Source organism: Desulfovibrio sp., assembly GCA_016208105.1.
Classification (GTDB): Bacteria; Desulfobacterota; Desulfovibrionia; order Desulfovibrionales; family Desulfovibrionaceae; genus Fundidesulfovibrio.
Map to the genome: position 1 here is coordinate 1 of JACQYS010000031.1, position 57,671 is coordinate 57,671.

The 57,671-nt window shown below is 58.2% G+C and carries 46 protein-coding genes (1 of these 46 running past the window's edge); 20 read left to right on the forward strand and 26 right to left on the reverse strand.

Going from position 1 to position 57,671, the window contains the following annotated elements; all coding sequences use genetic code 11:
* Positions 1-347 precede the first annotated feature (347 nt).
* Complete coding sequence (locus HY795_18565) at positions 348-737, reverse strand: hypothetical protein (GenBank protein ID MBI4807222.1); 390 nt, start codon at positions 735-737, stop codon at positions 348-350.
* Positions 738-1,241: 504 nt separating this feature from the next.
* Here HY795_18565 and HY795_18570 point away from each other — a divergent pair.
* Genes HY795_18570 through pstA form a run of 3 tightly spaced genes read left to right on the forward strand, consistent with a single transcriptional unit; the run spans position 1,242 to position 3,883 of the window.
* Positions 1,242-2,054, forward strand: a complete 813-nt coding sequence (locus HY795_18570) for a PstS family phosphate ABC transporter substrate-binding protein (protein ID MBI4807223.1) — start codon at positions 1,242-1,244, stop codon at positions 2,052-2,054.
* Positions 2,055-2,106: 52 nt separating this feature from the next.
* A complete protein-coding gene (gene pstC / locus HY795_18575) occupies positions 2,107-3,000 on the forward strand; it encodes a phosphate ABC transporter permease subunit PstC (GenBank protein MBI4807224.1) in 894 nt (297 codons plus the stop codon).
* A gap of 13 nt (positions 3,001-3,013) precedes the next feature.
* Positions 3,014-3,883, forward strand: coding sequence for a phosphate ABC transporter permease PstA (pstA, locus tag HY795_18580; GenBank protein ID MBI4807225.1), 870 nt, complete (start codon positions 3,014-3,016; stop codon positions 3,881-3,883).
* Positions 3,884-4,288: 405 nt separating this feature from the next.
* Here the strand turns inward: pstA and HY795_18585 are convergent, their stop codons facing one another.
* Positions 4,289-6,805 (reverse strand): PAS domain-containing protein, encoded by a 2,517-nt coding sequence (locus tag HY795_18585; protein MBI4807226.1) that lies wholly within the window; start codon positions 6,803-6,805, stop codon positions 4,289-4,291.
* A gap of 272 nt (positions 6,806-7,077) precedes the next feature.
* Here HY795_18585 and HY795_18590 point away from each other — a divergent pair, with 272 nt between their 5' ends.
* The gene (locus tag HY795_18590; GenBank protein ID MBI4807227.1) at positions 7,078-8,286 is read left to right on the forward strand and encodes a PhoH family protein; all 1,209 of its coding nucleotides are present in this window, start codon (positions 7,078-7,080) and stop codon (positions 8,284-8,286) included.
* Between the two features lie 47 nt (positions 8,287-8,333).
* On the opposite strand, the gene HY795_18595 is transcribed toward HY795_18590, so the two are convergent.
* Entirely contained in the window at positions 8,334-9,794 is a 1,461-nt protein-coding gene (locus HY795_18595; protein MBI4807228.1) for a GGDEF domain-containing protein, read from the reverse strand.
* Between the two features lie 193 nt (positions 9,795-9,987).
* On the opposite strand from HY795_18595, the gene HY795_18600 reads away from it, so the two are divergent.
* From HY795_18600 to HY795_18630, 7 genes are all read left to right on the forward strand, one after another.
* Positions 9,988-10,536: a GAK system XXXCH domain-containing protein gene (locus HY795_18600; protein ID MBI4807229.1), complete on the forward strand. Its 549-nt coding sequence runs from the start codon at positions 9,988-9,990 to the stop codon at positions 10,534-10,536.
* A 7-nt stretch (positions 10,537-10,543) separates the two neighbouring features.
* Positions 10,544-11,719, forward strand: a complete 1,176-nt coding sequence (locus HY795_18605; protein ID MBI4807230.1) for a hypothetical protein — start codon at positions 10,544-10,546, stop codon at positions 11,717-11,719.
* A gap of 77 nt (positions 11,720-11,796) precedes the next feature.
* Complete coding sequence (locus HY795_18610) at positions 11,797-12,111, forward strand: amphi-Trp domain-containing protein (GenBank protein MBI4807231.1); 315 nt, start codon at positions 11,797-11,799, stop codon at positions 12,109-12,111.
* Between the two features lie 3 nt (positions 12,112-12,114).
* Positions 12,115-13,761 carry a phosphotransferase gene (locus HY795_18615; GenBank protein ID MBI4807232.1) on the forward strand — a complete coding sequence of 549 codons (1,647 nt, stop codon included), beginning with the start codon at positions 12,115-12,117 and terminating at the stop codon, positions 13,759-13,761.
* 16 nt (positions 13,762-13,777) lie between these two features.
* The gene (locus HY795_18620; GenBank protein MBI4807233.1) at positions 13,778-14,653 is read left to right on the forward strand and encodes a GAK system ATP-grasp enzyme; all 876 of its coding nucleotides are present in this window, start codon (positions 13,778-13,780) and stop codon (positions 14,651-14,653) included.
* A complete protein-coding gene (locus tag HY795_18625) occupies positions 14,650-15,723 on the forward strand; it encodes an HprK-related kinase B (GenBank protein MBI4807234.1) in 1,074 nt (357 codons plus the stop codon). Before HY795_18620 ends, HY795_18625 begins: the two co-directional genes overlap by 4 nt.
* A 3-nt stretch (positions 15,724-15,726) precedes the next feature.
* Positions 15,727-16,920 (forward strand): GAK system CofD-like protein, encoded by a 1,194-nt coding sequence (locus HY795_18630; protein ID MBI4807235.1) that lies wholly within the window; start codon positions 15,727-15,729, stop codon positions 16,918-16,920.
* Here the strand turns inward: HY795_18630 and HY795_18635 are convergent.
* Positions 16,917-19,271 (reverse strand): EAL and GGDEF domain-containing protein, encoded by a 2,355-nt coding sequence (locus HY795_18635; protein MBI4807236.1) that lies wholly within the window; start codon positions 19,269-19,271, stop codon positions 16,917-16,919. The genes HY795_18630 and HY795_18635 overlap by 4 nt on opposite strands.
* Before the next feature lie 164 nt (positions 19,272-19,435).
* Between HY795_18635 and HY795_18640 the strand changes: the two genes are divergently transcribed.
* Positions 19,436-20,212 carry a hypothetical protein gene (locus tag HY795_18640; GenBank protein MBI4807237.1) on the forward strand — a complete coding sequence of 259 codons (777 nt, stop codon included), beginning with the start codon at positions 19,436-19,438 and terminating at the stop codon, positions 20,210-20,212.
* A 21-nt stretch (positions 20,213-20,233) separates the two neighbouring features.
* Here the strand turns inward: HY795_18640 and asnB (HY795_18645) are convergent, their stop codons facing one another.
* From asnB (HY795_18645) to HY795_18715, 15 genes are all read right to left on the reverse strand, one after another.
* Positions 20,234-22,117 carry an asparagine synthase (glutamine-hydrolyzing) gene (gene asnB / locus HY795_18645; protein MBI4807238.1) on the reverse strand — a complete coding sequence of 628 codons (1,884 nt, stop codon included), beginning with the start codon at positions 22,115-22,117 and terminating at the stop codon, positions 20,234-20,236.
* A gap of 9 nt (positions 22,118-22,126) precedes the next feature.
* Positions 22,127-23,278 (reverse strand): glycosyltransferase family 4 protein, encoded by a 1,152-nt coding sequence (locus tag HY795_18650; GenBank protein MBI4807239.1) that lies wholly within the window; start codon positions 23,276-23,278, stop codon positions 22,127-22,129.
* 5 nt (positions 23,279-23,283) lie between these two features.
* The gene (locus HY795_18655) at positions 23,284-24,084 is read right to left on the reverse strand and encodes a class I SAM-dependent methyltransferase (protein ID MBI4807240.1); all 801 of its coding nucleotides are present in this window, start codon (positions 24,082-24,084) and stop codon (positions 23,284-23,286) included.
* Positions 24,081-25,940 carry an asparagine synthase (glutamine-hydrolyzing) gene (gene asnB / locus HY795_18660; GenBank protein MBI4807241.1) on the reverse strand — a complete coding sequence of 620 codons (1,860 nt, stop codon included), beginning with the start codon at positions 25,938-25,940 and terminating at the stop codon, positions 24,081-24,083. Before asnB (HY795_18660) ends, HY795_18655 begins: the two co-directional genes overlap by 4 nt.
* A 6-nt stretch (positions 25,941-25,946) precedes the next feature.
* On the reverse strand, positions 25,947-26,909 hold the full coding sequence (locus HY795_18665; protein ID MBI4807242.1) for a glycosyltransferase: 963 nt from the start codon (positions 26,907-26,909) through the stop codon (positions 25,947-25,949).
* Positions 26,910-26,945: 36 nt separating this feature from the next.
* Entirely contained in the window at positions 26,946-28,550 is a 1,605-nt protein-coding gene (locus HY795_18670; protein ID MBI4807243.1) for a hypothetical protein, read from the reverse strand.
* 94 nt (positions 28,551-28,644) lie between these two features.
* Positions 28,645-29,772, reverse strand: a complete 1,128-nt coding sequence (locus HY795_18675; GenBank protein ID MBI4807244.1) for a hypothetical protein — start codon at positions 29,770-29,772, stop codon at positions 28,645-28,647.
* A 1-nt stretch (position 29,773) separates the two neighbouring features.
* Entirely contained in the window at positions 29,774-30,712 is a 939-nt protein-coding gene (locus HY795_18680; protein MBI4807245.1) for an efflux RND transporter periplasmic adaptor subunit, read from the reverse strand.
* Positions 30,713-30,715: 3 nt separating this feature from the next.
* Complete coding sequence (locus HY795_18685) at positions 30,716-32,182, reverse strand: TolC family protein (GenBank protein MBI4807246.1); 1,467 nt, start codon at positions 32,180-32,182, stop codon at positions 30,716-30,718.
* A 15-nt stretch (positions 32,183-32,197) separates the two neighbouring features.
* Positions 32,198-32,896 (reverse strand): ABC transporter ATP-binding protein, encoded by a 699-nt coding sequence (locus tag HY795_18690; GenBank protein ID MBI4807247.1) that lies wholly within the window; start codon positions 32,894-32,896, stop codon positions 32,198-32,200.
* Complete coding sequence (locus HY795_18695; protein ID MBI4807248.1) at positions 32,877-34,127, reverse strand: ABC transporter permease; 1,251 nt, start codon at positions 34,125-34,127, stop codon at positions 32,877-32,879. Before HY795_18695 ends, HY795_18690 begins: the two co-directional genes overlap by 20 nt.
* A gap of 60 nt (positions 34,128-34,187) precedes the next feature.
* Entirely contained in the window at positions 34,188-35,477 is a 1,290-nt protein-coding gene (locus tag HY795_18700; protein MBI4807249.1) for a pyridoxal phosphate-dependent aminotransferase family protein, read from the reverse strand.
* Positions 35,478-35,589: 112 nt separating this feature from the next.
* Positions 35,590-36,069 carry a hypothetical protein gene (locus HY795_18705; protein ID MBI4807250.1) on the reverse strand — a complete coding sequence of 160 codons (480 nt, stop codon included), beginning with the start codon at positions 36,067-36,069 and terminating at the stop codon, positions 35,590-35,592.
* Positions 36,066-36,509, reverse strand: a complete 444-nt coding sequence (locus HY795_18710; protein MBI4807251.1) for a hypothetical protein — start codon at positions 36,507-36,509, stop codon at positions 36,066-36,068. The genes HY795_18705 and HY795_18710 overlap by 4 nt, the downstream gene beginning before the upstream one ends.
* Positions 36,499-38,112, reverse strand: coding sequence for a glycosyltransferase (locus tag HY795_18715; protein ID MBI4807252.1), 1,614 nt, complete (start codon positions 38,110-38,112; stop codon positions 36,499-36,501). Before HY795_18715 ends, HY795_18710 begins: the two co-directional genes overlap by 11 nt.
* 143 nt (positions 38,113-38,255) lie before the next feature.
* Between HY795_18715 and HY795_18720 the strand changes: the two genes are divergently transcribed.
* Together HY795_18720 and HY795_18725 are read left to right on the forward strand one after the other, a co-directional pair.
* Entirely contained in the window at positions 38,256-39,062 is an 807-nt protein-coding gene (locus tag HY795_18720) for a glycosyltransferase family 2 protein (GenBank protein MBI4807253.1), read from the forward strand.
* Between the two features lie 311 nt (positions 39,063-39,373).
* Entirely contained in the window at positions 39,374-41,719 is a 2,346-nt protein-coding gene (locus HY795_18725) for a Cache 3/Cache 2 fusion domain-containing protein (GenBank protein ID MBI4807254.1), read from the forward strand.
* Between the two features lie 138 nt (positions 41,720-41,857).
* Here the strand turns inward: HY795_18725 and HY795_18730 are convergent, their stop codons facing one another.
* Positions 41,858-43,468, reverse strand: a complete 1,611-nt coding sequence (locus HY795_18730) for a hypothetical protein (protein MBI4807255.1) — start codon at positions 43,466-43,468, stop codon at positions 41,858-41,860.
* A 67-nt stretch (positions 43,469-43,535) separates the two neighbouring features.
* Positions 43,536-44,741 (reverse strand): alcohol dehydrogenase catalytic domain-containing protein, encoded by a 1,206-nt coding sequence (locus HY795_18735; GenBank protein ID MBI4807256.1) that lies wholly within the window; start codon positions 44,739-44,741, stop codon positions 43,536-43,538.
* Between the two features lie 145 nt (positions 44,742-44,886).
* On the opposite strand from HY795_18735, the gene HY795_18740 reads away from it, so the two are divergent.
* From HY795_18740 to HY795_18760, 5 genes are all read left to right on the forward strand, one after another.
* Positions 44,887-46,101 carry a radical SAM protein gene (locus tag HY795_18740; protein ID MBI4807257.1) on the forward strand — a complete coding sequence of 405 codons (1,215 nt, stop codon included), beginning with the start codon at positions 44,887-44,889 and terminating at the stop codon, positions 46,099-46,101.
* 146 nt (positions 46,102-46,247) lie between these two features.
* Entirely contained in the window at positions 46,248-47,333 is a 1,086-nt protein-coding gene (locus HY795_18745) for a glycosyltransferase (protein MBI4807258.1), read from the forward strand.
* A 158-nt stretch (positions 47,334-47,491) separates the two neighbouring features.
* A complete protein-coding gene (locus HY795_18750) occupies positions 47,492-47,896 on the forward strand; it encodes a hypothetical protein (protein ID MBI4807259.1) in 405 nt (134 codons plus the stop codon).
* 71 nt (positions 47,897-47,967) lie between these two features.
* Positions 47,968-49,092, forward strand: coding sequence for a glycosyltransferase (locus HY795_18755; GenBank protein MBI4807260.1), 1,125 nt, complete (start codon positions 47,968-47,970; stop codon positions 49,090-49,092).
* Entirely contained in the window at positions 49,089-49,589 is a 501-nt protein-coding gene (locus HY795_18760; protein MBI4807261.1) for a DUF2867 domain-containing protein, read from the forward strand. Before HY795_18755 ends, HY795_18760 begins: the two co-directional genes overlap by 4 nt.
* Here HY795_18760 and HY795_18765 read toward each other — a convergent pair.
* The 5 genes from HY795_18765 to HY795_18785 form a co-directional block, all read right to left on the reverse strand.
* Positions 49,586-51,046 carry an oligosaccharide flippase family protein gene (locus HY795_18765; protein ID MBI4807262.1) on the reverse strand — a complete coding sequence of 487 codons (1,461 nt, stop codon included), beginning with the start codon at positions 51,044-51,046 and terminating at the stop codon, positions 49,586-49,588. The genes HY795_18760 and HY795_18765 overlap by 4 nt on opposite strands.
* Positions 51,047-51,113: 67 nt before the next feature.
* Positions 51,114-52,565, reverse strand: coding sequence for a radical SAM protein (locus HY795_18770; protein MBI4807263.1), 1,452 nt, complete (start codon positions 52,563-52,565; stop codon positions 51,114-51,116).
* A gap of 54 nt (positions 52,566-52,619) precedes the next feature.
* On the reverse strand, positions 52,620-53,696 hold the full coding sequence (locus tag HY795_18775) for a hypothetical protein (protein MBI4807264.1): 1,077 nt from the start codon (positions 53,694-53,696) through the stop codon (positions 52,620-52,622).
* A gap of 76 nt (positions 53,697-53,772) precedes the next feature.
* A complete protein-coding gene (asnB, locus tag HY795_18780; protein MBI4807265.1) occupies positions 53,773-55,671 on the reverse strand; it encodes an asparagine synthase (glutamine-hydrolyzing) in 1,899 nt (632 codons plus the stop codon).
* Positions 55,672-55,674: 3 nt separating this feature from the next.
* On the reverse strand, positions 55,675-56,916 hold the full coding sequence (locus tag HY795_18785; protein ID MBI4807266.1) for a glycosyltransferase family 4 protein: 1,242 nt from the start codon (positions 56,914-56,916) through the stop codon (positions 55,675-55,677).
* A gap of 193 nt (positions 56,917-57,109) precedes the next feature.
* On the opposite strand from HY795_18785, the gene HY795_18790 reads away from it, so the two are divergent.
* Positions 57,110-57,671 carry the 5' portion of a chemotaxis protein CheV gene (locus tag HY795_18790; GenBank protein ID MBI4807267.1) on the forward strand. The gene runs 410 nt beyond the window's last position, so only the first 562 of its 972 coding nucleotides appear in the window; it begins with the start codon at positions 57,110-57,112; its stop codon lies off the right edge, out of view.

The following is a 57,671-nucleotide window of genomic DNA, read 5'->3' on the forward strand; positions in this document are numbered from 1 at the left end:
AGCATCTTCAAAAATACCTCGATGAATTCTGCTACCGATTCAACCGCCGTTTCTGGCCTGGGCAGGGCTTCGACCGCCTCTTGAGGGCCTGCTCCAGTGCCACCCCTGTCACCTATGCGGAGTTAAGGGGATAGCCACGTCTCCGTATGCGATAAGCGGATGTGGCATCAAGGGGTAAATAGAAAAAATAGGCCCCCAGGCGTTTTCCCTGGTGAACAGTGCCCGCATAAAATGTGTGATGCGGAACGTCTCTAACAACTGTCCTGTATGTTCAGGCGATTGTAAGATTTTTTCTGGGAGGAGAAATCAGCTGTGTTGACAATGAAGATTAGGGAGCGAGCAGCGCGTCAAGCAACGGCCAACTTCGTTCGTGCGGCCCTTGCCGACTCGGCAAGGAGCATGTCCGTTGCCCTGGCATAGGCCTGCAGGCCTTTTCTCCAAACTGGATCCGGATGGGTGGGAGCGGGTTCTGGGGTATGTACGGCCTCTCTCCAGGACGCATCAAACACCTGCTCCCTGAGATTATCTCGATCGAGTTCACTATTGAACGCCTGCCCGGCGGTATCGGCTTGCTTGCGCTCGGTCTGGCCTTCCGGGTCGACCAGCACCTGCTTTGAAGTGTAATCGACGCCGAATCCACCCAGGCGCAGACCGAAGGCGCGAGTGATCACCCGTGCTGAAACGGATGCCAACAAGTGGTTTTGGGAAGCCTGCCTGATTTGGCTGGATGCTTCCATGGACGAGCTCCCGGGGCGAATAGCCCGATTAGGCAGCCTTGCCTGACCGCGAGGTTTCGCGGGGTTCCCGTCCTTGGAAACCGAAAGGGACGCTTAATAAATAATCCCCGAGTTGGTTTTTGGCAAGAAAAAGGAGATTTCCTTAGACGCGGTAAAGGGCGGTCACGTTACAAAACCATGTTGCACGGCATTTTCCTGGCCGAGAACAGCGGAAAGGCCTCTGTCGAAAACAGTTCGTCCAGGGAACCCTTTCCGGGCAGGGCACATCCCCCAGAACCCACGGTGGTCCGTTTGATTGGCCGAAAGCATGGAGAGCAGGATGGCGTAACATTGGCGGCGGCCAGAATGAACAGATATTATGGCGGCATAGGGCAGGGTAGGACTTTTGTAACAGATTCTCTTGAGCCTTGTAACACAACTGTAATATGTTCCTCCTAGGGTCCGCATGCTGCCGGACCCGAGTCTCCGGCAACATCCCTTAATAACATTTGGAGGCTAAAGATCATGAAGAAAATCGCCAGTTTCTTTTTTGCATTACTGCTTACGGCCAGCCTGGCCCAGGCAGACACCAACATCCGAGTGGACGGTTCCACCACCGTGCTGCCCGCCATGCAGAAGATAGTAGAGGCCTACATGAAGGCCAACCCCGGGGTGAACATCACCGTTTCAGGTGGCGGATCAGGCAACGGCATCAAGGCCATCATCGACGGCACTACTGATGTTGCCATGTCTTCGCGCGAGATGAAGCCAAAGGAAATGGATGCAGCCAAGGAAAAGGGCCGCGTGGTGAAGCCTGTGGAGATCGCCCTGGACGCCCTGGCGCCCATCGTGAATCCGGCCAACCCCGTGAAGGGGCTTACCGCCGAACAGCTTCAGGGCATTTTCGCCGGCAAGGTCAAGAACTGGAAGGAAGTCGGCGGAGACGACAGGGAAATCGTGGTCATATCCCGCGATACCTCCTCCGGCACCTACGAAGCCTGGCAGGAACTGATCATGAAGGACCAGAAGGTGACCCCGGCCGCCCTTCTTCAGGCTTCTTCCGGCGCGGTGCTGCAGGTGGTGGGAAAGAACAAGTACGCAATCGCCTACGACGGTTACGCCTACGTGAACAACACCGTGAAGGCGCTTCCGGTCAACGGTGTTGCTGGCAGCGAGAAGACCGTGGCTGACAAGAGCTACCCGGTCTCGCGTGGCCTGTTCATCATTGTCCCCGAGAAGGCCACCCCCGAGGTGCAGAAGTTCGTGGACTACATCCTGGATCCGGCCAAGGGCCAGAAGATGATCGGCGAAGTCGGCTATTTCCCGGTAAAGAAATAGCATCCAACAATCCGCCGGGTCCCCCACGGGGGGCCCGGATTTGGAGCCTGCAGTGGCCATCAGCCGAAAGCTCAAAGACGATCTGATCCGTTATTTCTTTATGATCACCGCCATGGTGTCCATTGTGTCCCTGGCGCTCATCATGATCTACCTCTTCCTGGAAGGGCTTCCTCTTTTCAAGCATGTGGGTGTGATGGAGTTTCTCTTCGGGAACCTGTGGTATCCGACTGCCGAGCCTGCGGAATTTGGGATTTTCCCCCTCATCATGGCTTCTATCGCGGTGACGGCGCTTTCGTCGTCCATAGCCATCCCCCTGGGTGTCATGACCGCGGTTTACCTTGCGGAAATAGCCGGGGCCAAGACACGCGGCATACTCAAACCACTGGTGGAACTTCTGGCAGCGTTGCCGTCGGTGGTTATCGGCTTCTTCGGCATGGTGGTGGTGGCCCCATTTCTCCAGGACACATTCGACTTGGCCACCGGCCTTAACCTGTTCAACGCCAGTCTGATGCTGGCCTTCATGTCCGTGCCCACCATCTGTTCGGTTTCCGAAGACGCCATCTACGCTGTTCCGCGCGAACTCAAGGAGGCATCCCTGGCCTTGGGAGCCACCCACTGGGAGACCATAAGAAGGGTTATTCTGCCCGCATCGCTTTCAGGCGTGTCCACCGCCGTCATTCTCGGCATGTCCAGGGCCATTGGGGAAACAATGGTGGTGCTCATGGTGGCGGGTGGAGCGGCAATTCTCCCCAAGTCGATTTTCTCAGCGATCCGGCCCATGCCGTCCTCCATCGCAGCCGAAATGGCCGAAGCGCCTTTTCGCTCGGACCACTACCACGCGCTTTTTGCCATAGGCATCGTGCTGTTTCTGTTCACCCTGGTTTTCAACATCATCGCCCAGCACATTTCCGAAAAACACAAACAGGTTGGAGCCGCCACTCTGTAGAGGCCAGAGCGATATGCGTAGAAACGACAAGCTTATCAAACGGCGCAGGGGCGTCCAGAGCCTGATGTGGGGAGTGTTCAAGGGCGCGGCCCTGGTGAATGCGGCTGCACTGGGCATTATCTGCGTTTTTCTCTTCTACAACGGCCTGCCTGCCATATCCTGGGAGTTCCTCTCCCAGCCGCCTCGCAACTCCATGACAGCTGGTGGCATTCTGCCCTGCATAATCGGCACGATAATCCTGTCCATGGGGTCCATGCTGGTGGCCTTCCCCCTGGGTGTGTGCGCGGCCATATATTTGAACGAGTACGCCAAGCCAGGCAAAATGGTCCGTATGATCCGTCTGGGAATCGCCAATCTGGCAGGAGTACCTTCAGTGGTGTTCGGCCTTTTTGGGCTGGCCTTTTTCGTCACCTTTTTCGGGCTCGGGGTGAGCATTCTTTCCGGCGTGCTGACCCTCACCATCCTGGTTCTTCCCGTGATCATCGGTACCAGCGAGGAAGCCCTCAAGTCCGTGCCCAACACGTACCGGGAAGCATCGCTGGGACTGGGCGCAACCAAATGGCAGACCATCCGCTTCGTGGTGCTCCCGGCGGCCATCCCAGGCATGCTCACCGGGGCCATCCTCGGTCTGTCGCGCGCTGCCGGAGAGACCGCGGCCATCATGTTCACCGCCGCTGTGTTCTTCGCACCCAAGCTGCCCACTTCGGTGTTCTCGGACGTGATGGCGCTGCCCTACCACATTTACGTGCTCGCCACCGCGGGAACCGACATAGACAAGACCCGCCCCCTGCAATACGGCACCGCCCTGGTGCTCATAGCCCTTGTTCTGGGTATGAATCTGCTCGCCATTGTGCTTCGGGCCAGGCTGCAGAGAAAGGGCTGAAGGTCTTTGGGGAACTGACACGCTACACTGAGAAGCCGACAGCATTCATCATCACAACAGTATGCCAACTGGGCAGGTGGCAATTCCCGCCAACTGTGTTTTTAACAACAAGAGAAGTGAGCAACTAAGTGCCGCCCCGGATGCATTTTCGCACCGGGGCGTTCCTGCATGCGGAGAAAGGTCCACGCCACGATGCACTGCAGCGAAGCGATTGGTCAGGAGCATACTGTCTGAGGGGATTCCTGTGCAGAAACCGGGGGCGATGCGACAGTCAACAAGCGGGGGCAGAGTTGGGGGACGTAACTGTTCTGCCTTGACCAGTTGGAAGACGCTTGGAGCGTATTTCCATAATCCCGTTCGTTCGGTTCAGGTCGTAAGAAAACTGAGCTCGTTTGTCCCCTCTCGTCACATAGGCAACCTGAGCGCATCCAACTTGGCGCCAATATCATGCACGCTGTTGGTGCACACGGGCGCCGTATCCTCACAGCCAATCATGCTGTCGGTCAGGTCTTTAAGTTCCGCAGCCTGTTCAGCCAGGTAGGAGACAGCCTCTGAAGTGTGGACCATGCCATTGGAGGTTTCTTGGGCAATCTCGTTCACCTCGGACACGGCCGAATTCACCAGATGATGCGCGGCTGATTGCTCTTCCGCTGATGCGGCGATGCGGCGGACCTGATCCGCGGTGGATGATGTGAACTCCACAATGCTGGCCAAGGCGTTCCCGGAACGTTTGACTAGGTCATTGGCCTGTGCAATCGCGCTGAACGATCGTTGCGTGCCCTCTATATTGAGCTGAGTGACACGCTGGATTTCCTCAATACTCTGCGAGACCTCCCGGGTTGCGGCCATGGTTTTCTCGGCAAGCTTCCGGACTTCTCCTGCCACCACCGCGAATCCCCGTCCCGCGTCTCCAGCGCGGGCAGCCTCGATGGCTGCGTTCAAGGCCAGAAGGTTGGTTTGATCCGCGATGTCATCGATAACGTCGATGATGCGGCCGATGGAGGTGGCTTTTCTCCCAAGTTCATCCATTCCTTGCTGTTGTTGACGGGACAGATCGAACACAGCGTCGATGGATACCGTGCACTCGGACACAACGTCTGAGCCTTCTCTGGCCTGGGTCATGGCGCAATCTGAACTGCTGGCTGCGGCGCTTGCGACTTTGGCCACGTCGATGAGGGTGTCGTTCATTTCGGCCATGGCCTTGGAGGTTTCGTTCAAACGGGTTGTTTGGAGTGCGGCACCAACCTTGATGCTGTCCACCTGCCCGGAAAGTTCCTCAGCCCCCTGGGCAACATGCAGGGCGATTAAGTTGGCCTGTTCGGCCACCTGGGTGATCTTTTCATTCTGGCGGCGGATGAGCGTCTCCTGATGTTTGATCTCGGTCAGGTCCGTGAAAAGCGTGAAGACGCCCAGGGGAACTCCGTCCAGGTCGTAGAGAGGGGCGCAGTCCTGGCGGACGAAGAACACCCGGCCACGAGCGCCGCATCCCTTGGATTCCACCTCCTGGACAGGGTGTTTTTCCCGGAAGCATTTTTCAGGAGCCTGAGCCAGACGCGGGTTGCCAGCAAAAAAGCGGTCCACGCCCGTACCGACATGCCGGGAGGCGGGGCCGTCTTGTTCCAAAAGCTCCAGGAGGGGCGAGTTCACAAAAAGGATATTGCCTTCCGGATCGGTGACCAGGCAGGGGACGGTCATGGCTTGAAGGATGCCCTGGGAGAAGCCAAGCTTGTTTTTGAGCTCTCCCACCATTCGTCTAAGACCTCCGCTCAGTATGGCCATTTCGGACTTGAAGCGGCCCGTCAGTTCGGCCTGGAAGTCTCCTTCGGCGATGCGGTCCAGGAAGACTTGCAGCGACTTAAAGGGCAGAATTATCTCACGGCGCAAAAAGGCCACGGAACAGACGAGGATGATGACGGCAGTGGCCAGACCAAGGAGCAGGCTGGCATGAGTGAGTCTGCTGACTGCAGCGAAAGCCTCGGCTTCGTCAATGACGGTCACCAGGGCCCAGGTGGATTCTCCAACGCTGATAGGGGCATAGGCGGCAAGGACGGACTTGCCTGAGATATCCTTGGAGAGCTCGCTTCCCGTGCGGCCAGAAAGGGCTTCGGACACGAAGAGGGTATCCATTTTCCCCTGTGCGGGGTTTGCGAAGGATGCGCCCACGGAGTGCGACTGAGGGTAAGAGGCGCTGTCGGATCGCATGAGCCGGTCAGCTCCCACAAGATAACTTTCCCCGGAATCGTCTTTTCCGGATCTGGGCTTCATGATGGGGGCCAAATCCTTGGGGGAGAGGCGCAAAAGCGCGACTCCGTCGATTCCACCCACATGGTTGCGTACCGGGCTGGCCACGAAAGCGGTGGGCTCACCCTGGAGAGGAATATGCGGGGCGAAGTCTTCGAACACAGTCTGGCCCTTCAAAGCCTTTTGCCATGCGCGGGCCAGAGCGGAATCCTTGAGGGGGCCGTTGGCCAAGTCTTCTCCCAGTTCCAGGCCTTTTTGCACGGTGAAGAGGACTCGGCCGTAGTCGTCCACAAGGATGGCGTCCTCGTATCCGAGCACAGAGACGAAGGGTTGGAAGGCCGGGGCCACAAACTGAACCATTTCCACGAACTCGGGGTCGCTCGTGTCTGCTCGCAGGCCCGGTTTGGCCTTCCCCATGAAGATGTCTCGGAGCATGGCTATGCTGCTGTAGACTTCCTTGACCGAGGCATAAATGCGAACCTCCGCATGCCACTTGTCCACAAGCTGGAGAAGGGACTGCTTTCGCGAGTCGCGTACGGATTCAAGCTGGCTGAACGCTTGCATGGACAGACTGTCGGACGCCTGGCGGACGCTGTAGACGCCCATGAAGGCGAGCGGCAGAATGCCGATGGCAAGGCAGAAGAGGATGAGCTTGGCGCGAAGGCTGGGTTGGATATTCACGACGGTACTCCTTGTGAGACGGGCGCGAAGATACCCAGACATGGTTGGGGAATGATATACAGCGGGTGACAATTCGGTGTCGGCCGTGGTAGATTGGAGGCGAACGCAACCAGGAATAATGTGGAGGTGCAGCCAGGAGCAAACAAGTCGAGACAGGCGCGGAGGCGCGGCGTAACGGGCGTCTCTTCCCGGTCATGGATTCGTCACACGAAAGGGATAGTTTTCGTATTACCGCGGCGGCGCGGCGAGAACGTCCCTGAAAGGAAGGCCAAATGACCCTGGAAGGTTCGAGCAAGAGAAAGAATTACGTCATCGACACCAACGTCCTCATCGAAAACCCGAACTCGGTACTGGCGCTTAGAAACGGCAACGAAAACAACATATTCATCCCCTACCACGTGCTCATGGAGTTGGAGACGCTCAAGAACACGCCAAAGCTCCGCCACATAGTCTCCAAGGTCATCTCGAGTCTCATCGAGAACCGCGAACACATCACCTTCATCCGCAACGGCAACTCCGACTCGCCTTTCACCAACATCGTCGACAACTACATCCTGCGCGAAATCGAGACCGCCCACGACATCCAGGATCCCATACTGGTCACCAACGACAGGCTTTTGCAGCTCCAGGCTTCTCTTCGCAACATCAAGAGCGAGGAACTGCGCGACTCCAAGCCGTTCGAGTCCGAATCGCAGCTCTACACCGGGTTCGTGGAGGCGGCGGAGGACGCCCCGCCCAACAGTTTCCTGTGGCGCGACGGCAAGCCGGTCATCCTGAACCACGAGGGTGAGAGGGCGATCAATTATGTCAACGACATTTGGAATTTGAAACCAAGAACCGTCTATCAGAACCTGGCTCTCGAGCTGATCACAGCCGAGCATGTTGACCTGGTGTCCATCCAGAGCGAGGCAGGGTTCGGCAAGACCTACCTGGCCCTGGCGGCGGCCCTGTACATGGTGCTGGAGCGAAAGCTCTACGAGAAGATTTTCGTGGTGAAGCCAACCATCGAGATCGGGGCGAAGATGGGGTTCTTGCCGGGGGACGTGGCCGAAAAGATGGAACCCTACATGAAGTACATCTTCGACCTGCTCCTGAAACTCCACCGTCAGCGCCCGGCCAACAAGCTTTTTTTAAACCCCAACGACGAGACCCTGCGCTTCAACGCCAAGAAGTTCGAGATTTTGCCACTGGCCTTCGTGCGCGGCATGAACATCGAAAACGCCTTCGTGATCATAGACGAGGCCCAGAACCTCTCTCGCACCGAAGTTCGGGCCCTTCTCACCCGCATGGGCGAAGGAGTGAAATGCGTGTGTCTGGGGGATACCTCCCAGGTGGATAATCCCTACCTGAACGAGGCCAACAACGGACTCAACTGGATCGTGCGCAAATTCAGGGGATTCAACAACTACGGGTACATTGTGCTGAAGGGCGACCGGTCCCGGGGACCGATTACAGACATGGTGCTCAAGAGCAAATTGTAGGAAGGGACGCCTCGGCACAGCCGGGGCGAAGGCGAACGTGGATGCGGCTAGCCAGCCAGCATTTCGCCGCCTTGTGCGGCGTCGCGCTGGTCCTCGCGGCTGGTGGCGATGCTCACCCGGTTGCGCCCGGCGTTCTTTGCCGCATACAAGGCCTGGTCCGCCTGGGACAGCAGGCCGGCAGGTGTGGCTGCCTGGCCCGGAACGAACGTGGCCAAGCCGATGGACACGGTCACCCCGATCGCCTGGCCGCCGTAGCGAAGCTCGGTTGCGGCTATCCGGCGGCGAAGCCGTTCAGCCAGCATCCACCCCTGGGTCTGCCCGGTGTGCGGCAGGATTATCCCGAATTCCTCTCCCCCATAGCGGGCCAGAAAATCAGTGGAGCGAAGCCCTGCCTCAAGGGAATTGGCCGCGTGCCTGAGCGCCGCGTCCCCGGCAAGGTGCCCGAAGGTGTCGTTCACCTTTTTGAAATGGTCCAGGTCGGCCATGAGAAGGACAAAGCCTTCCTTATGGCGCATATGGCGCTTGAGTTCCTGATCCAGGCGGGCGTCAAATGACCGGCGGTTGAAAAGCCCGGTTAGGCCGTCCCGGTCGGCCCGGCGCTTCAGCAGAAGATAATCCAGGGAGTTTTTGACGCAAGGAGCAAGCTGGAGAAGTGCCTGGCGGGCCGTTTCCTGTTCGTGCTTTGCCAGATCCCGCTGAATAAGAACGCATAAGCAGCCGAAAGGGACATCCAGATGGTGCAAGGGAACGAGCAGGGCCCGCCCAGGTTCGGCAGGAGCCGAATCGTCTCCGCCGGGAATGGTATGGGATCTATAGGACCTGGACGGAGCGCCACGAAGCCTTGAGGCCAGATCCAGCAGATAGTCGGTCCGGGAGGCCTTGGCCTGGGCAGGCAGTCCCTCGGGCAAAAATATCTCGCTCTCTGAGCTTGGTCCCCAGAAAACGCCAAGAACTTCGGAAACAGGGAAGGCGAGTCCGAGATCCTCGCGCATGCCGGACAGTATGGAGGGAATGCTCAGGCTGGACATGCCCCTGGCAAGAATGTGCTGGAAAAATGCAAGCCGGCCGTTCTCCTGCACAAGCTGGTCCCTTTCGCGCTGGGCTTCGCTGAGAATTCTTGAAATGTCGTCATAGAACCCGGCGGCCTCGCGGGCAGCTTCCAAAGCAGCGGAAATTTTCGCTTTGCCAAAGGGAGGGGAGAGGCAAGAAAGGAAGCCTTGAGCCAAAACCTCTGAATGCTCCAGCGCTTCGCTCTCGGGGGCGACCAAAACCTTGCGGGCCATCTTGATCCAGGCAGGCATGTTTGCCCGCAGGGTCCTCCACGTGGCCACGTCGACGAACACCGCGATGGGTTCGGTCCGGTCGTAGTCGCTTTGGCTAGGTATGTCCCGCAGGTCGAAGCGCTTCACCTCGAAAGCCTCGGGAGTCGCCTGGCGGATACGCTTGGCCGGCTGTCCGGCCAAGCCCAGGAGCCATATCTGGGGGGTACGCTTGGCGAGCTTGCGCATGTGAGGTCTCCGGGGGGTTGCACTCATCTCACTGACAGCAAGCAAGTTTGATGCCGCTGGAAATTTTTGCCCTGCCCCTTGGCAGTGTGCGCGCGGTAACAAGTTCGTAATGGACGGTGGGTATTGAAGCCTTTGCCTCCCATGCGGAAGGTGGTATGAATAAGACTGTTTTTATACTGGGGAGGACAATCCCATGAGCATGAGCAACAAGCATAAATGTGAAAGGATGCTCGATAAAAGCGCGGTCGCTGGATGGCTGCGAGACCTGGCAACGGATTTTGATCGTGGCGAACTGGCCGGGGAAGCCGGAGCTGTCAGTCTGGAAGGATTCAAGGGGCTGAAGCTGTCCATCAAGCCTGCGTTCGACGGCAAGATCCTGGTGAAACTTTCGGTGAAGTTCCCGAAGGCAACGACTGGAGCCCAAACCGAGGATGATGACGACGAATCGGACGCCCTTCCAAAATATTCGTCGCTCAAAAAACACATGAAGCAAACCTTCAAGGCCATCGGCGCGGCTCTGGCCGCGGGACAATTGCCCCCGGCTCTTGAGGCCCAGAGTTTCATCGCCGACTCCAAACTCATGGTCAGCTACCCTGGGAAGGGTGATGAGTTCTACAAAGCCTATTTGGAAAAAACCAACGCCTTCGAGGCGGCCTTGGCAATCTCCGATCTGGAGACTTTAAAGGCCGTTCACAGCGAGCTGGCGCAACTCAAACGGGATTGCCATTCCCGTTACGCGTAGGTCCCCTATGGCAGGCACGAAAATAGAGTTGGTAAGGGCCGGGCTGAACGTTCCCTCGGAGGTTGATCTGGCCCGTATACCACGGGAAGTAACAGACTGGGACATGGAGACGTTTCTGGGCCTAACTTGCGACGGGGTGACTCCCGAACAGGCCCGGGCAATCCGCACCCCGCAGGTCTGTTTTCCCCGTCAGGAATACGTGTTGGGCGTGCACTGGCATCCTGAACAGGTGCCCATGGACATGATCCGGGACCGCATAGCGGCCATGTACCCCGCAAGCCAGGACGAACTCATCATCCCCACCCAGCACAACCAGATACTCACCTGGGGCGAGTATGCCGGAGTGGAGGTGGACTGCTATTCCCACGGCTTCAACCGCAAAGTGCAGCTGCTTATCCACATGCGCGCCGACCGGCTGGGTCGTGCCGGAGTGCTGATGAACATGCTGAAGCACACCTTCAAGTACCGCTCGTCGCAGCTTTTCGAGTACCTTGATGCCTTGTGCGCTCCGGAATGGGCCGAACGGCGCCAGCAGGCGGCTGCCAAGGCCGGTTCTGACGAAGATGTGGTAGAGTTCACGGCCATCCACGCCCGAAAGCTGAAGAGCCTCATCCTGATGAATGAGTCACGCACGCCTGAAGACGCAATCAAAAACAAACTCGTGCGTAACTATCTTGATTGTTTGCGCGAATCCTACGATGCCCGTTTCGTCAACAAGGCCCAGGTTTTTGCCAAGGCGGTGAAGGAAGTCGTGAAGGAAGGGTTCGCCCTGGATTACTTCTACCGCGCCTCGGAGGTTGTGGAAGAAGCTCGCTCCATTGGGGCGGGCATCGTGATCCCCCACCCGGAGCAGTTCTGGCCGATCCTTTTGCGTAATTACGATGTGGACGGCATCGAGGTCTGGAATCCCCAGTCGCAGCAGTACACGGAGTTCTTGATCAACGTGGTTCTGGATCAGAACCGGCGAGGCTACCACAAGGAAAGGCCCATGCTCATCTTCATGGGCGATGACTGTCATATGAGCGAAAAGCTCAAAAAGCCGGCCGAGCAGGATAAAGACAAGGCCGCCCGCGAGGTGGGGTTGCAGCCCGCCTGGGACGACCTGGTCATCGCCAAGGGGCTCATCATGTCCGGAGTGAGTCGCAAGACCGTGATGGATCAATACCGGGACCGGCTTGAGTAGGAAGTTTCCTTCCAGGAATCGGGCTTATTGAGGGGTGGAGTGTGTCCCCGGGAACAAAAGACCTAAGGACGTATCTGATGGACAAGGCTGACAAGCGCGACAAACCGGCCAAGGAAGGCAAGTTCTCCTACGAGTCGGTGCAGGACGTGCCGACCCTGGTGGAGTATCTCAAGGCACTGACCGCTGGTTTCGAAAAAGGGGAAATCCACTTCGCCCGAAAGGATTTGGATATGGTGCTGGCTCCCAAAGGCCTTATCGGCTTCGCCCTGGAGGCCAAGGCCAAGGATGGGCGCATGAAATTGGCCATGAAGTTCGCCTGGCGCGAAAGCGTCGACGAGGCCATCAAGGAAGACGACATGCTGGTGATATCCTCTTCCGGAGGCGGGGATTAGGCGATGCGTCTTCTCGAAGGAGTCGAAGAGAATTTTCGCTTCATGGTCCTGGAAGTGACCAAGCAGGTGGAGAATACCCTCAAGGTGCTCGAGAAACCCGACCCGGCCATGGTGGCCAAGATTGAGAGCCGGGACGACTATATAGACAACTTGAAAAGCGTGATCGAGAATAAGTGTTTCTCGCGCATCCACACCGGTTTCGGCGGCGACAAGCGGGCCATAGACCTGGCCCGGGCGGTGAACATCATCACCTCCAACCTTGAGCGTCTGGCTGACCATGCCGTGAACATCGTGATGCAGTCGCAGTACCTGCGCGATCCGCATTTCATCAAACGCTACGACTACAAGGCGTTTTTCACCGAGATCATAAAGGCCCTGCGCCTGGTGGTGAAGGCGCTTTATAACCAGGACGTCACCCTGGCCTTCAAGATCTGCCGGGCGGAAGTGACTCTGGACGCCCTGTTCAAGGCCAACTTCGACATCATAATGGCCGATCTGCGCAAGGGGGAATCACCGGAGAACTGCATCACATCACACAATATCTTCCGCTACCTTGAGCGCATGGGCGACACCATCCTGAACATCGGCGAAGCCATCATCTTCGCGGCCGTGGGTGAGAAGTTCAAGATCCACCAATACGGGGCTCTCAAGGAAACTCTGACCGAGTTGGGACAAGAAGTCCCCATATCCGACGGCGAATTCCATTCCATCTGGGGGACCCGTTCAGGGTGCCGTATCGGGAAAGTTGAAAAAGAGCGCCAAGGGGGGAGATCCAGCGGCGTGCTCTTCAAGGAGGGCAACGCGGACAAGCTGCGCCGGGAGGCAGAGAATATCCGCCGCTGGGAGGCCATCATGCCGGGTCTGCCGCCGAGGGTGCAGGCCTTTCATGTGGACGCGGATTCGGCCAGCATGCTCATGGAATACCTGGGCGGGTGCACGTACCAGGAGGTGGTGCTCACCGGGGCGCCCGAAATCGCGGCCAACGCCACGTTCATCCTGGAACAGATTGCCCGGCAACTCTGGACCCAGACCCGCGAAAACAAGCCGGTCAGGGCTGAGTACATAAGCCAGCTTCGCCAGCGCCTCGACGACGTGTTCCGCATGCACCCGTCGTTTCGCACTCAGGAGATGGAGCTTGCCGGGGAGCGCGTCCCCGCATTCGAAGCGTTGGTGGAGGAGATCGCCAGTTTGGAGGCCCAGTTCGAAGCCCCCTTTTCGGTGTTCATCCACGGCGACTTCAACATCAACAACATCGTGTACAACCACGAAGAACAACGAATCCACTACATCGATCTGCATCGCTCCAAAGACAGCGATTTTGTTCAGGACGTGTCCGTGTTCCTCATTTCCAACTTCCGGTTGCCCGTGTTGGACAGCCTGTTACGCACCCGGCTGGACAGGGTCATGCGGGAGTTTCTTGCATTCGCCCGAGAATTCGCCGCAGAAACCGGTGACACAACCTTTGAAGTCCGCCTGACCCTGGGGCTGATCCGTTCTTTCATCACCTCCAGCCGGTTCGAGTTCAACCTCCGATTCGCCCGGGAGATGTTCATGCGCGGCGTATACCTTATGCGAAAGCTCATGAACCACAAGCAAGGTGGAAAACCCTGGCAGGACTTCATCCTGCCCGAGGATGTGCTCATCTATTGAGCCCCAGGAGCCAGGCATGAAAAAGATTGGTGTGGTCGGAATCTCGGATGGCTGGTCTTCCGAGATACTGGCGGACGCGTGCAAAAAACTGACGGGTTTTCGTCTGCTCATCGACATGGACAAGGCGGTTCTCGACCTCGACCGTGGAACCGTTTTTTTTGCCGGGCAGGACCTTCTTGAACTCGATGCGCTCATAATAAAAAAGATCGCTCCGCAGTATTCTCCGGGCGTCTTGGACCGTCTTGAGATGCTCCGCTTCCTGGAACTCAAAGGCCTGCCCATTTTCTCCCGGCCTTCCTCCATCATACGGCTCATTAACCGGCTGAGCTGCACCGTGACCTTGCACGCGGGCGGATTGCCCATGCCCGCCACGGTCATTACCGAGGACGCCGAGGAGGCCTTGGCCGCAGTTGAACGGTTCGGGCGGACCGTGTTCAAACCCTTGTACTCCACCAAGGCCAGGGGAATGGAAGTAATCGCGGCTGGGGAGGGGGCCTGGGAGCGCATTAATGCCTTTCAGGCTGCGGGAAACAACGTGATGTATCTGCAGAAGATGCTGCCGCCCCTGGAAAAGGATTTGGGAGTCACCTTCCTTGGCGGAGAATACCTGGCCACCTATGCCCGCAAGTCTGGCGGCTCAAGCTGGAACACCACTACCAATGCGGGCGGCAAGTATGTTCCCTGCGATCCATCGCCAGAGATCATAGCCTTGGCAAAAAAGGCCCAGGCCCTTTTCGATATGGCCTTTACCTGCGTGGACGTGGCTGAGACGAGCCAGGGGCCAATTATCTTTGAAGTGTCTGCGTTTGGAGGCTTCCGTGGCCTGTTGGACGCCTGCGGCATTGACGCGGCGGATGCTTACGCCCGCCATGTTCTGGAGAGCATTTCATGAGCCTGCTGACAGTACGGGAGCTTGCAGCCCCCTTTGTGGCCCAATATCCGTGCACCCACCTTCTCAAGCTTGGCTTCGGCAGCTACGGCGTGGATGTTCTTTCCAATGATGAACGGCTCGTTGCCTGGCTCGCCGACTACTTCAGGGATTTCCTTCGAAGCTCAGGGACCGCCCATTGCGAAGTGATGGCCATCGAATGCGCGCCGCAGGATTTACCCCTGACCTATTCGGCGAAGGAGCCGGAGCCTGGCAAGAGCAAGGTCAAGGAAGAGTGGGCGGAACTCGCTCATGGCCGCGTGGTGCGCAAGCGGCTCACCGGGATGCTCTTCATCTTCGGGGGTGGCCAGAATGTGGCTCTTGGCCCTTGCCTGGAGAACCCCAATCAGGTTGTCAACTTCATCAACAACCGGTTCATCGAACACAAGTTGAACCAGGGGTGCCTGCTGGGCCATGCGGCCGGGGTGTCATTCAGGGGGGAAGGGATGGCCCTTGCCGGATTCTCGGGCATGGGTAAGTCCACCCTAGCCCTGCATATGATGAATCTGGGGCTTAATTTCGTCTCCAACGACAGGGTGATGATCGGCCGTGACAACGGGTGCCTCACCATGTACGGCGTTGCCAAAATGCCCAGGGTCAATCCCGGAACCGTGCTCAACAATCCGAGTCTGGCCTCGGTGATGCCCAAACAAGAGCGAAGAGCTTTCAGGAATATGCCCCCCGAGGAGTTGTGGAGCCTGGAACACAAGTATGACGCATTCATTGACGAGTGCTTCGGGCCAGGCCGCTTCGAATTGGAAGTGCGTATGAAGGGGTTGGCCATACTCAACTGGAAGCGCGAGGGGGGCGAACCACGAGTTGCTCCGGTAGACCTCGCCTCGCGCCGGGACTTGCTTCCGGCTTTCATGAAAAGCGCAGGTCTTTTTTTCGACGCGGGGCACGACATGCCCCTCCCGGATTTTTCCGAAGAGGCCTACCTTGATGAACTCAAGGGATGCTCGGTGTTCGAGGTAACCGGGGGGACTGATTTCCTGTTGGCGGCCTCCATGCTCACGAAACTTCTGAAAGGATGACAGGTGCCCACGGTTACCATTTCCCACACGGTCTCGCTGCCTGACAAGGTAAAGATCGCCCGGTATCTGAAAACCCCTGAGCTTGGCCCGAAGGTACTTTTTTTCAGTGGCGGCACTGCCTTGAGGGACCTGTCCCGGGAATTGGTCAACTATACGCACAACTCCGTGCATCTGCTCACCCCCTTTGATTCAGGGGGGTCTTCGGCAAAGCTGCGCCAGGCGTTTCACATGCTGGCCGTGGGCGACCTGCGCTATCGGCTCATGGCCCTGGCAGACCGGTCCCTGCGGGGGAACCACCAGATTTACGACCTTTTCGCGCATCGCCTGCCCAAGGATCTGGAACAGGAAGAACTGAGGACCATTCTCGATGGCATGATCAAAGGCCGCGATCCGCTGGTGGCCGCTGTGCCCGATCCCATGCGCAAGATTATCCGCTCCCACCTCAAATTTTTCCGAAAAACCATGAAGGGAACGGATTTCGACCTGCGTGGGGCCAGCATAGGCAACCTCATCCTGGCTGGGGGATTCTTCAACTACAACCGCCAGATAGACCCGGTGATCTACATGTTCACCATGCTGGTGAAGGCCCGAGGTACGGTTAGGCCCATAATAAACAAGGATCTGACCCTGGTGACCGAACTGGCTGACGGGACCCTCTTGGCGGGACAGCACCTGCTCACGGGAAAAGAAACCAACCCCATTGAGCAGCCGGTAAAGCGCGTCTACTTGTGCGAGGGCCGGGACGACCTGAGCCCGGTGGAGGTCGAGCTGCGCAGAAAGGTGAAAGAGCTTATCCGCTCGTCGGAACTGATCTGCTATCCCATAGGCAGCTTCTACTCGAGCATTGTGGCGAATCTCCTCCCCAAGGGGGTGGGTGACGCCATAGCCAAAGCCCAGTGCCCCAAGGTGTTCGTGCCAAATCCCGTGGGCGACCCGGAACAATACGGACTGTCCTTGAGCCAGAGCGTGCTTCGCCTGTTGGAATATCTCCACGCCAGTTGCACCAAGCCTCGGCCCACCGAGTCGCTTCTGAACTTCGTGCTTCTGGACAAGGGGATGAATTATCAGGCCCCGCTTGGAATCGAACAGATCGAATCTCTTGGAATCAAGGTGGTCGAGGCTGAATTGTCGAACCCGGCCAACCCCCCGTTTTTTGACGAGCGGGCGCTTATTGAGCACATCCTCTCTTTCGTTTAGCAGGCGATATCTTCAGGTCTGGGCGGGCATGAGGCCAGGCCAAGCGGCCCCCGCCGGTCACGCACCCAGACGTTTCCGGGCAGGCTCTTGGCGTATTTTTTCATCTCAGCGGAGCGGTGCGAAATGTCCTCCAGGGTGCAGTGCCCCTGACAGTCCACTATGGCCAGGGATACGGAGACGAACCCGAACTTCCCTTCTTTCCCGGACCGGTCCTTTCCCACGATGAATCCTGCCAAACGATCCGTTTCGGAGTAGCAACTTAAGACAAGTCTGGAAAAGCACCGGGTGACCGCCTTGCAGATGCGCTCGGCCTTGTCCGGAGTGGAGCAGATGACGAAGTCATCCCCGCCAACGTGCCCGAGGAAATCGGCGGGAGAACCGTGCCGGCGGATAGCCCAGGACAAGATTCGCGAGGCCAGCAGGATGATCTCGTCTCCGGCTTTGAATCCATATGAATCGTTGAACACTTTGAAGTTGTCCAGATCGGCGTAGATGAAGCTGGTCGGAGAGTTCGAGTCGACACGGCCTTCAATTTCCCGCTCGATGGTCACGTTTCCAGGAAGTCCCGACAGCGGGTTGGCCCCTTTGGCCATTTCCATCTGCACCTGAGCCAGGGCGTCCAGGATCTTCTGTACCGAGGCCAGCCCGGCCAAGAGACCCTCCCTGGTCACCAGTACGTTGTCGTAAACCTTATAGCCGTCGCGGGTCATGGCCGCCTGAGCCGCCATTTCCACGGGGGTGTTCCAGTCAACAATAAGGGGCTGGGTGTCCATTATCTTGGTTACGGGGCGGTTGGTGTACAGGGCCAGGCCGTATTGCGAGGAAAGAACCCTGTCCATTTGATGCCTGGTGACCAACCCCACAGGGCGTCTGCCTGAAACCACCGCCACAGAGCTGATCTGGGAGTTGGCGTCGAAATAACGCTTCAGATCGCCCACAGGGGATTGCGCTTGAACCTGCGGGGCCTCTCCGGCATGGGTGCCGATGGGTGTGGAGCATTTGAGATCGGACGAGAAGCGGCGTTTGTGCCCCTGGAAGAAGAGGGTGGCTTCGGGCGAGAGTGCGGGTTTTGGGGACGCGGGGCGGGCCAGAAAGTACCCCTGCCCGTAGTGGACTCCCATGGACACCAGAGAGGATAACTCAGTGGCGGTTTCGATCCCTTCCGCCACGATCTTGCATCCCACCTTGTCTGAAAAAGTAAGGAAGGTCTCGATGAGGGCGCGTTTCACCGGGTTGGCGTCAATGCCTCTGATGAGCGACATGTCCAGCTTGATGAAGTCAGGGCGTATCTCGGCGATGGACCACAAACCAGAATAGCCGGTCCCCACGTCGTCCACGGCCACCTTGTATCCCTCGCCCCGGTAATGGTCGAGGGTGCGGTGAAAAAGGGAGAAGTCTTTGGTGGAGTGGCGCTCGGTGATCTCGAGCACCACGTTATGGGGTTCCAGCCCCAGAGATTCCAACAGTTTGAGCGTCTCCCCCGGGTTGAAGGCCGGGTCCACAAGCGTTCGGGGGTGGACGTTCAAAAAGAGTGTCCTGCCAGATGCCAGCTCACCGAAGCCGTTCAAGGCAGCCGCCCGGCAGGCGCGCTCCAGCGGAAACACCAAGTCGTGCTCTTCAGCGAAGCTGAAAAGCATGTCCGGGTTTTCAAATGTGCTTTCGATAGGCCCTCTGGCCAAAGCCTCCCAGGCGAAGATATCTCCTCCTCTCAGATCCACTATGGGCTGGTATACGGCCCTGACACTGGGAGAGTTCAAAACGGTACGGAACTCCTTGAGCAAAATGGCGCCGGCAGGGTCCAGGGTGCCCCGAATCATCCTGTGGGCGTCGGCCAGAGCGGAGTGAACGGCTTGCTCGGGCTTTTTGCGTAAACCGGCCGGGAGTTGTGCTGCGCCCATGGCGATCTCGATATCTTGGCCAGTGAGATTGAGCGCTTCGCGCTTGAGCTTGGCCCGCAGGTTCAGGCGCAGAACAGAGCCTGTACGATGTAGCGTGGTAATGTCGGTGGCATAACCGCCCAAGGCCAACATGAATTTATCGCCTTCGAGCCTGTCCAGTACCACGAGCGGCAAGCCTGAGAGCCTGTCCTTGATCAGAGCGTCGAGCTCCCTTTCCGCCGCTAGGCTCAGGGCGTCTGCGATCTCAGCCCCATATACCCTGGAGTAGACGTAAAAATCTTGGATCTCGAACAGCAGTACGCTGACCATGCCTCCGTGTTTGAGCAGAGTCTCCACAGCCTGACGGTGCGGAGCGGTGAGCAGCGAGAGGGAGTCACAGCTGTGTGGGTAATCCCCTTTGAGGGGAGTGGACAGGGGGATGAACGGCTTGAAGCTCTTGATACTCATGAGCATGGGCAAGCACTTACAGAGAACCGCATTGAAGGCGTGCCGGATGAGTGAAATGAATGTTAAGAAACGGTGACGACCTGGGTGATCAATAAACTCCGTCTATTACCAAGGCTTGCAAATCGGCAGGAGGAGCCGTAGGTATGGCCTGCTGGCAAAAGGGGACCGGAATGCCTGGCCGAAAGGATTTTTTCGACGAATTCTACAACGAAACCATGACCGAGATGGCGGAGAATTTCTTTTCCCGCCGCAAGGAAATGGAGGCCAGGCTGGAGGGATTCGCTTCACTGGCGGGGGGAGTGAAGTCCGTGGCGGTCAAGGCCCTCAGGAAGTGGAACACCTTGTTTACGCTGCTGGTGGATGCGGACGTCGCGCTCACATTCTTCCGGGAGCGCGGCATGCAGGCCGGTCATATCCCAGCCCTGGCCGCCGCTGCTGGGGACCCGTGGCGTTTCAAACCGCCCTTCGCCTTTACCGAGGCGAGCCGGTACCGAAAAAGCGTCCGGTATGCTTACGAAGCCGTACGCCAGGCAACACTCGACTACAATGAGGGAAGCTACGGAAACGACCCAAAGAACCCAAGGAAGAAGGTTCTTCTGCCCAATTACGCCACGCTCAAGGACCTGGCGGAAAAAATAAATGCCGAGGTCTGCTCGGTGAATACCTGCCAGACCCCCTCCACAGTGTTGGCTTACGCCAAGAGCATGGACCCGCACGCCGCGGGGAAGGAAGCCATAGTCGGTGGCATGACCGGGGAAGACGTCTGCAAGATAGACAGTGACATGGCCTTCAAACCAGTTGATTTCGAGGGGTTGGCCCTGCCGGTTCTTCCCACTCCCCCCGCCTTGGAGGAGATTCAGTCCAGTCTCGATGAGATGAGCGACACCATATTTTCGGTCCGGCGAGGGGATGCAAAACGCGCCTTGGCCTGTGTCAGCGCTCGTTGATCCCAAGAGAGTGAAGAAATTCTAGAGGACGTTGAAGCGGCGCAGCCAGAGTTCCAGAGCGGCTAAAGCCCAGAGGCGCTTGCCGTGGTCAATGGCACCTCCGGCGTGTTCGGAAAGCAGCCGGGAGATTGCTGCCGGCTTGAATAAACGCTCTGCAGCCAGGCCATGCAGAAGCAGTTCACGGCACCACCCGGCCAGGCCCTCGCGCAGCCATTTGCCCACGGGAATGCCGAACCCCTGTTTACCCTGAGCCGTAACCTCGGGGGGAAGCAACTCCGCGAAGGTCGACCGCAGCAGATATTTTCCGTTTCTCCCCCGTACCTTGAAACGCGCTGGAAGCCTTGCGGCCCATTCTGCCAGCTTGTGGTCGAGCAGTGGTGAACGGCCCTCAAGCCCGTGAGCCATGGCCATACGATCCGCCTTAACCAGTAGGTCACCGGGAAGGTAGGAGCCCAGGTCCGTGGCCAGGGTCCGGTCCAGGAAGCTCGAGGCCGAACAGGTGTCGAAAATGCTTGCGAGCATGCCCACCGGATCCGAATCGGGACGGGCTTCCTTCCTCCAGAGATCGCGGGCAGCTTCGGGGCTGAAATACGAGCCCCAGCGGATGATGCTTGCCTTTGGGCTCACTGCGGCCACCTGGGAAAGACGTTTGAGTCCCGCCACCCAGTTGGACTCGATTGGCCTGTCCTTGGGCTCCGGTATCGTGTGCAACAGAGCCGGAAACAGTTTCTGGGTGAGAAACCGGGGCAATGCCGCGTAGGGGGCGGCCAGGGGGTCCAACCAGTAGCGCTGGTAGCCCGCGAAGAGCTCGTCACCGCCATCGCCGTTCAGGGCCACCGTGACTTTTGTCCTGGTCTCGCGGGCCAGAAAAAATGAGGGAAGAGCGGACGGGTCCGCGAAGGGTTCTCCAACATGGGCCACGATCTGTTCGAAGGTGTCCGGAACGTGCCCGTACTCCACAAGGAACTCGTTGTGGTCCGTTCCATAGAGACGGGCCACGGCCCGGGCTTTGTGCAGCTCGGAAAAGGCTTCCTCCGCGAACCCGATGGAGAAGGTCTTCACAGGCGTACCACTCAGCTTCGCCATGAGCGCCGTGATGATGCTCGAATCGATACCACCGGAAAGGTGGGCACCAAGAGGAACCTCGGACATGAGCCGGATACGCACCGACTCGGAAAGCATCTCCCGCAGTTCTGTTTTGAGTTCTTCCTCCGACGCGTTGAATTTGGGTTCGAAAGAGAGCTTCCAGTAACGTGAGGTCTCAACACGTCCGTGTGTAAAAACGAGATTATGTCCGGGGGGAAGGCTCTTCAAAGCCTTGAATGCGCTTTGGGGGCCAGGAACGTATTGCAGGGTAAGATACAATCCGATGGCCTCCAGGTCCGCCTCGTGCGAGACGCCGGGGAAGGCCAGCAGGGCTGTGGGTCCTGATGCAAAGAGGAAGTGTCCTTCGTGAAGGCAATAATAAAAGGGCTTCTTGCCCAGACGGTCACGGGAAGCGAACAGGGTCTGCCTGCGTTCGTCCCAGATTGCGAACGCGAACATGCCCCTTAGTTTTTCGGTGCATGCGGGGCCATATTCCTCGTAGGCGTGCAGGATGGCTTCCGTGTCCGAGGCTGTGGCGAAGCGGTGCCCCTTGCCGATGAGCTCGCTGCGAAGGTCCAGATGGTTGTAAATCTCGCCGTTGAAGACGATCCAGAGGGTGGAGTCCTCGTTGCACATGGGCTGGTCGCCGGTGGCCAGGTCGATGATGGCCAGGCGGCAGTGAGCCAGCCCGACACGCTCTCGTACATGGAAACCCTGACCGTCCGGTCCCCGGTGGGCGATGGCCTGGGCCATTGCCGCGAGGGATTCCCTGTCCGGCCTACTCCCCTCGGGCGCGATGATGCCAGCGATGCCGCACATGTGGTGTACCTATGTCCCCGTATGGCCGCTCTGGCGCAGCTCATCGCAAAGAGCCAGATAACGCGCCGCCACCGATGCCCAGGAATACTCCTTTTCCACCTTTTTGCGTCCGGCTTGTCCCATGGCCACACGAAGCGCTTGGTCCTGGATGAGTTTAGCCATGGCTTCGGCAAGCTCGTCAGGCGACTCGGTGGGGACCAGAAGACCCGTTTTCCCGGGAACCACCAGTTCTTCATTCCCGGCGATGCGTGTGGCCACCACTGGCAAACCCGAGGCCATGGCCTCAAGCACCGCGTTGGACATGCCTTCGTCCCTGGAGGCGAACACGAACAAGTCCATCTCACGCATCAAAGCGGCCAGTTCCGGGCGGCGCATCCAGCCTTCGAAGATAACTCTGTCGCCAATTCCAAGATTCATTGCCTGTTTTTCGAGTTCAGGCCTCTGGGGGCCATCCCCGGCGATGTGCAACTCCCAGGACAAGTGAGGTGCGAGTAGCCCGAGGGCGGCGAGCAGCACGTCCAGGCCCTTCTGGTACACCACCCGCCCGTGGCAGAACAGCCGGACCGGGCCGGGTTTGCGGTCAGTATCTCGAGGAGAAAAAAGGAGAGTGTCAGCACCGTTTGGAATGACGGGATAGTTAAGCTTCGGTTCGAAAGACTTGGCCAGCGCGGCAAGGCCTGCGCTGTTTGGCACCACGGCTACGGCTTGTTTCCATAAAAAACGGATGAGGGGGCCTGTGAGAGTATGCATCCGGGCCAAGTCGTAGGGTTGGAAGCCAGGCACATCGCCCCCGCGCAGGGACACCACGTAGGGAATGCCGTGGATGGCCTTGCACAGCCAGGCCGATGGGCCGGATGGAATGCCGAAGAAGGCGATGACCGCATCCGGCTTGAATGTCCGTGCCAGCATGGGGGCGAACAGGCAGGCGCTGGCCATGAAAATGGCCATTTCCCAGGCTGCGCATTTCTCTTCGTTACGCCTAATGGTCGGGATTCTGCGGATGCTGAAGCCATCGGCCTGTTCCCATTTGGCAAAGCCCTTGAAGGCCGAGGTCACCACCTGCACGTCCGCGCCCTGAAGGGCCATCTCCTTGGCGATGTGAGCCGTGGCGTTGCCCGCTCCGCCTCCAAGCGGAGGATACTCGTAATTTATGCACAGGATGCGCATCAGAGGGCTTTCCTGCAGGCCAGGGCAGCAGTGGTGGTTGAGAGCATGTCCCGGTCGCGCGTCGAAAATTCGGGGGCCAAGAAGGGCACAACGGCTGACAGAGCCGCAAAGTCAGTTTCCCGCTTGAGCACCTCGCAGTCAAATCCGCTGACGCGGAGAGCCGCGAGATGCTCATCCAGCCGGTAGCGGGGAAGATCGCCGGGATCGAGAAGATTGTCCCAAAGCGCCTTGGAAAAAGTGAGGAAGTGGAAGGGGTATTTGAAGAAGTGGTCGCGATAATCCACCTGGTGGAGCATCAGTCCTCCCGGAACCAGCACCCTGCTGCATTGCTCGAAAAGGGCCAGAGGATCGCGCACATGTTCCAGTACGGAGTTGGAAACGATAATGTCGGCGCTGGACGATTCCAGCCCGGCCAGGTCACGCATGCGGCTTGTATTTTCGCGTGAAGCACGTGGTTGGCTCATGCGGACATTGGCGAAAAGAGTCGCGTCCAGGTCCTGGTCGAAGAGGGCGAAGGGTTCCACCCCAGTCCAGTGGCCGCCGAAGCGGGCGGTCCACTCGTAGCCGGTGCCGTTGGTTGCGCCGCACCCCAGTTCCACTACCCGCCTGTCATGGAGGTTGATACCGGCCTGTCTGGCAAGCTGCTGATAGGCTGTGACGATGGGCTCCGGGTCCAGGCGCCCCTGGTTCACCCGCCAATAGGGGATGAATGTTCCCAGGCGGTCCAGCACGTCCCCGTTGAACAGGAAACGGCGTATGATACGCAGGGTGACGTATTCCAGATTGGACCAGAGTATCATTGCGTCCTGCGCCCCTTGTGGCGCCCAAGCACCCAGAGATTCCACAACAGCAGGCGGTGGTCGGCCAGGCCTTGGCGGTGTTCGCGTTCCATCTTTCGCACGAAATCGCAATTGAGGGCACTGGGGAGCGGCTCGCCGGATGCCTGCAACTTGCCCTGGTGGAACCACAAGCCCACGGGTGCACCGAATCCTTTTTTCTTGCGGTGAAGGATATCCGCCGGGAGCAGTGGCTCCAGGGCTTTCTTCAGGATATATTTGCCTTGGCCGTTACGGAATTTGTAGCCATGAGGAATGCGTCTGGCCAGGTCCACCAGCTCGATGTCCAGGAAGGGCGCGCGCACTTCAAGGGAGTTGAGCATGCTGGCCCTGTCGACCTTCATGAGGATTCCATCCTGGAGATAGAGCTTGGCGTAGAACTCCAGGGTCTTGTCCACTATGCTGGTGGAGGGAGCGTTCTCCCATGCTTCGATGGCTTCGGAGTATATGTCTTCCGGGTCGCAAGGGGACGAGAAGAGCTCCTCGAGCATTTTCGGTTCCAGAGCGCCGAGCCAGACGGGGTTCCACAAGGGCATTTTATAGGAGAGCCCCGTGAGGAACCGGTTCACCTTGAAGGACAGGTGCATGTTGGAGTGCCCTACGGGAAGGCGTGAGGCCAAGAGACGCAAGGCTTTGTGTACGGGCTTGGGGCAGAGGCTGGAGTAGCGCTCGGCCGTGGCCAAGGCCTTGAAAGGATCGTACCCGGCGAACAGCTCATCCGCTCCGTCTCCGCCCAGGGCCACAGTGATGTGTTTCCTGGTCTCGCGGCAGAGCAGGTAGGTAGGCAGGAGTGAGCTGTCGCCCATGGGCTCGTCCAAACGGGCAAGGAGTTCGGGCAGAATGTCCAAGGCCTTGTCCAGGCTCAGCGTATCTTGGTGGTGGAGCGTATGAAAAAGCGTTGCCGCCCGGATGCTGTATGCGGATTCATCGAAGCTGGCTTCCGTGAAGCCCACGGAGAAGGTTCGCAAATTGTTCACGTGGCGCGCAGCCAAAGCCGTGACGGCCGAGGAGTCGATTCCTCCGGAGAGAAACACACCCAGAGGGACGTCGCTCATGAGGCGGCGTTTCACTGCCCGATCCAAAAGCTCGCGGAGTTGTTCGCCCCACTCGGCTTCAGGATTTTTGGGGAGCGTTTCGAAGGGGTCCACCCTGTACGACCAGTACCGCTCTTTCTTGGAAGAAAAGTCTTCCAGGCGCACCAGCAGGTTCCAGCCGCCGGGAAGCTTATTCACATTCGCGTAGAGGCTGTTGGGAGCGGGAATGAAGGCGTAGGCGAAGTATTTGCGCAGAGCTGACAGGTCCAGCGAGTCCGGGACCTCAGGGTGTTCCAACAGGGAGGTCAGCTCCGAAGCGAAGGCGAAAAATCCGGGGCGCAGATGGTAGTAGAGAGGTTTCTTGCCGAATCTGTCCCGAGAGAGAAAGAGCTCCCCCCGTTCGGAGTCGTGGATCGCGAAGGACCACATGCCGTTCAGCTTCCCGGGCAACCGGGCTCCCCATTCCCGGTATCCGTGCAGCAGCACTTCCGTATCGCAGTGGCTGGTCTGGAAGCGGTGCCCTTTGGCTTCAAGCTCGCGGCGAAGCTCCTGGTGGTTGTAGATCTCGCCGTTGAAGGTGACTGTGAGCTTTGAGTCCGTGGTGGACATGGGCTGGGCGCCGGATGCCAGATCCACGATGGCCAACCGCAGGTGGCCGAAATACAGGCCGTGCCTGGCGAAGTGGTAGATTCCTTCCCCGTCCGGTCCGCGATGCGCCATACGTGCGTTCATGGCCCTTATGACGGCCTCGTCCCCGGGCCCGGCGAAACCGCATATGCCGCACATGGGGGATCAATCCCCGCAGTCGCAGTTTCTGGTCCGGTCCACGATGTAGGTGGGTTTGTCCTGTGATTCGTGGTAGGTGCGCATGAGTATTTCCGCGATGAGTCCCATGAAAATGGACATGAAACCCATGAGGAAAAAAAGGACCACGGTAAGAGGCAGGGGAGTCTCAATGAAGCTCTTGGCTTCGAAGAATTTCAGATAGAGCATGAGAAGAAAGAACACGAAGGCCACCAGCAGCGCGATAAGCCCGAATCCGCCGAAGAGATACATTGGCTTCTGGGCGTACTTGTCCAGAAATTTCACCACCATGAGGTCCAGAATGACCTTTATCGTGCGGTCGAAGCCGTACTTGGACTCCCCGTGCACGCGCGGATGGTGGATGACGCCCACTTCCGTGACCTTGGCTCCCTGCCAGGCTGCGTAGATGGGCACGAAGCGGTGCATTTCCCCGTAGAGCTTCACTCCCTTGATGATCTCCTTGCGGTAGGCCTTGAGCGAACAGCCGTAGTCGTGCAGATGCACTCCGGATATCGCCGAGATGAGGAAGTTGGCCATGCGGCTGGGAAGATTGCGCTTGAGGGGATGATCCTGGCGGTCTTTACGCCAGCCAGAGACCACGTCGTAGCCTTCGGCAAGAGTGGCCAGGAGCTTCGGGATGTCGGCCGGGTCGTTTTGGAGATCGCCGTCCATGGGGATGAGGATGTCGCCAGCGGCCGCGTCGATACCGGCCATCATTGCCGCTGTCTGCCCGAAATTGCGGCGCAGGTGGATGACCTTCACCTTCGGGTCGGTCTGAGCCACTTCCTTGAGCTTGGCTCTCGTTTCGTCAGTGGAACCGTCGTCCACGATGATGATTTCGTAGGGCTGCCCCAGGGAAGTGAGCGACTCGGAAAGCTTCTGGTGCAACGGATGGACGTTGTCCGCCTCGTTGTACATGGGAATGATGATCGACAGGGATTGTTCGCGCATGTGTGCCAAGGGGACTACACCACAGAGGCCCGGGCATCAACCCTGTGAAGATCGGGCATGGCGCAGGGCACGCAGGTCGAGAAGAAAGGCTCCGGGGCGAAGGGGGATGCGCGCGAAACGCGTTTCATCCAGAACAGCAAAGCGAGTACGATTCTGGGTCATGCTTTTAATGGCCTGGCCAAAGGGCTCGAAGAATGGGCTGCGAGAGAGAAACTCGCGGGTGAAATGCGCTTCGTCCACCACCAGGAAATCCACACCGAAATGTTGGGCGAAACGGAGAATCACCTCAGGATCTTCGCAGTAGTAGGCGTCGAACAGACCTTCCAGGCGGGGGCGGATCTTTTCCCAATACCCAACGCTCCAGGGCTGGGCCAGCTCGGTGCTTACCAGGACGTTTCGCTTGGAGAAGGTGAGCACGTTGTCCATGAGGTCAGGGTGTCCGGCCAACATGGAGTCTTTTGGAGTGGAGGCTTCCACAGCCTCATAGAGGGCCTGATTCGCTCGAAGGTCGTACAAGGCTACTCCGGACAGCCTGACGGCTCCACAAACTGCCATGGCTGCCAGCAGGAACATCGCGGCTGAACGTTTTTTCCCCAAGAGCCTCCATGCGGCCAGCAAACATGATGAGAGCAGCAGGGAATAGAGAAGGTTCATTGGGTACTGCACGTAGCGGTCGGGTACGAACAGGGTGAAGGCCATGGCTCGAGCGGTTATGTAGAACAGCAGAAAAGCAGCTCCAAGAGGGGCCAGCGGCTTTATCCGGTGGGCCAAACCTCGCCAGTCCACGGACCTGGCTCCTTTTTGAAGGGGCCAGGCCAGCAGGCACAGGCTGACAATGCCGGGTATGAGGCCGAGTTCTTTGAAAAGGCCAATGCCTTCAAAAGGAAAGTAGACAAAATCCAGAAACGGATTGGGCAGTGGAACCAAATCGAGACGCCCCTGAGTGCCAAACTCAGGCCTTCCCGCGGCCTGGGCCAATGAGACTAGAGGCCCGAAACCTTTCATAGAGTAAACCAGGGAGAACGAGCCAACGGCCAATCCTGCCGCGCCGAGTACAGACCACGGCCGCCAGCTGTTCAGCCAGACTCCGGGAAGTCCTCGCACTGCTGCCAGCCCTCTTTGAGCAAGCAAGGCCAGAGAGCAGGGGAGGAAAATATAGGGTATGAAAAGAGCCTGAGCAAAGAGCGTCAAACCGAGAAAGGCTCCTCTTCCAGACAACCAGGCCAGAGCGAAGGCGGCCAGCAATGGACTGGCAAACGCCCGTGAAAGTCCCCCCGAGATGTTGTCCAGGAAAAAGGGCATGAGCCAGGCCGCACAAAGCATGGCCCATCCGGTCTGACGGTCCCCGAGCTTGCGGCCCAGCGACATCATGAGCAGGCATTGTCCGCAGTAGAGAACACCGGTGATCGCTTTCGAGAACTGGAGCGGGTTCACAAACCAAGACCCGCACCAATACAGGAACTTTATCCCCCAGGGGACGTAGGCTTCGGCATACGCATTGAGAATGTCTGACGGGTAAAGCGCTGGGTCGAGCCAGCGCTGCATCCAGAAAACCTGCTGGCGCAAGTCGTCGTTTATGACAAAGGGACTGGCAAGTGACTTCCAGTGAGCAAAAGCGAAAACCGCTGCGCTGGCTGCCAAGGCAATCAGCAGGTCAAACAGTACGGTCGGGGATGCGGGAACGGCAGGTATTGGAGAGATGCGGCCAAAATCGTCCTGCCGAGGCTTTGTGGCCTCAGATTTCCCGGTCATAGAGCCTGAAGGTCCGCCACTTCCTGCCTCCGAACATCTGCAACGTCTTGTTCCACTTGATCAAAGTTTCTGGAATGAGCGAGCAGTCGCACCATACCCCAGCATCTTTCCAGCGGATCAGGGTGATCATGATGTTCATGATGAGGGCGTAGTGCAGCTTTCTCCACTGATGTGATTTTTTAACGCCGATGATGATGGCCCTGGAGGCTTTGAGCGGAGCTATCCGGCAATCGTAGAGCAAGCGGAGCATTCCCCACCAGTTGAGCTTGCCGCGGGTCTTGTGGAGGGTGTGGTTGATGTCCGGGGCGACGATGCTGAAAGCCAGAATCTCGCCGTTCTCCTCCACGAAGCTCACCAGTTCGGGGCGAAGGATGGGTTTTAGCTGCAGGAAAATGTCGTTGAACTGACGCTCTGTCAGGGGGACATGTCCCCAGTTCTTGTCCCAGAGCGTGTTGAACATCTCCAGGACCTCAGGGCCGCGCTTGATGAATTCGCTGGTCTTGCCCTGGGTGATGGTCAGGCCGGCCGCGTTCATGATGTCGTCACGACGCTTTATGAGCTCTTCCAGGGGCATGGGAAGCTTGTCGATGATGTATCCGAACCAGTCGAAGACCTTTTGAAAGCCCCACCCTTCGACAAGTTTCTCGTAGTAGGGGTGATTGTAGCTGTGGAACATCACCGGGCGCTGGTGGTAGCCGTCGATCAAAAGCCCGACTTCGTCGTAGATGCCAAAGGACAGTGGGCCGTGCAGCTTGGTTTTGCCTTTTGCCCGCACCCAGTCCGCAGCGGTTTGGAATAAGGCGTTGGCTGTTTCTTGATCGTCGAAGCATTCGAAGAACCCGAAGAAACCGGTGTTTGTATCGTGATATTTCTCGTAAGCAAAGTTGAGATGCGCGCTGATGCGTCCAACAGTCCGATCCCCGAGCTTGGCCAGAAACAGCTGCACTTCCCCTACTTCGTAAAAGGGGCCGGTCTTGGGATCCAAAAAAGAACGCAGATGGGAAAGGACGGGGGGGACCCAATGCGGGTCCCCCTCATAAATTGCGAACGGAAGATGAATGAAGTCTTCCATGTCCTTTTGGGAGGACACGGGAATGATGCGCATGACCATGCTATTTCTTGGGGATAATGCTTACCTGCGCCTTGAGACCCTCCTTGAGGGCGTAATCGGCATTGGGCAGGGTGAGCTCGATTTCGTAGTAGGATGGCTGCTGGAGAGCTGTGGGCAGGGGGGCCCAGGGAATGCGGCTTACCGTGGCCGCAAATTCCTTGCCTTGAATTGAGTCGAACACCACTTTGGCCTGGTCGCCGAGTTTTAAGCGCAAGGCTTCGATCTCATGGACCTGGGCACGGATCAATATGGGGTCCAGAACGCCCACCTGGAAGAGTTCGGTATCACGGGCGAGTTTGACGCCCTTACGAAGCTCGGGGTTGATCCACAGGATGTAACCGTCCACCGGAGCTTTAACGATGCCTTCGTTGGGCAGGGTACCGAAATTGGCCTTGGGACCGAAACGTTCGCGGGCCAGCTCCAGCCTCTGCTGGGCCTGCTCCTTTTCAATGGCAAGCTTTTCCTGAAGAGCAACGCGCTGCTTTTCGTTCACCTCTATATCCTGGGCATTCTGTGCAAGAGCCTGGGAGGTGGCCATGTTTTGCTTCTCCATGACCTCCAGCTCCTTGCGCTTGACCCTGAGCTTGTCGATATCCTTGCCGGCTGTGGCCAACTGATGTTCCAGATCCTTGACCGAGGCAAGCGACAAGGAACGCTTCTCAGACATACGCGTTTCAAGCGGAATTTCGTAGGTGGCGAGCACCTCGTCTTTTTTCACCTTCTGGCCGATGCTCACAGGCATATTCATGATCTGCGAGGTATACGGCAATACAACAGTGAGCTTCAGGGGGCTGTAGAGCTTGCCGGAGAAAATGATCTCCTGGGCCAATGGCGAGGGGTCGGCCTTGGGAGTCTGTGGTGTGGCTTGCTGGTTCTGGGCGAAGGCCCCGGAAGCGTACAAGACTATAGTCAAAGCGGTACAAAGGGTGCGGAGCGTCATCCTTTATTTCTCCCATGCGGCGACATCGACATACTGGCTTTGGAGGTCGCCGGAAAGATGCTTGAGGGTGAGAAGGGCCGTGTCGCGCTTGGCCTGTTCCAGAAGCATCTTTTGTCTGGAATCATAGTAAGTGAAGCGGTCGGTCACGAACTTGTCGAATTCGGCCTGACCTGTCTTGTGGCGGTATTCCGTCTGCTCGTCCATCAGCTTGTTCAAATCCATCTGGGAGGTGGCCAGAGACAGGTCCGCCGAGGTAGACTGATATTCGGACATGGCCTTCTGCACCGAAACCATGAGCTCGAATTCCTTGGCCCTGCCACCGGCCTGGGCTTGATCGAGTTTTTTGTACTGGCGGGATATCTCGCGGCCTTTGGCCCAATAGTCCAGGGGAATGCTGATGTTGATGCCCGGGTAGAAGGGAAACCCATCGGACTTATATGTGTTGTTGCTACTATTGAGAGAGTCGACGGTCTGGAAGGTGAATCCGAATGTAGGCAGCAGTTTTACATAGGAAAGGCCAATGTTCATCCTCTGTAAGTTTTTTTCATATTCCTGAATACGCAGATCAAACGAGTTGGCGCGGACCTTTTCATCGGTGACGTCCGCGACACCGAACTTGCCCAGGATTTGCTTCTTGGCCGCAGCCACATCCAGATTTAATTTGTGGGTGAAGGGAATGCCCAGGATGAATTTCACGTCGTCCAAGATCATGGCACGCATGGAATTGACCTTGTCCTCTTCGGCCTTGGCCATCTGGATCTTGGTCTCGGCGATGCGTACGTCCAGCTGGGTCGCTTGACCCATTCCGAGCCTGGTCTTGAAGAAGTCCAGGTTCATTTTGGCCAGTTCCTGCTTCTGGCGTACAACTTCCTTCTGCTCCTGAATCGCTGCCAGCTGGATGAAATCCGTGGCCAAACGCTTGAGCCCCTCGCTGATGATCTTGAGGTGACCAAGAACGGCAATGTTTGCCATTTGATTCTTAGCTTTCACGTCGAAGCCGGACAAAAGCGGGTTCCATTGGGTGGTGGAAAAGCTGATGGAATAGGGCTTGTCTGTTGTGCCGTCGGTCCGCTGGGGCATCCTAAACCAGTATGTGCTGTTGATGCTCACGGTAGGAAGGAAAGTACCCCAGGCGTCTTGGACATCAAGACGCTTGGATTCGATTTCCAGAGCGGATTTCACCAGCATCGGAGACTGCACCAGGGCCACGCGTACGCACTCATTGAAGTCCGCGGGTTCCTTGACAGTGGTGGACATCGGCCTTGATCCATCTGGCGGAGGAGGCATGTCGCTGGCGGGCTTGGCCTCAGGCTTGGAGGGAAGCGTTTCGGACTGCACGGGCTTTGACTCGGGAGTCTTTGCCTTGGCCGCTGCTTTCTGCTGGGCCGCTGCTGGGCAGGCCCAGGCCAGGGCGAGACAGATGAGAACGGCTACGGCGCGGACGCTTTTCATACCAGCAATGCGTTGCATCTTGTCTCTCCAGGGCTAATAGGGCTTGAGCATTCCTTCGGAAAGAAGGCTTCTACGTGAACAACGTGCGGCCGTGGAGGCGTCGTGGGTAACGATGACCATGGCTACCTTGGCCTCCTCGGTTATCTTGACGAAATAGTCCATGACCCTCTCGGAGTTGGCCTGGTCAAGCTGTCCGGTGGGTTCGTCAGCCAGTATGAACTCGGGTTCATTGACCAAGGCCCTCGCGATGGACACTCGCTGGCGTTCGCCTCCGGACAAGCGGTTGGAGGGCTGGCGCACCCGGTGTTCCAGGTTGACCCGGTGCAGGGCTTCCATGATCTTGTCGGAGCGTTCCCGGCGTTTGACCCCGGTGTAGATAAGGGGCAATTCCAGGTTTTCATAGACAGTTGAATTCTCGAGCAGGTCACAGCTCTGGAAAACAAACCCCATTTTTTCGCGCCGGAAGATCGCCTGGGCGTCCCTGTCCAGGGTGAGCACATCCACTCCGGCCACCTTGTAGAGGCCGCTGGTGGCCGGCTGAAATATCCCAAGGATAAAAAGAAGGGTGGACTTGCCTGAACCGGACGGCCCCATGATGGCCACCATCTCTCCCCGGCGGACTTCAAGGTTTATGTCCTTGAGCACGGGAATCTTTTCCGAACCGGAGTTGTAGACCTTGGTCAGGTGCTGGATATCTATGACGAGTTCGTCGTTATTCATAGCGCATGGCATCCACGACTTGCATCCGGCTGGCCCGGATGGATGGGTATAGCCCTGAACCAACGCCCAGAATGGCCGCGAAACCCATGCCTGCCATGAGGCAGAGGAGGAAAAGGCCTTCCGGCGGGCTGGAACCGATCATGCGGCTCATGTACTCGATGCCCGCCCGGCCTAAAAGCACTCCCAGCAGGGCGGAGGCAAAGGTGACGCACAGGGCTTCGAAGAGGAATTGCCATAGGATATCGGAGTCTTCCGCGCCCATGGCTTTTTTCAGGCCGATCTCGCGGGTGCGCGCGGTGACCGAGGCCATCATGATGTTCCAGATGCCGAAGCCGCCCAGCACCAGGGTTGCGGCAATGGAGGCGTAGATGAAGAGGCTCACCCACCAGAACATACGCTGTACCTGCTTGAGCGGTTCCCAGCCTACCTGGATGCGTAGTCCTTTGTCGGTCTGGTTGGACTTGATGACGTCTCCCAGGACAGCCGCCACAGGAGCAACGTCGTCCCAGGTGTTGCAACGGATATAGAGGCTCGATATCTCAGAGATGTTCGGTATGCGGGCCTGGGCGGTGCTGATGGGCAGAAAGGCCATGAGAGTCTTGTCCGCTGCCCTGACACCCCCGATGATGCCGACAACCTCGTAGAGGTTGTTGTCCAGGCTCAGGATGTGCCCAATGGCCGCCTCAGGCGAGCCGAAGATGGTTTTAGCCAAATCCTGGCCGAGTACGCACACCTTGCGCCCTTCTGTAATGTCCGCTTCGGTGAAGAGCCTGCCGACGCTCGGAGTAAACGAGAAGAGAGACCAGTAGTTCTTGTCCACTCCCACCAGGTTGAAGCCGTAGACCTTGTCCTGGTAGGTCGTGGTGGCCCCAGAGCGGAGTCTGCTTCTGGTGACTTCCTTCACCCCCGGGATTTTTTCCACGGCCTCGATGGTTCGCGTGCGGAACCATTCCTGCCTGTCGTACATCTGGGGGTCGAAGTGGGCAGCGATGATGGTGGCGCCGCCCAGGAGGTCCAGGTCGTTGTTGAAGTTGGCCTTGAGGTCGCGGCCCATGGTGACGATGGTGATCAACCCGGCGGTTCCAAGGGCGATGGCGGCCATTACGCCAATATAACGGCGTCTCTTGCGCAGCACCTCGCGGAAGCTGATGCGCACAAGGTCGCCGAAGCGGAGCATTTTCGTCCCGCGCTCAGGTGGAAGGAATCCCGCATCTCTGAGGGTTTGCAGTGATTTGTTGGCCATGATGTATTTGAGGGGGCGTATCGCCCGGCTCTGTTCTAGACTACCTGAAGCATGCAGTGGTTACAAGATGGATTGGCTGGAACGGGCGCCAGCGATGGTGGACTCTGTGGCGCCGTCCATATCGCCCGAGGCGTCCTCGTCCTGGTCCTGCACGCGTATGCGGTACTTTCTGGCCATTTCGTCCATGACCTCAAGCACAAAGTCGAGCTGCCGGTCCTGCTGTGTCGACATGCAGGCGGTGCGGATAAGCGCTTGGCCTCTGGGCACGGCGGGGTAAATGGCCGGAAGGGCGAAGATGCCCCGTTCGAAAAGCTCCTGGGCGAACATGAAGGCCTTCTCGTCAGCCCCGATGGTAATGGGGATGATGGGGGAAGGCGACTCCGTGATGCGAAGGCCAATCTCCCTGTATGCAGCGCGCATACGGGCCGTGATTGCGTGCAAGCGTTCCACGCGCTCGGGCTCGGCCTCCAGGATGTCGATGCAGGTGAGCGCCGCCATGGTGCTCGCGGCGGGCAGGGCCGCGGAGAATATTTGGGTGCGGGACTGATGCTGAATGTACTCAAGAACGTCCACTTCATCCGAGGCGATGAAACCCCCGATTGAAGCGAAAGCCTTGGAGAACGTGCCCATGATGAAATCGGCTTCTTTGATCACACCGAAATGTTGGGCCGTGCCTCGGCCATTGGGGCCGAGCACGCCAAGCCCGTGGGCGTCGTCCAAATAGATGAGAAGGTCGGGAAACTGCTTTTTGAGGGCCGCCAGTTCATCCATGACCGCCACGTCGCCAGACATGGAGAAGATGCCCTCGGTGATGAGCAGCACCTGCCCGTCAAAGTCGGGCTTTCCCATCTCCGAGGCGATCTTCCGGGCCGCGGAAGCAGCGTCGTTGTGGGCGAAGGTGCCCATCTTCTTCGTGCCGCCAACTCCGGCGAAGATGGAAGCATGGTTCTCACGGTCGCAGAGTACATAGTCCTTGGGCGTAAGCAGGCAGCCAAGCGCTCCAAGGTTGGTGGAAAAACCAGTGACGTGCAGCACGGCGCGTTTCTTGCCGACGAAAGCGGCCAGGCGTTCCTCAAGGGTCTGGTGGAGAACCATGTTGCCGGAAAGGAAACGGGAGCCGCCTGGTCCCGTGCCCATACGGTATATCGCCTGGGCGGCGGCTTCCTTGACGCGGGCGTCATGGGCCAATCCCAGGTAGTCGTTGGAGCCGATCATCACCAGGCGTTTGCCGGCAACCTCGACCTCCGTCCCCCAGGAACGGCTGATGGGGCGGAAGTAAGGGTAGATGCCCGCATCCCGGAGGTTGCGGGTGATGCCGGAAACTTTCTGGCAGCGTTCATGCAATTTCATCGGCAGATGTTCCTTGCGAGTGGATTTGCCGGAGGGGCAAGACGAGCGCGTATGCGCCATTTTAGGAAGGGGGCTCTACCTCAAATACACTCCCCCTGCAACCCTTCGGCCCTCAATGGTCCTTAGCGTTCAGGAATTCCCGGACATGCCGGGCGTTCTCTTTCATTATCTTGGACAATGCTGTCCAGGCTCTGCGGAACTGTCCGGGGAAGGCCGGCGTATAATAGACCTCGTCATCGTCATCGGCCAGCACGAGGGTATAGCTGCGTGTCCACACATGGCGTTTGGTGGACCACTCCAGATATATCCAGGCCAGGCGTTCCCGGCCGTCCTGAGTGTGGCAGCGGGCCACTCCCCAGACGTAGGCTTCGCTGCCTGCGTCCGGTTTGCGGAATTTTATGAAGTCCGGGCGCGAATACGTAAGGTCAGTCGAAGAACAGTAACCTTTGGAAACAGCCTCCCACGCCTTCGCGTAGTCTTCCTGAGTGAATTGGTGAAGGCCCGAAGGCGGATAGATGAATCCGTTGAAGAAGGCGAAACCGCCAATGGCCAGGGCCAAAATGGCCAGGGCTCCGAAGAGGAGATTTCTCACTTGTGAGCTCCGCCGGGTGCGAGCGGATCGCATACTGTCCAGCCCATGGCCCATCCCTCTGCTTGGAGACGCCTGGCGCGGGCAAGCTTCTCTTCAGCCAAGAGGATATAGTCGGCGTTGCGCATGTCTTTGGCCTGGGTCTTGCGGATGGCCCGCGTCACCCGGTCCTGCGTGACAAGCGCATCTGAGGGGGGCGACTCGCCCCGCGACTGCATCTCGAGCTGACGCAATTCCAAAGCCTTGCCGGTCTGGTAATTGAAGTCAAAATGGCGTTCTTTCATTATCAGGGAGTTCTCGCCGTCGTTTATGAGCCCCCTGAAGAAACGCCCCGGGTCGAGTACCGGATAGACTTCCGGCAATTTCATGAATCCCTTGTAGAACGTGAGACCCAAGCAGAAGAGCAGCCCAAGCTTCACCAACGGGGTCAGGTTAATCCGCACTGACGGGCTCCTTTCGCTTGTATATGACCAGGGGGCTTTGGGGCGGCCCGGCCGGTACGAAGGAATGGAACTGAGGGCCAGCGCGGTTGCCAAAAGTCTCGTCAGGCATGTCCAGATCGATCCGCTCGTAGTCGCGGGCTAGATCCAGGTGGGCGATGATGAATTCTCTGGGGGCAAAAAGGAATCCGTCTCGGTTCACCCGCACGTCCCGGCGCATGCTCACCCAATCCGGTTTTTCGTCCGGGGCGATGGGCCCTTGCAGTCCACCGATGACTCGAAATGGAGTGTGAAACTGCAGGGGCATGTCTCCGTATTCGGCAAGGATAGTCTGCCCGGGTTTTGCGTGCTCTTTAAAGAAGGTGATCAAGCTCGTGTTAACATCCGGATAGCCGCAGAGGATTTCAGTCAGATGAAGCTTAAGAGGGATGTTCACCGACGTGAGCATCCTGAAGTCGTTCTGCCAGGGTCTGTTCACGATGGCCAAGCGTTCCATGGGGATGAGGTGCAGCCAGTTGGTGAGCCCGACAAGGATGAGAAACAGCGCTCCGGAAGGTCTTGAGAAGCGCCAGAGTAAAATACCTGCCCAAGCCAGCAGCATGGAACAGGCCGGATAAAAGTGAACGATATAGCGGTGAAACCGTTGGGGGAAGAGGGACAGAATGAGGAAACTACCCATCATGACAAGGACCATGAAAAGGCAGAATCGTTCCCTTGGGTCCTGCGGTCCTCCCCTGCCAAAAAAGAATCCGCGCCAACGCCAAGCCAGTGCCGCAAGCACGGGCAAGGGAATCATGAACATCACCCAGTCCGAGAAGTAGAGCATGATGTTCTCGGGCACGAGCATGATATTGAAAAGGGTGGATTGGCGGCCCAGACGGTAAAGGAAGATCCCCGGAACAACCAGGGCCGAGGCTGATGCAATGACGAGCGCGATGCGCGTCAGCGTCAGCTCCTGGCGATAGAGCAGCAGGGCGGCGATGAGCAGGGGCGGGGCAAGGGAGAGAAGAAGCAGATAGTTGGCGTGAAAAAGGAGCCCAAACCCGATACCGATTGCGAGAAGCGGAGGCCAGCGGCGCTTCCAGTCCCCCAGGAAACCCCAGAAAATGATCAGGAGTATGAGGCCGCCCGCTGAGTAGTACCGACCTTGCCGGGCATACAAAAGAAAGGGGACATGCAGGGTGAGAAGTGCTGCGGAAAGTCGCGCCCAGGTTTTGTCCCCGAAACGGCTGAGAACCAGGGCGTACGTCCCCGCGATGCAGGCCAGGCCGGTAACTGCGAAGAAAAACCTGGCCCAGAATGTGGACTGAGGGTCCACCAGTTGCCCAGCGGCGGACATGTAGATCTGCATCCATGGGGACCAGCGCCAGACCATGTCCGCATCAAACTCACGGCGCTCCTCTTGGGAGATGAGATTCACTCCGTCGGTGACGTAGGGGGTCCCTGTCTTTATGACGTTGCGGGCAAGATTCGCTGTCTCCGCCTCGTCCTGCCACAAGGGGCGGGCGCCGAGGTTGAAAAAGATCAGGAAGGCTCCGAGGGCTAGGGTGGCCCATAAAACGGGGTCTTGCCACGCGCGTGCGGGGGGGGGAGTGGATGTACTCATGGGTTGGGCTTGCACCCAGTACCCGCAAACGTGGACGAAAACAAGGGTAAGCTCATTGGGGCTTGACATGCCCCCGGGTTTGGGGATTAATCCCGCGTTCCCGATCTCTAAGCCAGATCGATCTACTCTGGAGGAATTCCCCGATGATGAACGGCAAGAAAGTGGTGGTGGTCATGCCGGCCTACAACGCCGCCGCCACACTCGAACGCACCCTCGCCGAGGTGCCTCGCGATATCGTCGATGATGTCATCCTGGTGGACGACGCCAGCCGTGACAACACCATAGAACATGCCCGCAAGCTCGGAATCAAGTGCTTCCTGCATGAGCGTAACTGGGGGTATGGGCGCAATCAGAAAACCTGCTATGCCGAGGCCCTCAAGATGGGCGCTGACGTGGCCATCATGGTCCACCCCGACTATCAGTACACGCCGCTTATTATCCCGGCCATAGCCAATCTGGCCACGTCCGGACTCTATGATGTGGTGATCGCTTCCCGCATTTTGGGCGGCACAGCGCTTCAAGGCGGCATGCCGGGTTACAAGTATGTCTCCAATCGTTTCCTGACGCTGTCGCAGAACCTGCTCATGGGAGCCAAGCTTTCGGAGTACCACACTGGCTATCGGGCATTCACCCGTGAGGTTCTGGAAAAGCTGCCTTTGTGGGAGAACTCCGACGACTTCGTGTTCGACAACCAGATGCTTGCCCAGGCGCTGTATTTCGGTTTTAAGATAGGCGAGGTAAGTTGCCCGACCAAATATTTTGAAGAGGCCAGTTCCATCAACTTCAAGCGCAGCTGTGTTTACGGGCTCGGCTGCCTGAAGACCGCCTGGCAGTTCCGCATGCAGAAGATGGGCAGGGCAAATCACAAGATATTCGATCCCAACGGCCGGGGGCTGAACGACCCCGAGGCCGGCTACTACACCGACCAGACCGCGACCTGCTATCCGTAGGCGATCTGGTTATTTTCCCCCCTCTTCCGGCTTTCCCGCGACAGGAGAGGGCCTGCTGATCAACAAAGAACCCCGCCCCGGCGGGGTTCTTTGTTGCCTGAAGGAGCACCGGTACAGACTGCTGAAGGCGATAGCCGGACCGGATTTGCCTAGACTTGCAAGTCTGACAAATTTTCTAGGCGACTTTTCTGGTAAACTATCTTATATAAATTAGTTTGCCTTCTGATTTCGGATTTTATACAATAAAATCACCATTGCTGAGGAGGAGTTCGCCGGGGCGCGTTTGTTTGATGGTTGAGAGGAGGCTCCTCATGTTCGCTAAGGTCAAAATCCAGACAAAACTTCAGGCAGCGGTGATGTGCATTGTGTTATTCGCGGTACTCGTTTCAGCGGGAATCGCGATTTTTAACATCTACAGCAGGGCGCTCACCTTGGGCCAGGCCTTGGCGGAAACATCCGCGGATGGAGTTAGCGATGCGGTCGCGCTGTATCATGATACAGCCAAAAGTCTCTTGGAGGCAGTCTGCGACAATCTCAACGCCAACGTCGATCCGGCCAATTTCGGCAAGGAAACAGACGGCAAGTTTACTCTCGTTGATGGTATAAAGAAGAAATACCATGCCGACGCGACGATTTTCTTGCGCGAGGGCAACAGCTTCGTGCGGATTTCCACGAATGTGGAGCAAGAAGGTAAGCGCATGGTCGGGACTTCAATTAAGGACGGTCCCGTCTATGAAGCTTTGGCAGCCGGAAAGTCCTACTCGGGATTGGCTACGGTCGGCGGAGTGCTGAAATTTGTGGACTACAAGCCGATAATGGACGGCGGAAAAGTCCTGGGAGCTATTTTCGCAGGTCTCAATGTGTTCAGCAAGGAACTACAAGAGTACCTCAAAACCGTGAAGGTGGACGGAAAGGGCTACCCGTTCATCATCAACGACAAGGGAGTCTTCGTCTACCATCCCGACGCATCCTTGATAAACCAGGATGCCGTTCAGAAACTCCCCACAATTGGCAAACTTCTGACTGAAAACACGCAGAAATACCTCGTCTACGAATTCAAAGGCGAACAGAAGGTGGCTGCTTTAAAAACCTACGACCCCTTTAAGTGGAAGATCTATTTCGGAATGAGCCGGGCGGAAACCCTGCATGGCCTGGACTGGGTGATTTACAAATCCTCGCTGACAGGGCTTCTCGTGGCCATGGTAGCGTCCGGGCTGACCCTCTTCCTGGTTATCACCAGGGTGGTCATGGCCCCGGTGAAGCGCATCGCAGAGGCTTCCGAACAGATCGCCAGGGGGGAGTACAACGTCTCCATGGACTATGAGGCCAAGGACGCCCTGGGCGAGACCGCCGAGTCCGTGAAGCGTCTGGCTGCCACTGTAAAGGAGAAGATCGGCTTTATTCAAGGAGTGATGGACTCCATCCGGGCTCCCAACGTCATCTGCGACGGGGATGGGAATGTCCTCCGGGTAAATCAGGAGATGCTTGATTTCATGCAGATTGGAGGGTCACCGGAGTCCTGGGTGGGCAAGAAGGCAGGAGAGTGCATCTTCGGCGACGCTTCTCGTATAACTGTTGTGCAAAGGGCCGTAGCGGAAAAGAAGGCCCTGATCGCACAGCTCCTTGACCCGGTGACACGGAAGGGGGCGCAAAAGCACGTTCGCGTTGATGCAGTGCCCCTGTACGACCTGGATGGCCATCTGATCGGCGGGTGTTCCATCTGGACCGACCTGACCGACGTGGTGGCGGGCCAGAAGGCCGTAGAGGAGAACCACAGGCAGCTTCTCGAACTGGCGGAAGAGATAGATGGTTTCACGCACAGGGTTGCCGCGGCCTCGGAGCAGCTTTCCGCCCAGATCGAGCAGGCCTCCAGGGGTACGGAAAACCAGCGTGAACGCACCACGTCCACAGCCACGGCCATGGAAGAAATGAACGCCACGGTGATGGAGGTCGCCCGCCACGCGTCCGAGGCCGCCAACGGGTCCCGGGAAGTCCAGTCCAAATCAAACCACGGGTCCGAGGTTGTGGGCAAAGTCATCGAGGCCATGGGCAAGGTCAACACCATGTCCAAGGAACTCTCTGAAGAAATAAACGACCTGGGGCGCCAGGCAGCGGACATCACCTCAATCATCAATGTCATCCAGGATATCGCTGACCAGACCAACCTCTTGGCTTTGAACGCGGCCATCGAGGCCGCCAGGGCTGGGGAGGCCGGACGTGGCTTCGCTGTCGTGGCGGACGAGGTGCGCAAGCTGGCCGAGCGGACCATGAGCGCCACCACCGAGGTCACAGGTTCCATCCAAGCCATAACAGGCACTGTGGACAAGAACGTGCGCAGTGTGACCCAGGCCGTGGAGGCCATAGAATCTTCCAACAGGCTGGCTTCCCAGGCCGGTGAATCCCTCAAGGAGATACTGGCCATCGCGGGCAAGGCGGTGGATCAGATCACGTCCATCGCCACTGCAGCAGAGCAGCAGTCAGCCACATCGGAAGAGATCAACCGCAGCATCGACGAGATCAATGCCATCGCTTCTGAAACCGCTGAGGGGATGAACCACTCGGCGCAGGCTGTTTCCGATCTGGCACGGCAGGTGGGTGATCTCCGGCAACTCGTGGCCCGCATGAGCGGCGCTGACCAGCCCAGGGCGCTCAGCTAGGGGAGAGGACGGTCAAGAGTTCCACACCAAAGGCTCTTGGAGAAACAACTGGTTGCAGACTCACGTGAGAGGCCGCCCCCCCTTTTAAAAGGGGAGCGGCCTCTCACTAATTTGATGTAGCCTCAGGTTATTGGGGACTTACCAGAGCTTTGTGCTTTCCCTGCGCCTCCTAGCGGTCAGGATCAGGCTGGCAGCGACTAGAAGCCCATAACCGCATACCCCGGCGACGCTCAAGTTGGCCCGGGAGTAGTCTTTGGCCAAGACCACCGCTGGGCGCACCGGCTGTTCAGTGAGGAACACGGATGAGCTTTCAGGTTGAAACATGTCCGGCTGAAGATTCTGATAGGTGTATTCCCGAATTCTCCATGGTTCGAGCCAGGGGAGGTGAACAGGATCACCCGCGGATCCGGGAGGAATGAGGGTCAGGCCTGCGGGAATGGCAACGCCGGGAAGCAGTGTGTCGCCGGAATAGCCGACGACCCGGTGCGTAAGGTACTCCTTGAAACTGAAACCTCCGAAGATGTCTTCCTCACTGGAATTGAGCGAGGCGAGGACGCCATTGCGGTCGTAAAACAAAAACATCGTTGGGAGAAAAAGGGTAGCCAGAACCACGTTCCGAAGCATCCCTTTCGGTACGAGGCGGCCTAAGCGGTGCAGACCTTCGAGCACGAAGACGGCAGTGAATAAATAAGCCACCCAGAGAAATCTGAAGGGATAGATTTCTGAGGATAATACCGAAACCAGTTGAGTGATTTCGCTCCAAACAGTGCCCCATCCGAGAACGAGAAAGAGCACCGCGCACACGAGGGGGACCCAGCCGGGGAATCCCGGAGTTGAGTCGCTCCGCTGGGGAAGCAGCCATCCGACGCAGGCAAGGCCAGCAAGAAAAAGAAACCACCAGCCCACGAGGAGTGACCCATCATAAAAGGCTACTCCGTAGCGAGAGTAGGTGGCCGGGAAATCAAACAGCGGACTTGCGGAGTCGGTCAGCAGCCCAAGCAGGGCCTCGAAACTCTCATACCCGTGTCCCGGATAGCGGACGAAATCGGCGTATGCGTCAGACACGGCGTGGTATTTAGCGAGGATGAGGGGGAAGGTGAGAATCTGCGCCCAAAGAACTCGAAAGAGAGGCCTGAGAGAACGCTCGTGAAGGCTGCAAAGCAACGAGCAGGCCAATGCTGCGAGGTTGGCCCAAACGAACATGTGCAGGGCGCCCTGAAGGAAAACAGTGGCGTTGACCAGTGCGGCTATCCCCAACTGTGCTGGGACATTGCTTCTGGCCATGAAGAGGGCGGTCAGAAGAGGCAAAAGCAGACAGTTGATGGCCGGGGTGTACCCGATAGCCAGATGTTGGGTGAGCCAGGGGTTGAGAAAGAGAAGAGTAAAAAGAATGACGGCCAGGAAAGGATCAAAGTCAAGTCGCTTGGCCAGCAGGAGCGTCCCTGCGATGCCGATGAGGAAATGGCCCAGGAAATAAGCCTTGATGAAAGGCACTGTGTCAAGAACCAGCGCCAGCGGAAGAAACGGCGAAATGCTTACCACTTCCGGATTGGCCCAGTAGGAAAGGTTCTGCAACGTGGAGAAATGCGCGATCGAATCGGGAATGGTGAAAAATGACAACGGTAGCTGGCCATACTCCGTGATCGATGTGCGCAATACGTGGAAATAGAAAAGTTCTTTCGGCCAATCGAGAATGCCGACCATGTCGGAGAACAGGTATTCTCCGTTGAAGAGCACAACGAGGGCCATACAGCAGAGCGCCGACAAAGTGGTGTTCGTCCAGTTCCAACTGGAGCGCGGTGTGTGTGGCAGCATGTCAGCGCAGATCGAAAGCGGCTTTCATTGAACCGTTCCCTGCTTTGTCGAAAGAGACCTGAAAGGCGTTCTTCCAATCATCTATACGGAAAAGTCCGGTCAAAAGCCCTTGCACGGGGTAGCCGCCCGAAGCCAGCAGATCGAGGCACACCTTGTAGGTACGAACACGATGGCCGTTCCACGTGGCGGTGGCGTAGCTGGCCGAACCGGTCACTTGAAGCTGACGAAACCACAGGCTTGAAACATCAACCTTGTTCAATTGGCTGGCGGTGCCGATCATCACGTAACGGCCCCTGGAGCGCAGAGCCAGCAGGGCTTCCTGGAACGTTCCAGAGGAAGCCACGCAGTCGAAGACCATATCCGCTCCGCCTTCCACGTTGCCGCCGCCCATGGTGGTGGGAATAAATCTCCCCCCGCAGGCTTTGGCCAAATCCTGTCGACCTGGAGAACGGAGCACCTGATCAGCGCCGCCGGCCCGGGCCATGTCCGCCTGGAAGGAGTGGCGGGCTATCACTATCAGGCGCCCTTCGAATCCCATGGCCCGCAAACAGCGCACTGCGTGCTGGCCCAGGATTCCCGCACCCCAGACCACCACTGTGGAACCGGGCTCTGGGAAGTTCTCCAGGATTGGCTGCATCACCGAGGCCATGGAATCCACGAGCACCGCGTCCTCGTCGCTTAAGCCGTCCGGAACGGGCAGCACCTTTGATGGATGCGCGGAACACATTTCGGCCATGCCGCCGGAAGCCTTGGCGTTGAAACCGAGTACGGAACTGGGCGGTAGCGCGCCATCCAGGAAATTCTCACAGAGGTTGTATTCGCCTTGGGCGCAGAACCGGCATGGAGGCAGTTCGCGGCAGGCGCAGTCCAGAACGGGTTCCACGACGACGCGCTGCCCTTTGGCCAGGGAAGAATCCGCAGGCGCGGCATCCACGGTTCCCAGAACCTCATGGCCAATGATCATGGGCAGGGAGGCGTATGGTTCCAAAAGCATGGACTCGGCCCCCTTGAGGAGATTCAGATCCGAGCCGCAAATACCGCACAACCGTGTCCGAATCGTCACCCAGCCTGGGCGGGCCGGCACGAAGGGAACATCCTCCAGCTTGAGAGGTGTCACCAAATGGTGGAACCGTTTGCGCTGAATTTTGCTGAAGAACGCGGACAGCAGGTAGCGCGGGATGGAACGATGGTAAACAAGCGCTTTCATGGCCGAGTACTTGGAGCAGCGAGGCGTTGCTGTCAAGGTTGACTCCGGTTTTGGCCGGGAGTAGAGAGCACCGTCCCACTTGGGTTGAAAAACCCGTGGGATATCGACACACGGCTATCGTGAAAGAACAGGCCCGAGAGGTATCATGTCCAAACGCTCCAGCATCGCCCTGGGAACCATTCTCAAAAACTTCGCCCGGGTATCCCGCCATCCGTGGATCGCCTCGAGGCTCATCGCTCTTGAGAAGGAGAAGTTCCTTTTCAAACAGTTGAACCCAAAGGCGCACGAAGGCGTTGCCCGTTCCATCCGGCAGGTCTCCATCCGCATTACGGATATCTGCAACCTGCGCTGCCATACCTGCGGCCAGTGGGGTGACCAGGGATTTCTGCATTGCTCTGATTTGAAGGAACTCAAGAAGGCCGAAGTGAGCCCGGAGCGCTACCATCTGCTCCTGGCGGATTTGGCCACGCACGGCCACTTCCCCTCGGTTTACCTTTGGGGGGGCGAGCCCACCATGTACAAGGGCTGGATGGAGATCATCGAACACGCCACTGTGCTCGGCATGCCCACCTCCATCGCCACGAACGCCACCGGCATCGCCAAGGCCGCCGAACGCCTGGTGGCGGCGCCGATGTTTCTCTTGCAGATGTCCATCGACGGCCCGGACCCGGATACGCACAACGCCGCCCGTCCCTCGGCCGGCGGCGGGAACAATTTCCAGGACATCATGGATTCGCTGGACGCAATCAACGAACAGAAGCGTCTCACCGGAAAGAAATTGCCTTTGACCGCTTCGCTTACCACCATCTCCCAGGCCAACGCACACCGGTTGGTGGACATCTACGAAACCTTCAAGGACAAGGTCGACCTCTTCGTGTTCTACCTCTCCTGGTGGATCGACGAGGCCTCGGCCGACGCCCATGAAGTGGATTTTGAAGGCCGGTTCGGGTTCAAACCCAAGCTGCACCGGGGCTGGGTGGGGGACTGGACCATAAAGGATCATGCCACCCTGGACGCCCAGCTCAAGGAAGTGCTCAAGCGCTCCAAAAGCTGGGACTCTCCGGCCGTGAACATCATCCCAAACATTACGGGTGTGGACAACCTGCGCGAGTACTACTCCGACCATTCCACCACCTACGGCTACGACCAGTGCATCTCCATATACCAGGCGGTGGAAATCGACTCCAACGGCGACATGTCACCATGCCGCGACTATCACGACTATGTGGTAGGCAATGTCAAAAAGAACACCATTACAGAGATATGGAACAATGATGCCTACCGGAAATTCCGGTCCAGCCTCACCACCAAAGGGCTCATGCCCGCGTGCACACGCTGCTGCGGACTGATGGGGTACTAGCCCTGTGTTGTTTCCCCCTCGGGCGGTCGAGTGTTCGTAGATAACGTGGGGGCAGTAAGGCTGACGGTTTTTGCGCTTGTGCCGTTCGGGCTGCTCCGGACGGCTCTCCTTTTTTGCGCTTAGCAGACAGGAAAGGCCTTTGCGCCATGAAACATCCGAAAAAACTCGTTCTTATTCTACAGGACCTCCTTTATGGCGGATCCCAACGCCACGCCCTTGAGCTGGCCCGACGCATCGACCGGAGGAAGTTCGCACCGGAATTTTGGATGCTCTCGGCAGGGGCTGATTTCGCACCCATGGCTCAAGAGGCCGGCATACCCATGAGGTGGCTGTCCGATAAGCGTACGGTTGTCCCGGCTGCGATTCTCGCATTACGACGGGAGCTTGCAAAGAGTGGTCCTGACATCCTCATGCCCCTCACGGCCGTTCCAAACATCTGGGGGAGGCTCTTCGGCAGGCTGGCTGGAGTCCCCTTAGTAATAGGCACCTGTCGGGGTGGGGGGAACATTAAACGCCAGCACGAGCGTTTCCTGGCTCGTTTGGCGCATCATCACATCACGAACACGAAAGCCTTGAAGGGCGCACTCCTGAAACTGGGCAGAAATGACGCTCAGGTAACAGTGATCCCAAATGGGGTGGACACCGACTTCTTCACTCCCGACCCAGACGGCTTCGGTCTGGTGCGCAAAGTGGCGCTTTGCGTGGCCAGGTTTGTGGAAGACAAGGACCACCTTACCCTGCTGCGAGCCTTCGATAGGGCTTGGACCCAGGTTCCGGAAGCCGAGTTGTGGCTGGTGGGGGATGGTCCCCTGAAGGGCAGGGTTGAGTTTTCCGCCCGCCGTCTGGCCTGTGCGCGTCAGATAAAAGTATTTCCCGGCGGTTCCGACTTACGGCCTTTCTATCGTCAGGCCAGCGTGCTGCTGTTGTCTTCGGTGCGTGAGGGGCTGCCCAACGTGGTCTTGGAAGGGATGGCATCCGGAGTGCCAGTGGCCGCAACTGCCGTGGGGGGCATACCAGAGGTGGTGGAAGAGGGGCGCACAGGCTTGTTGAGTCCTGCCAAGGACGAATCAGGGCTTGCAACGAGTCTTGTCAGACTTTTTTCTGATGAGCCGTTGCGCTCCCGTATGGCCAGTGAGGCCAGAAACGTAACCGAGAGGGAGTTTTCCATGTCAGTCATGGTGAAACGGCACGAAGAACTCCTTGAGGAACTTACCAAGAACCGCACAGCCTGAGCATTGGCGAGGCCTGGCATCAACAGCTCGAAAGTACTATTCATTTCGACAGATTGGTTCTATATCCGGGCCGGATTCGCTTAGGCGATAATCCCAGCTTTGCCTACTGATGTCTGGAGTGACCCGCACTGGGGATAAGGATTTTTGGAGACAGCATAATGAGACCCTTTCTGCTTGCCATTGCCCTCTTCTTCATGGCACTGAGCCCCGCCCTGGCGCAGGCCGACATCACGGGGCTGTGGGTGGCCGATTTTTACGGCAACAAGGTCGAATGCCACATGGAGCAGCGCGGCCAGTTTCTTTATGGGGTGGCTTACGTAACCACAAAGGCCGGGGAGCGGAACACCTATCACCTCGCCGGACTGATCGATGGCAACAACATACGCGCCATGCACGGCAGCGGTAATTATTTTGTAGGCTCTCTCCAAAACGGGGACAAGGCTGCGGGGACCTTCTTTTTCAAGGATGGCCCTTCCTTCTCCATACAGGCTGACCGGACCAGGCAGGGCAAGACCGCGCCGGGAGGGCTGGAGTGGCCTGCCGGGTATCCTCCGGTCAACTGAGCCTAAGGGATTGAGGTAATTCATTGAAGACACTGTTCGTTCTGTCAGCGCTTGGCGAAATCGCGCTGCTCATGGCTCTCTTCTGGGCCGGGCGCAGGCATGTGCTCGCCGGTCTCAAGCGTTTCTATTCTGGGCCGGTCCGTCTGGCGAAAGAACCCCGCGCGGCAATGATCATCCCCATAACCGGGGACTCTCCCGCCGTGCGTCTGGGACTGGAAAGCCTGCTTGCCCAGGATTATCCCAACATTCGCTATGTGTTGGTGACCCACGACGAGGCCGACACCGCCACGGTGGTCGCCCGCGGCCTCATAGAAGGCCGTGAGGACGCCACGCACCTCTTGAGCGGTTCCGCTGACGCCTGCGGCCAAAAGAACCATAGCCTGCTGGCAGGCTTGGCCACGGTGCGTGACTGGGCCGACATCTACATCTTCTGCGACTCCACCCACGTGGCCCGTCCCGACCTGGCAAGACTTTTGGTGGAGCCCATCGCCTTGGGCCAGGCATCAATCTCCAGCGGTTTCCATCGTATAGTCCCCTTGGATGGGGCCGTTCCCACACTGGGGATGTTAAACGTCTGCCTGTTCCTGCACTGCCTCCAGCCCATCCGGGCCATCACCCAGCCCTGGGGCGGGGCCATGTCCGTTTCCCGTGAGGCCTTCGAGGAATACGGTGTGGCCGAAGTGTGGGAAAAGAACATCGTGGATGACTTCTCCCTTGGGCCCCTTTTGGCCAAGCGCGGCATAAGGACTTGGCCCGTGGCCGAGGCCTGCCTGGACACGCCACTTAAGAAAGTCTCCTTTGCACACTGGCAGGACTGGCTTACCAGGCAACTGCTCTATCTGAAATTCTGCACCCCGGAGATGTGGCTAGGCTCGCTGCTGGTGGTTGGTCTTTTCATTGTGCCTCCGCTGTTGGCTGTGCTGGGAAGTCTGGGAGTTCTTTTCGGATCGGTCGATCCCTGGTGGCTTGGAGCCGCGACATGCTACGCTGCGGCCTTTGCTGTGGTGGGGATGTTTTTCCGCACCCTTTCCCCAAAGCCCGTTGGGGTCTGGGACTGGATGAAAGGTTTTTTCGCTTCCCCCTTGATGACCGTCTGGTGCTACCTTCGCACCTGGACCACGTTCACCATGAGCTGGCGCGGCATCGCCTACAAAGTGACCTGGGGAGGCCGGGTGGTGGAGGTCATCAGGCAGTGACCGGGATCCCTCCCGGCCTCACGCTTCCGGCAGAGATTTTGGGAGCAGCCGGGAAATACGATTACGTCGATCATTTCGCCGTGGAGAGCGGCAAAGAAATCCGCCATTTTCTGGCGGATTTCTTTATGTATCGACCGGGCTGGCTGAGAGCGCTGTTTCTTTTGCGAAAACCGCTGGCCCTGGCTCTTGGCATCAAACATTCACTGCAGGCAGACCGGCTGATAACACCGGGAGATATCCCTTTCGTACTTGGTGAGTCGCTTTTGGTATTTCGGGTGGTGGCGGCCGAGGACGGCAGATACTGGGCCGGTGCTGCGGATGACGTCCATCTGTTCGCCCTGCTGGCGATTGTTTGTGAAAGAACTGGGCAGGGTGGTTACCGGCACCGGGTTATGACCTTCGTTCGCTACAAGAACTGGCGCGGGCCATTCTACTTTCTTTTGATTAGGCCGTTCCACACATTGGTGGTCAAGGCTATGGCAGAAGGGGCGCGCTAAAACGCCTGCTCCCGCACTCTGGCCTGGGCCTTCATATCCTTCCACCATGTCCATCCCAGTACCACGAACGGTGCTATGCCTCCAGTTTCGGCGACCTCGCGAATCCCAAAAAGCCCAAGCCCCAGGTACAGCCCCGCTCCTATGAGCGCGGCCACCAGCACGGGACGCACCGCCCGCCATTTGATGAGCTTCATGCTCCGCTGACAATAAAAGGTGGTGCAGCAGGCCACGGTGCCCTTGGTGATGACGATGGAGAGCCCGGCGCCCAGGAGCGGATTGTTGGGAATGAGCAGGGCGCACAAGAGGATGTTGAAGGCCAGTCCCGCACCGTAAATCCAGAACAGGGCGTATTGGCGGTGCTGACTCATCATGAGGTAGGCCGCCAGGTTGTGGATGAAGCTGAACATCACTGACGGCACGAGCCATTTCTGCAGCCACATGGCGTCCACGTAGCTTGCGCCGTAGATGAGCCCGATAATCCTGTCCGACTCAACGAAAAGAAAGAACATAACCGGAATGGAGGCTCCGAAGAGCCACTTCACCGAGTTGTCTTTGAGCCTGTCGAATTCATTCTTGTCCTGGCGCCACAGGCCAACGAACAAGGGAAAAAGCACACTCTTCATGAGCAGACTGGAAATGGGGATCTGTACCGCGTCCACCACTTCCCAGGTGGCCGAATACTGCGCCACGGCGTGAGGACCGGAGAACTTCTGCAAAAAGAAGAGATTGGCTTTATTGTAGAGGATTGAGAAGAAGGCCATGAACACGAAGACCACGCCCCCCTTGGCCGTGTTCCAGGTGCGGGCCAGGGCGTTGCTTTTTAGCGTCAAGCTCTGGACATCTGTTTTGCTGATGGTGAACCAGGCTCCCCCGATCAGGTTGATTCCGTTTTCTATGAGCTTGAAAAGAGCGATCCAGTGGGGTTGGAAGCCCAGAGCCAAAGTCCCGAGCGCCCAGCCGTATCCGACGATGGCACCCACCGACTTTATTCGCGCCTCCAGGTCCTGGCGCCCCTGGACGCGGCAGGCCACAAAAAAGCTGCTGGCCAGAGCCTCGAGGCCGACTCCGGCGGTGATAACCTGGATCAGGTTGGTAAGACCGCCGGTATAGCGCTGTTGCAGAACGAACATCCACACCCCGAACCACCCGATCAGCAAGATGATGCCCTTGATCAGGGTGTACTGGACCAGAATGTCGCCCTTGTGGCCGAATTTCTTGGACAGTGAAGACACCAGGGGCTGATTCAGGCCGAACTCGCCCAGGAAAAGCACGATCATGGCCGTGTTGAAGGCCAATTGGAATTCGCCGTAATGGCTCTGGTCCATTCGGGCCAGATAGATGAAGAAGCAGGTGTGCAGGATGTCCCGGATGGTCTGGGCCGAAGCCAGGTGCAGGAACTTGCCGATGATGCCGTGAGAGGCTGCGCCCGCCTGCTGGGTGTTGGGGGAGACGGTCATGCTGCGCGGGCTTTTTCCATGGTGAACCTGTTTGGGGCGGGCTCAAGGCCCGCCCCAGGTACTGCTATTACTTTTTGCCTTTCGCCTTTGAAGGCTTCGGCTTCTTGGTTTTGGTTTTTGCCTCGGCTGGTTTGGCTACAGAACGTGGTGTCGTGGAAGCAGAGGCTGCGTCTGGTTTCACGGCCGGAACAGCGGCCTTTTCCTTCACAGCAACCGCAGCGGCAGGCTTCGTCGCAGGCAGAGTGGCGCACGCCTCGGCGGGAAGGTTGGCAGGCGCGGCTGCCTTGGCTGCTCCGCAACACCCGCCGCGCGGGGTGCAGCTTATGAATGTGCCATATTTTTCCAGCTCGTCCACGCGGCAACTCCAGACCATCCTGCCCTTGTGGAGGATGGCGTCGGGGCAGCCGTCGCACATGTTCTGTCGGCCGTCCTCGAACAGGTCGCAGGGCTGGATGATCATGATGGACTGGATGTGCAGGCAGTCGGTCCATTTGGAGGGGTTCTGCAACCACTTCCAGAATATCTTGCGTATGCTCTTGCTGAAAAGGGCCAGGGGGAAGAGAGCCTGGGCAGTGTTGGTGAGCCAGGGTCTGGTGTAGGCCAGGTAGGTTCCCCATATCAGGTGGTGGATGCTCTGGACGAGTTCCGCGAACTTGGGGCCGAGGTAGCCCAGGGTGCGGTTCTTGTCGCCCACTTTGAGGGTGAGCAGCCACTTCATGGAGCGCGGGTCCTCGGTGCCGTTCAAAAAGGCGCAGGGCTCGAATTCCGGGTCGATCTCGCGAATTTTGTCGGCCACGTCCTGGGCCAGGATGTCCTTGTGGGTCTCCATGTGGTCCAGCTGGTAAACCAACTGGCCGACGTCCACGGGCTTGCCGCCGGCGTGGCAGTCGAAACCGGCCTGGGCTTTGACTGAGCGGAACAGGATGAAGACCATGGTCTGCACACGGTCGATGTGATCCTGGGCCCAGCGCACGAGCATGGGGATCTGGTCCAGGGTGTCGCGATAGATGGTGGCGTTGAAAGCGCAGGCCACTTTGCCGCCGCTGTTCTCGTGGATCATGTTGGCCAGGGTGAGGCGCAGTTCACAGAGCTCTTTCTCGGTCTTGCCGATAGAGCCAGGACGTTTCTGGTGCGAGTCGACATGCATGGTGAAGCCCACCAAGCCGGCCGCGGTCAGGTCTCGCACCAGAGCGGGAGTAAGGGCATGTCCGTTGGAATTGATGATGGGCTTCCAGCCCTGGGCTGCTACGTAGCGCACCAGCTCCACGATGTGAGGGTAGATGAGGGGCTCGCCACCGGCGATGGAGATGCCGTCCGTGCGGCGCAGGTTCCGCACGGTCTCCAATTCCCGGATCACGTCCTCGAGCGGCCTGTGGCCGTCGGGGTCGTTCTCACGGTAGCATCCCTCGCAGTAGAGGTTGCACTTGGTGGTCGGTTCGAGCCAAGTGATGGAGTTGTCGGCCAGGTTCCAGGGGAGGCGGTAATAAACCTCGGGCGTAAGGGGGCGTTTGGGATTCATGGCTGTCCGTCTTCTGGTTTGGCTTTGAAACAACGTTGATAAATCCAAAAAAATTTACCGCACAAGCCCGTTGTTGGCAACGTCCTGAAGGCGCTTGTCACGAATGAAACTCGCAACCGTTGAGAAGGCGAATTCGTTGCCTCTGAAATCCACGGCCCGAACGCGCTCCCGGCAATCCTCCACTTTCGTTTCGAAACCGGCCACCGCGGCTTCGTCCAAGTGGTGCATGTCCAGGTGCAGGCCGTAGCCAAGTTTCTGGAGGTAATGGGCGTTGAGCCATTGCTCGAAAGCGCCCTTCACAGGCAGGGAGATGATGGGTTTGCCGTAGTAGAGGGCCTCGCTCATGAGGGTGTGCCCGCCTCCGCAGATCACAAAACTTGAGGAGGCCATGTCGCTAAGCAGGCCATCCTCGCTGAAGGTCTTGAAGGTGAGGTTTCCATCCGTTTCGTTCTTCCCGTACCCGTAGATGATGACGGGCCTGCCGAGAGTTTTCAGAAGTGGAACGAAGTTGTCGCAGATGGAGCAGCTCTGGTAGACCAGAATATGGTCGCCTATGCTTGGTTCGTGTTCGAACACCTTGTCCCGGTGGATGGGAGCGGAGATTTGCCGCCTCGGCCCAGGCTTCAGCCGGGGTTGATAGAAAGATATTATCAGGTGGTCGCTGGAATTTGAGAACAGATTGTCCACCGAGAACGAGGTGGAAGTCATGTCCCACCAGGTGGATTGCGGGAGGGTGTGGTCGCACAGGGTAATGACGTGCTGATGGTCCAGGGAGAGGCAGGGGACCCCTGCGCGTCTGGCGGCGATGGGTACGAAATACTCGTAATCAGAGATACACACGTCCGGCTGGAAGCGCTCGATAACCTGGCCGATGCGAGCAAGTTCCCGCCCCCGGTGCCAGAAAGTTCTTGCGGCCAGTTTCACTGTGGCCGGAAGATCCAGGGCGTAGTTCTTGTAGCGGGTACCGGGATTGAGGGCGGTTTCCACCTGGAAGTCCCGGCGCAGGATTCCAGCGGCCTCCTCGCTGGTCACGAACAGGAACTCGTGCTCGGAAAAGCGCCTAGCCAGGGTGAGGGCACGGATGGCATGGCCATGCTGGGAGCCGTGAACGCCGTAGAGTATTCGTGCCATTGTGTGTCCGTTGTCGTTCCGCCTCTATGGTATAGAGGTCAGGTGGTGTCATCCCGCAGGTTCTCGGAGGCCACTCCTACCCAATGCGCGGATTATTGTGCTTAAGCCACAGCTGGAGCACCAGAAGCGTCCACAACTCTTTGCGCCTGTCCATCTTGCCGGAATCATGCTCCTCAATGAGCATCCGTACGGTTTTCGGATCGAAGAGTCCCTGCTGGCGGAGGTGGGATTCACCCAAGAGATCCTCAACCATGGGCTTGAGCTTGTCGCGCAGCCACCTGGCCACGGGAATCAGGAATCCCCGTTTGTTTCTGGTGAGAATTTCCTTGGGCAAAACATCCGCCATGGCTTTTTTGAGCAGGTACTTTCGCGTGAGCCCCCGCAGCTTGAACGAAACAGGCAGGCGGGAGGCGAATTCGGCAAAGTCCCGGTCCAGGAAGGGAGCCCTGGCCTCCAGCGAGTGCATCATGGTGCAGCGATCCACCTTGACCAGGATGTAGTCCAGGAGAAACTGCCGGGCGTAGGCGTGGAAGGCGCGCTCCATGTCCGTTTTGGCGGTGGAGTTATCGAAAGCCTGGCGGGTGGAGGCGAAGAGGTTTTCGCGTGAAAGAAATTCATGGTCCGGATTGAGCCACAGCTTTTCCTGAAGCTCGGGATGCAGGGCTGTAAGCCACGTCTGGACGCGAAGCCAGCCGGGCTGGCGAGCCCCGGCCAGAAAGGTGGCCGCTCCCAGGCGCAGGTTCACGTAGCCGTCCGAAGCCGGGAGCCTGGCACACACCGGATCAACCACGCCCTTGCGGAGCAAGGCTGGCAGGTAGTTGTACCATCCCGCGGCCTTCAAGCCGATGAAGTGCTCGTATCCGGCGAAAAGTTCGTCCGCGCCGTCGCCGCCCAAGGCCACGGTGACTTTTTCCCTGGTCACTTTGGAGAGAAGAAAGGTGGGGGCGATGGACGGATCGGCCATGGGCTCGTCGAAACGGGTGACGATCTCGGGTAGAAGGTCGGCGCAGTCCTCGGCATTGAGGATGTGCTCGTGATGGTCGGTTCCCCAGCGCTCGGCCACCAGCCGGGCGAAGCGGGATTCGTCGTAGCTGGCTTCCCTGAAACCGATGGAAAAAGTCTTGATGCGCGGGGCGAGCCTGGCCATGAGCCCGGCCACGATGGAGGAGTCGATGCCGCCGGAAAGAAACACGCCAAGCGGCACGTCAGAGATCAGGCGGCGTTTCACGGCCTGGGTGAGCAGGCGGTCGAGTTCCTCGCATAATTCCTGTTCGGTGGCCCTGGTCGGTTCAGGAGCCGGCAGGTCCCAGTAGCGCCCTAGGGTGAGGGAGCCATCCTTGAAGAGCAGGTACTGCGACGGGGGAAGCTTGCGTACTTCCCGGTAGATGGAATCCGGGGTTGGCACATATTCGTAGGCCAAAAACCTTGCCAGGGTCCTTGGGTCAACGCTGAGGCCGAGCCCGGGAAGCTTCGCCAGGGCGGAGAGTTCCGAGGCAAAGGCGAACATGCCGTTTTGCAGTGTGTAGAAAAAAGGCTTCTTGCCGAAGCGGTCCCTGGCGCAGAAGAGGGTGCGTGTGGAGCGGTCCCAGAGAGCGAAGGCGAACATGCCCTCGAAGCGCTCCAGACATGCGGGCCCCCACTCAAGCCATCCGGCCAGGATGATTTCCGTGTCCGAGTGGGTGCGGAAAGAGTGCCCCTTGGCTTCGAGAGCAGCCTTTATTTCCAGGAAGTTGTATATTTCGCCATTGAAGGTGACGGCCAGGCGCCCGGAATGGTGTTCCATGGGCTGGCCGCCGGTGGAAAGGTCGATGATGGAGAGGCGGCGATGCCCCAAGGCCACGGGGCCGTCCACGAGAAGGCCCTGGCCGTCTGGGCCGCGGTGGGCCATGCAGCCGGTCATGGTCCCGAGCCAGTGGGAAGCCTCTGCGGGTAGGGGTTCGCCTGAAGCCTGGACGAATCCCGCGATGCCGCACATATGCTAGCCCTTTTCTCCGGGCGCGTCGGGAAGGTGGCGCTTGAAGAGTTCGAAAAGGCTGCGGGCGTTGGTTTGGGGGTCGAACATCGTAAGCACCAGCTCGCGTCCCTTGGAAGCCATCTCCAGTGCGCGCTCCCTGTCCGATGCCATGTCCATGATGGCCTCGGCCAGGGCTGCGGGATCTTTCTGCGGCGCGATGAGTCCGGTTTCACCATGCCGCACTACCTCGGTGATGCCGCACACGTCGGTGGCGACCACCGGAAGCCGGTGGGAGAGGGCTTCCATGATAACATTGGGGATGCCGTCACGGTCGCCGGAGGAGTGCACCACGCTCGGCACCACGATCATGTCGTGGGTCTTGAGCAGGTAGGTGAGCTGGTCGTGGGAGAGAAAGCCTGGCATGTCCACACAGTCCTCCACTCCTTGGGCCTTGCGCAGGCTTTTGAGCATGGGGCCTTGAAATCCCGAACCTACCAGGGTGAGTTTGAACGCAAAGCCTCGGTCCTTCATGACCTTGCAGGCCCGGATGAGCACGTCGAACCCTTTGGTCCGGGCGAACCGGCCCACTGCCAGGAGCTTGACGGGAGGGGCCATTTCCACGTTGCTTTCGCCGTTTTCCCGCAGGGTGAGGCTGTTGTACACCAAGTGAATTTTGGAGGCATGGCTGGGAGCCTGAGCGGACAGATAGTCCACATTAGCCTGGTTATTGACCCGCACGAAGAGGCTGTCGCGGATTTTTTCCGTCAGGGCGCCATCCGGAGGGTAGATGTCGCCGGCGCGCCCTGCCATTGAGAATGAGATGTTAGTGAGACGGGAGGCCACCCAGGCGGCGGTTGCCGGTCCTCCGGCCCAAGGGGCGTGAACGTGCTTGACGTTGTCGCGCTCTAAAAGCCTGGCAAGTCTGAAGCCCGCGAAAAAGGCCCACCAACTCTCACCGGTGACCTCGAGGCTGCACCAGCGCCTGAGCAGCACTTCCTTTGCCAGGGCCATGAAGCATCCGGGTGAACGCTTGTTCCAGTAAAGGATGTCGCGAAAAATAAGTGGCAGAGCGTAAAGCCCCATGCGCCGCACTCCGTATGAGAAGTCGAACATCTCCGGGGAGCAGTTCTTGAGCTTCTTGCCATACAGGCTATACACCAGGACATGCAGTCCCTGGCGTCGAAGGGATTGGACTTCGCGGAAGATGAAGGTCTCCGAGGAAAGCGGAAACCAGAGGAGTACGTATGCGGTCACGGGTAGATTCAACGGTCGGCCTCGGGGGTAAAGCCGGCTAGCGGCGTTTGGGGGTTCTAGTCCAGGGCGGAGGCTGTGTAAAGCATGCTGAGATGACAGAGGAAAAACTTGACAACTTCACCAGAGTAACCCATCCGGTTGTGTACTGGCCAAGTTTGCGTACCAATCGTTTCAGCACCTCGTTCCTAATTGACCAGAGGGCTTCATGAGCCAAACCAACATCCTACTCGAATCCGGGACCAACGAACTTGAGATAGTCGAATTCTATATCGACGAGGAGGGGGAAGACGGTTCACCCTATCGTAGCTATTTTGGGGTGAACGTTGCCAAGGTGCTTGAGATCATCCGCAAGCCCAAGGTGACCGAAATGCCCAACACGCCTCATTTTGCTGTGAAGGGGACCTTCAACCTCCGTTCTCGCATTATTCCGCTCATCGATCTTTCGGTCTGGCTGGACAAAACCTTGGTGCAAAACGATGCCCCGAAAGTGATTGTCAGTGAATTCAACAATACGACCAACGCGTTTTTGGTATCGGGAGTCACGCGAATCCACCGTCTGAGTTGGGAACAGGTGGAGCCCCCCAGCGGCTATGTGGCCAGCTTCTCCTCGAACAGCTTCACCGGGGTGGTTAAATTCGACGATAGAATCGTGCTGCTCCTGGATATGGAAAAAATTATTTGGGACTTAAACCCCAGCCTGGCAATGCGCGAGGACCCGGAAAGCGAGGCCAGGGTCGAATCCTCCGAGGATCTCACCTACCGTGCTC

Bases quoted from the DNA above. Each gene is read 5' to 3' on its own strand.
- HY795_18565 (MBI4807222.1), bottom strand. From the start codon at position 737: ATGGAAGCATCCAGCCAAATCAGGCAGGCTTCCCAAAACCACTTGTTG.
- HY795_18570 (MBI4807223.1), top strand. From the start codon at position 1,242: ATGAAGAAAATCGCCAGTTTCTTTTTTGCATTACTGCTTACGGCCAGC.
- pstA (MBI4807225.1), top strand. From the start codon at position 3,014: ATGCGTAGAAACGACAAGCTTATCAAACGGCGCAGGGGCGTCCAGAGC.
- HY795_18590 (MBI4807227.1), top strand. From the start codon at position 7,078: ATGACCCTGGAAGGTTCGAGCAAGAGAAAGAATTACGTCATCGACACC.
- HY795_18595 (MBI4807228.1), bottom strand. From the start codon at position 9,794: ATGCGCAAGCTCGCCAAGCGTACCCCCCAGATATGGCTCCTGGGCTTG.
- HY795_18600 (MBI4807229.1), top strand. From the start codon at position 9,988: ATGAGCATGAGCAACAAGCATAAATGTGAAAGGATGCTCGATAAAAGC.
- HY795_18605 (MBI4807230.1), top strand. From the start codon at position 10,544: ATGGCAGGCACGAAAATAGAGTTGGTAAGGGCCGGGCTGAACGTTCCC.
- HY795_18610 (MBI4807231.1), top strand. From the start codon at position 11,797: ATGGACAAGGCTGACAAGCGCGACAAACCGGCCAAGGAAGGCAAGTTC.
- HY795_18615 (MBI4807232.1), top strand. From the start codon at position 12,115: ATGCGTCTTCTCGAAGGAGTCGAAGAGAATTTTCGCTTCATGGTCCTG.
- HY795_18620 (MBI4807233.1), top strand. From the start codon at position 13,778: ATGAAAAAGATTGGTGTGGTCGGAATCTCGGATGGCTGGTCTTCCGAG.
- HY795_18625 (MBI4807234.1), top strand. From the start codon at position 14,650: ATGAGCCTGCTGACAGTACGGGAGCTTGCAGCCCCCTTTGTGGCCCAA.
- HY795_18635 (MBI4807236.1), bottom strand. From the start codon at position 19,271: ATGCTCATGAGTATCAAGAGCTTCAAGCCGTTCATCCCCCTGTCCACT.
- HY795_18640 (MBI4807237.1), top strand. From the start codon at position 19,436: ATGCCTGGCCGAAAGGATTTTTTCGACGAATTCTACAACGAAACCATG.
- asnB (MBI4807238.1), bottom strand. From the start codon at position 22,117: ATGTGCGGCATCGCTGGCATCATCGCGCCCGAGGGGAGTAGGCCGGAC.
- HY795_18655 (MBI4807240.1), bottom strand. From the start codon at position 24,084: ATGATACTCTGGTCCAATCTGGAATACGTCACCCTGCGTATCATACGC.
- asnB (MBI4807241.1), bottom strand. From the start codon at position 25,940: ATGTGCGGCATATGCGGTTTCGCCGGGCCCGGGGACGAGGCCGTCATA.
- HY795_18665 (MBI4807242.1), bottom strand. From the start codon at position 26,909: ATGCGCGAACAATCCCTGTCGATCATCATTCCCATGTACAACGAGGCG.
- HY795_18675 (MBI4807244.1), bottom strand. From the start codon at position 29,772: ATGGTCATGCGCATCATTCCCGTGTCCTCCCAAAAGGACATGGAAGAC.
- HY795_18680 (MBI4807245.1), bottom strand. From the start codon at position 30,712: ATGACGCTCCGCACCCTTTGTACCGCTTTGACTATAGTCTTGTACGCT.
- HY795_18685 (MBI4807246.1), bottom strand. From the start codon at position 32,182: ATGCAACGCATTGCTGGTATGAAAAGCGTCCGCGCCGTAGCCGTTCTC.
- HY795_18690 (MBI4807247.1), bottom strand. From the start codon at position 32,896: ATGCCATGCGCTATGAATAACGACGAACTCGTCATAGATATCCAGCAC.
- HY795_18695 (MBI4807248.1), bottom strand. From the start codon at position 34,127: ATGGCCAACAAATCACTGCAAACCCTCAGAGATGCGGGATTCCTTCCA.
- HY795_18700 (MBI4807249.1), bottom strand. From the start codon at position 35,477: ATGAAATTGCATGAACGCTGCCAGAAAGTTTCCGGCATCACCCGCAAC.
- HY795_18715 (MBI4807252.1), bottom strand. From the start codon at position 38,112: ATGAGTACATCCACTCCCCCCCCCGCACGCGCGTGGCAAGACCCCGTT.
- HY795_18720 (MBI4807253.1), top strand. From the start codon at position 38,256: ATGATGAACGGCAAGAAAGTGGTGGTGGTCATGCCGGCCTACAACGCC.
- HY795_18725 (MBI4807254.1), top strand. From the start codon at position 39,374: ATGTTCGCTAAGGTCAAAATCCAGACAAAACTTCAGGCAGCGGTGATG.
- HY795_18730 (MBI4807255.1), bottom strand. From the start codon at position 43,468: ATGGCCCTCGTTGTGCTCTTCAACGGAGAATACCTGTTCTCCGACATG.
- HY795_18735 (MBI4807256.1), bottom strand. From the start codon at position 44,741: ATGAAAGCGCTTGTTTACCATCGTTCCATCCCGCGCTACCTGCTGTCC.
- HY795_18740 (MBI4807257.1), top strand. From the start codon at position 44,887: ATGTCCAAACGCTCCAGCATCGCCCTGGGAACCATTCTCAAAAACTTC.
- HY795_18745 (MBI4807258.1), top strand. From the start codon at position 46,248: ATGAAACATCCGAAAAAACTCGTTCTTATTCTACAGGACCTCCTTTAT.
- HY795_18750 (MBI4807259.1), top strand. From the start codon at position 47,492: ATGAGACCCTTTCTGCTTGCCATTGCCCTCTTCTTCATGGCACTGAGC.
- HY795_18755 (MBI4807260.1), top strand. From the start codon at position 47,968: ATGGCTCTCTTCTGGGCCGGGCGCAGGCATGTGCTCGCCGGTCTCAAG.
- HY795_18765 (MBI4807262.1), bottom strand. From the start codon at position 51,046: ATGACCGTCTCCCCCAACACCCAGCAGGCGGGCGCAGCCTCTCACGGC.
- HY795_18770 (MBI4807263.1), bottom strand. From the start codon at position 52,565: ATGAATCCCAAACGCCCCCTTACGCCCGAGGTTTATTACCGCCTCCCC.
- HY795_18775 (MBI4807264.1), bottom strand. From the start codon at position 53,696: ATGGCACGAATACTCTACGGCGTTCACGGCTCCCAGCATGGCCATGCC.
- asnB (MBI4807265.1), bottom strand. From the start codon at position 55,671: ATGTGCGGCATCGCGGGATTCGTCCAGGCTTCAGGCGAACCCCTACCC.